The organism is Anaerostipes sp. CAG:276 (assembly GCF_000432215.1).
Lineage (GTDB): Bacteria > Bacillota > Clostridia > Lachnospirales > Lachnospiraceae > Anaerostipes > Anaerostipes caccae.
Window position 1 is genome coordinate 45348 of record NZ_FR889198.1, and the last position, 41795, is coordinate 87142.

The 41795-nt window shown below is 42.1% G+C and carries 45 protein-coding genes and 1 pseudogene; 37 read left to right on the top strand and 9 right to left on the bottom strand.

Annotated features, from left to right (window positions below):
• Positions 1-176 precede the first annotated feature (176 nt).
• The 7 genes from QVP35_RS11490 (at position 177) to QVP35_RS11520 (ending at position 6906) form a co-directional block, all read left to right on the top strand.
• On the top strand, positions 177-1805 hold the full coding sequence (locus tag QVP35_RS11490; protein WP_009289570.1) for a PTS system mannose/fructose/sorbose family transporter subunit IID: 1629 nt from the start codon (positions 177-179) through the stop codon (positions 1803-1805).
• Positions 1806-1899: 94 nt separating this feature from the next.
• Complete coding sequence (locus tag QVP35_RS11495; protein ID WP_022261172.1) at positions 1900-2868, top strand: sugar-binding transcriptional regulator; 969 nt, start codon at positions 1900-1902, stop codon at positions 2866-2868.
• Between the two features lie 32 nt (positions 2869-2900).
• The gene (locus QVP35_RS11500) at positions 2901-4058 is read left to right on the top strand and encodes an iron-containing alcohol dehydrogenase (protein WP_006566855.1); all 1158 of its coding nucleotides are present in this window, start codon (positions 2901-2903) and stop codon (positions 4056-4058) included.
• A 218-nt stretch (positions 4059-4276) separates the two neighbouring features.
• Positions 4277-4969 (top strand): iron-sulfur cluster assembly scaffold protein, encoded by a 693-nt coding sequence (locus tag QVP35_RS11505; RefSeq protein ID WP_006566856.1) that lies wholly within the window; start codon positions 4277-4279, stop codon positions 4967-4969.
• A gap of 12 nt (positions 4970-4981) precedes the next feature.
• The gene (locus tag QVP35_RS11510) at positions 4982-5992 is read left to right on the top strand and encodes a GGGtGRT protein (protein WP_006566857.1); all 1011 of its coding nucleotides are present in this window, start codon (positions 4982-4984) and stop codon (positions 5990-5992) included.
• A gap of 463 nt (positions 5993-6455) precedes the next feature.
• Positions 6456-6722, top strand: a complete 267-nt coding sequence (locus QVP35_RS11515; protein ID WP_006566859.1) for an AbrB/MazE/SpoVT family DNA-binding domain-containing protein — start codon at positions 6456-6458, stop codon at positions 6720-6722.
• A complete protein-coding gene (locus QVP35_RS11520; protein ID WP_006566860.1) occupies positions 6697-6906 on the top strand; it encodes a hypothetical protein in 210 nt (69 codons plus the stop codon). The genes QVP35_RS11515 and QVP35_RS11520 overlap by 26 nt, the downstream gene beginning before the upstream one ends.
• Positions 6907-6915: 9 nt before the next feature.
• Here the strand turns inward: QVP35_RS11520 and QVP35_RS11525 are convergent, their stop codons facing one another.
• On the bottom strand, positions 6916-7848 hold the full coding sequence (locus QVP35_RS11525) for a helix-turn-helix transcriptional regulator (RefSeq protein ID WP_006566861.1): 933 nt from the start codon (positions 7846-7848) through the stop codon (positions 6916-6918).
• A gap of 106 nt (positions 7849-7954) precedes the next feature.
• On the opposite strand from QVP35_RS11525, the gene QVP35_RS11530 reads away from it, so the two are divergent.
• Positions 7955-8593 carry a type 1 glutamine amidotransferase family protein gene (locus QVP35_RS11530; RefSeq protein WP_022261173.1) on the top strand — a complete coding sequence of 213 codons (639 nt, stop codon included), beginning with the start codon at positions 7955-7957 and terminating at the stop codon, positions 8591-8593.
• Positions 8594-8958: 365 nt separating this feature from the next.
• Here QVP35_RS11530 and QVP35_RS11535 read toward each other — a convergent pair whose 3' ends face one another.
• Positions 8959-9444, bottom strand: a complete 486-nt coding sequence (locus QVP35_RS11535) for a hypothetical protein (RefSeq protein ID WP_006566864.1) — start codon at positions 9442-9444, stop codon at positions 8959-8961.
• 457 nt (positions 9445-9901) lie between these two features.
• Between QVP35_RS11535 and QVP35_RS11540 the strand changes: the two genes are divergently transcribed.
• From QVP35_RS11540 to QVP35_RS11575, 8 genes and pseudogenes are all read left to right on the top strand, one after another.
• Positions 9902-10318 (top strand): hypothetical protein, encoded by a 417-nt coding sequence (locus tag QVP35_RS11540; protein WP_006566867.1) that lies wholly within the window; start codon positions 9902-9904, stop codon positions 10316-10318.
• 77 nt (positions 10319-10395) lie between these two features.
• Positions 10396-11055, top strand: a pseudogene (locus tag QVP35_RS11545) (flavodoxin family protein); the annotation flags it as partial.
• 79 nt (positions 11056-11134) lie between these two features.
• The gene (locus tag QVP35_RS16635; protein ID WP_006566869.1) at positions 11135-11752 is read left to right on the top strand and encodes a hypothetical protein; all 618 of its coding nucleotides are present in this window, start codon (positions 11135-11137) and stop codon (positions 11750-11752) included.
• A gap of 398 nt (positions 11753-12150) precedes the next feature.
• A complete protein-coding gene (locus QVP35_RS11555; RefSeq protein WP_006566870.1) occupies positions 12151-12951 on the top strand; it encodes a MerR family transcriptional regulator in 801 nt (266 codons plus the stop codon).
• The gene (locus QVP35_RS11560) at positions 12948-13757 is read left to right on the top strand and encodes an ABC transporter ATP-binding protein (RefSeq protein ID WP_006566871.1); all 810 of its coding nucleotides are present in this window, start codon (positions 12948-12950) and stop codon (positions 13755-13757) included. Before QVP35_RS11555 ends, QVP35_RS11560 begins: the two co-directional genes overlap by 4 nt.
• A 3-nt stretch (positions 13758-13760) precedes the next feature.
• Positions 13761-14477, top strand: coding sequence for an ABC transporter permease (locus QVP35_RS11565; protein WP_006566872.1), 717 nt, complete (start codon positions 13761-13763; stop codon positions 14475-14477).
• Positions 14478-14908: 431 nt separating this feature from the next.
• The gene (locus QVP35_RS11570) at positions 14909-15136 is read left to right on the top strand and encodes a hypothetical protein (protein ID WP_006566873.1); all 228 of its coding nucleotides are present in this window, start codon (positions 14909-14911) and stop codon (positions 15134-15136) included.
• A 5-nt stretch (positions 15137-15141) separates the two neighbouring features.
• Positions 15142-16152 carry a flotillin family protein gene (locus QVP35_RS11575; protein WP_022261174.1) on the top strand — a complete coding sequence of 337 codons (1011 nt, stop codon included), beginning with the start codon at positions 15142-15144 and terminating at the stop codon, positions 16150-16152.
• 179 nt (positions 16153-16331) lie between these two features.
• On the opposite strand, the gene QVP35_RS16640 is transcribed toward QVP35_RS11575, so the two are convergent.
• Positions 16332-16508, bottom strand: a complete 177-nt coding sequence (locus QVP35_RS16640) for a DUF1540 domain-containing protein (protein ID WP_006566876.1) — start codon at positions 16506-16508, stop codon at positions 16332-16334.
• Between the two features lie 160 nt (positions 16509-16668).
• Here QVP35_RS16640 and QVP35_RS11585 point away from each other — a divergent pair, with 160 nt between their 5' ends.
• Positions 16669-18162 carry a L,D-transpeptidase gene (locus tag QVP35_RS11585; RefSeq protein ID WP_006566877.1) on the top strand — a complete coding sequence of 498 codons (1494 nt, stop codon included), beginning with the start codon at positions 16669-16671 and terminating at the stop codon, positions 18160-18162.
• Between the two features lie 6 nt (positions 18163-18168).
• Here QVP35_RS11585 and truA read toward each other — a convergent pair whose 3' ends face one another.
• Positions 18169-18918, bottom strand: coding sequence for a tRNA pseudouridine(38-40) synthase TruA (gene truA, locus QVP35_RS11590; RefSeq protein WP_009289574.1), 750 nt, complete (start codon positions 18916-18918; stop codon positions 18169-18171).
• A gap of 159 nt (positions 18919-19077) precedes the next feature.
• Here truA and fliB point away from each other — a divergent pair, with 159 nt between their 5' ends.
• From fliB to QVP35_RS11625, 7 genes are all read left to right on the top strand, one after another.
• Positions 19078-20163, top strand: a complete 1086-nt coding sequence (fliB, locus tag QVP35_RS11595; RefSeq protein ID WP_009289575.1) for a flagellin lysine-N-methylase — start codon at positions 19078-19080, stop codon at positions 20161-20163.
• 17 nt (positions 20164-20180) lie between these two features.
• Complete coding sequence (locus tag QVP35_RS11600; RefSeq protein WP_006566880.1) at positions 20181-20468, top strand: hypothetical protein; 288 nt, start codon at positions 20181-20183, stop codon at positions 20466-20468.
• A gap of 56 nt (positions 20469-20524) precedes the next feature.
• The gene (locus QVP35_RS11605) at positions 20525-20854 is read left to right on the top strand and encodes a GGDEF domain-containing protein (protein WP_009289576.1); all 330 of its coding nucleotides are present in this window, start codon (positions 20525-20527) and stop codon (positions 20852-20854) included.
• Positions 20855-20888: 34 nt separating this feature from the next.
• On the top strand, positions 20889-22751 hold the full coding sequence (locus QVP35_RS11610) for an LPXTG-motif cell wall anchor domain protein (RefSeq protein ID WP_022261175.1): 1863 nt from the start codon (positions 20889-20891) through the stop codon (positions 22749-22751).
• Between the two features lie 490 nt (positions 22752-23241).
• Positions 23242-23619 carry a M20/M25/M40 family metallo-hydrolase gene (locus QVP35_RS11615; protein ID WP_006566883.1) on the top strand — a complete coding sequence of 126 codons (378 nt, stop codon included), beginning with the start codon at positions 23242-23244 and terminating at the stop codon, positions 23617-23619.
• Between the two features lie 22 nt (positions 23620-23641).
• Positions 23642-24352, top strand: coding sequence for a M20/M25/M40 family metallo-hydrolase (locus tag QVP35_RS11620; protein WP_022261176.1), 711 nt, complete (start codon positions 23642-23644; stop codon positions 24350-24352).
• Positions 24353-24462: 110 nt separating this feature from the next.
• Positions 24463-24798, top strand: a complete 336-nt coding sequence (locus QVP35_RS11625; protein WP_225103805.1) for a diguanylate cyclase — start codon at positions 24463-24465, stop codon at positions 24796-24798.
• Between the two features lie 113 nt (positions 24799-24911).
• Here QVP35_RS11625 and QVP35_RS11630 read toward each other — a convergent pair whose 3' ends face one another.
• A complete protein-coding gene (locus tag QVP35_RS11630) occupies positions 24912-25910 on the bottom strand; it encodes an SPL family radical SAM protein (protein WP_009289580.1) in 999 nt (332 codons plus the stop codon).
• A 184-nt stretch (positions 25911-26094) separates the two neighbouring features.
• On the opposite strand from QVP35_RS11630, the gene QVP35_RS11635 reads away from it, so the two are divergent.
• From QVP35_RS11635 to QVP35_RS11645, 3 genes are all read left to right on the top strand, one after another.
• Positions 26095-26940 carry a hypothetical protein gene (locus QVP35_RS11635; RefSeq protein WP_009289581.1) on the top strand — a complete coding sequence of 282 codons (846 nt, stop codon included), beginning with the start codon at positions 26095-26097 and terminating at the stop codon, positions 26938-26940.
• A gap of 22 nt (positions 26941-26962) precedes the next feature.
• A complete protein-coding gene (locus QVP35_RS11640) occupies positions 26963-27883 on the top strand; it encodes an NYN domain-containing protein (protein ID WP_022261177.1) in 921 nt (306 codons plus the stop codon).
• A 77-nt stretch (positions 27884-27960) separates the two neighbouring features.
• Positions 27961-28176 carry a helix-turn-helix domain-containing protein gene (locus QVP35_RS11645; protein ID WP_009289583.1) on the top strand — a complete coding sequence of 72 codons (216 nt, stop codon included), beginning with the start codon at positions 27961-27963 and terminating at the stop codon, positions 28174-28176.
• Positions 28177-28276: 100 nt separating this feature from the next.
• Here the strand turns inward: QVP35_RS11645 and QVP35_RS11650 are convergent, their stop codons facing one another.
• The gene (locus QVP35_RS11650) at positions 28277-28483 is read right to left on the bottom strand and encodes a DUF378 domain-containing protein (RefSeq protein WP_006566890.1); all 207 of its coding nucleotides are present in this window, start codon (positions 28481-28483) and stop codon (positions 28277-28279) included.
• 59 nt (positions 28484-28542) lie between these two features.
• Positions 28543-28671 carry a hypothetical protein gene (locus QVP35_RS11655; RefSeq protein ID WP_006566891.1) on the bottom strand — a complete coding sequence of 43 codons (129 nt, stop codon included), beginning with the start codon at positions 28669-28671 and terminating at the stop codon, positions 28543-28545.
• Positions 28672-28787: 116 nt separating this feature from the next.
• Between QVP35_RS11655 and QVP35_RS11660 the strand changes: the two genes are divergently transcribed.
• Both QVP35_RS11660 and QVP35_RS11665 read left to right on the top strand, forming a co-directional pair.
• On the top strand, positions 28788-28976 hold the full coding sequence (locus QVP35_RS11660) for a DUF6472 family protein (RefSeq protein WP_006566892.1): 189 nt from the start codon (positions 28788-28790) through the stop codon (positions 28974-28976).
• A gap of 14 nt (positions 28977-28990) precedes the next feature.
• A complete protein-coding gene (locus tag QVP35_RS11665) occupies positions 28991-29521 on the top strand; it encodes a VanZ family protein (RefSeq protein ID WP_006566893.1) in 531 nt (176 codons plus the stop codon).
• Positions 29522-29572: 51 nt separating this feature from the next.
• Here the strand turns inward: QVP35_RS11665 and QVP35_RS11670 are convergent, their stop codons facing one another.
• Complete coding sequence (locus QVP35_RS11670) at positions 29573-30232, bottom strand: hypothetical protein (RefSeq protein WP_006566894.1); 660 nt, start codon at positions 30230-30232, stop codon at positions 29573-29575.
• Positions 30233-30432: 200 nt separating this feature from the next.
• Here QVP35_RS11670 and QVP35_RS11675 point away from each other — a divergent pair, with 200 nt between their 5' ends.
• The 8 genes from QVP35_RS11675 to ilvC all read left to right on the top strand — a co-directional run bounded on the left by QVP35_RS11675 (position 30433) and on the right by ilvC (position 40193).
• Complete coding sequence (locus tag QVP35_RS11675) at positions 30433-30663, top strand: EAL domain-containing protein (protein ID WP_006566895.1); 231 nt, start codon at positions 30433-30435, stop codon at positions 30661-30663.
• A gap of 198 nt (positions 30664-30861) precedes the next feature.
• Positions 30862-32775, top strand: a complete 1914-nt coding sequence (locus QVP35_RS11680; RefSeq protein WP_009289585.1) for a DNA gyrase/topoisomerase IV subunit B — start codon at positions 30862-30864, stop codon at positions 32773-32775.
• A gap of 12 nt (positions 32776-32787) precedes the next feature.
• Positions 32788-35049 carry a DNA gyrase/topoisomerase IV subunit A gene (locus tag QVP35_RS11685; protein WP_022261178.1) on the top strand — a complete coding sequence of 754 codons (2262 nt, stop codon included), beginning with the start codon at positions 32788-32790 and terminating at the stop codon, positions 35047-35049.
• Between the two features lie 17 nt (positions 35050-35066).
• Entirely contained in the window at positions 35067-35990 is a 924-nt protein-coding gene (locus QVP35_RS11690) for a glycosyltransferase (RefSeq protein ID WP_009289587.1), read from the top strand.
• 75 nt (positions 35991-36065) lie between these two features.
• Positions 36066-37130: an LCP family protein gene (locus tag QVP35_RS11695; RefSeq protein ID WP_006566900.1), complete on the top strand. Its 1065-nt coding sequence runs from the start codon at positions 36066-36068 to the stop codon at positions 37128-37130.
• Positions 37131-37265: 135 nt separating this feature from the next.
• Positions 37266-38540 (top strand): LCP family protein, encoded by a 1275-nt coding sequence (locus QVP35_RS11700; protein ID WP_022261179.1) that lies wholly within the window; start codon positions 37266-37268, stop codon positions 38538-38540.
• A gap of 66 nt (positions 38541-38606) precedes the next feature.
• Positions 38607-39107, top strand: coding sequence for an acetolactate synthase small subunit (gene ilvN / locus QVP35_RS11705; protein WP_009289590.1), 501 nt, complete (start codon positions 38607-38609; stop codon positions 39105-39107).
• 69 nt (positions 39108-39176) lie between these two features.
• Entirely contained in the window at positions 39177-40193 is a 1017-nt protein-coding gene (gene ilvC / locus QVP35_RS11710) for a ketol-acid reductoisomerase (protein ID WP_009289591.1), read from the top strand.
• An 88-nt stretch (positions 40194-40281) separates the two neighbouring features.
• Here the strand turns inward: ilvC and QVP35_RS11715 are convergent, their stop codons facing one another.
• Positions 40282-41403: a LacI family DNA-binding transcriptional regulator gene (locus QVP35_RS11715; RefSeq protein WP_006566904.1), complete on the bottom strand. Its 1122-nt coding sequence runs from the start codon at positions 41401-41403 to the stop codon at positions 40282-40284.
• Positions 41404-41795 lie beyond the last annotated feature (392 nt).

Below are 41795 nucleotides of genomic sequence, written 5' to 3' on the forward strand. Positions count from 1 at the left end.
AACAGATTTACAAGCAGGTAGGACTCTCAGAAAGTGAAGCACAGACCCTGATGGACATTGAAAAGAGCGGGGTGAAGCTGTGTTTCCAGATGCAGCCAACTGACAGGAAAGAGTCTTTGGAAATTATGAGGAAGACATTTCCGAATCTTCATTAAGAGGAAAAGGAGGATGAAAATATGACGATTTCATTAATGCAGGCTATATTGCTGGGGCTGTTCTGCGGTATTGCTAAATGCTGCATTCCATACACTACCGGGGCTTTCATGTTTAACACTGTGATTTTTAATGCTGTCATTATCGGTGCTGTCATGGGAGACATGACACAGGCAATGATCATCGGTGCGTCTCTGCAGCTGATTTACCTGGGTGTCATTTCCGCCGGCGGAAATCAGCCCACAGATCCATGTCTGGCTTCCTATGTTGCGATTCCGGTTGCTATGGTTTCCGGACTTAATACAACAGCTGCGGTTGCCCTGGCAGTGCCGGTAGGACTTCTGGGAGCACAGCTGATGAATCTTGACTACCTGCTGAATGGATTTTTTGCCCAGAGAGGAGATACCTTTGCGGAAAAAGGTGATGCAGCCGGAATGACAAGGTGGTCTGTTATTTACTGCGGCATTATCAGAGCTTTAATGTTTGCAGTGCCCGTGGCGACTGCCCTTTATTTTGGAAGCGGTGCATTACAGGGGATTCTGGATGATATTCCGAAGTTCGTAACAAATGGACTTTCTGCCATGGGAGCATGTCTGCCTGCTGTAGGATTTGCAATCATAGCAAATCTAATCTCCAAACCGAGGTACATGCCGTTTTTCTTTGCGGGTTTTTTCCTGATCCAATATACAAAAATCGGAACAATTCCATTGCTTCTGGCCGGACTCTTTCTTACATTCCTCTATATTACATTTACTATAAAGGATTATAAAGGAGAGGCAGAAGATGAGGATGACGAGGATGAAGAGGAAGAAGAATACGATGAGACAATAAAACTGCTCGGAAAAAAAGACATATTCCATGCATGGATGCGCTGGTGGATCGGTGCAGAAGTCGGACACAGTTTTGAAAGAATGCAGGCGCCTAGTTTTTGTACAGCGCTGGTGCCGGCACTGAAAAAATTCTATCCGGGAGAAGAGAATAAAGAGCATTACTGTGAAGCACTGAAACGCCATATGACATTTTTTAACACAGAGGCTCACTGGGGCGGCGGCCCAATTCTTGGACTGACTCTGGCAATGGAAGAGAAGAAGTCACAAAATTATGATGTAATACCGGGTGAAGTGGTAATGAATCTTAAGACAGGCCTGATGGGGCCGCTGGCCGGAATCGGCGATACCATTTCCTGGTCCACCCTCATGTATCTGTTTATCGGATTGTTCCTGCCCCTTGCAAAACAGGGAAATCCCCTGGGAGGAATTGGACCGGTCGTATGCTTAACTGTTGTCTGTTTTTGTATCGGCTACTTTCTGACCTCCAAATGTTATACGTTTGGATACTCTTTTGCGGAAAATATGCTGAAATCCGGACTGGTCAATATGATCATTGCAGGAGCAAGCATCTTAGGTCTGTTTATGATGGGAGGCCTTGCCTCAACTTATGTTACGGTGTCCACACCGTTAAAATTCGCAACCAGTGCGTACACAACGACTCTGCAGTCTATCTTCGACTCTATTATACCCGGCCTTCTTCCTCTGGCTGTAGTGTTATGCGTATGGGGATACCTTGCAAAGGTCAAGAGAAATTATTTTGCGGCCACTCTGGGGCTGACCATTGTTTCACTCATTTTAGGATGTCTAGGGATAATTATATAAAAGGATGAATGGTTTCGATTGACGGATTACATATCATTTCTATATACTAGTAGTAAGACAAACAAATTTGCAGAAGACAGGGAGACGCAGGAAGTTGAAAGACGAACGGTTCATGATGAAAGTTGTAAAGATGTATTACAAAAACGGCATGTCGCAGGTGGATATCGGTAAGAAATTAAACGTGTCCAGGATGACGGTCGCAAGAGCATTGGAGCAGGCCAGAAAACAGGGATATGTACAGATTAAAATCAATTTTCCTGAAAACAGTGCTGCCAATGAAGAAGAATTCCTTGAAGAAAAATTTGACCTTAAAGAAGCAATCATAGCTTATCCCAGAGAAGGGGAGGTCATCGAAGAAATCGGGTTTCTCACGGCAGACTACATGATCAGGATCATGAAAAACCATATGACCCTGGCACTTACAAAGGGAATTACTCTTCAAAAGGCTATTCAGTATCTGGAAAAAGATATGAGACTGAGGCTGCAAAAGTATAAGGATGTAAAAGTAGTTCCATTGTCCGGTTCCAATAATCCGCCGGCTTCTGCGGATGAAGAATACCGTCTGGCATATTCCAATTATCTGATCGATGTGGTCGCTAAGATTTTAAAAGTAAGTGCATATCAGATCATGGCACCACTGGTCGTTGCAGACGAGCAGGCCAAACAGAAGTTTATGGAAGAAGAAAGTGTCCGCAACGTCATTGAGATAGCGGAAGGCGCAGATGTAGCAGTGTTTGGGATCGGTGCATTGGATTACAATTCAACCATCATGAATACAGATATTATTCCACCGGGAGAATATGACCGTCTAAAAGATAAAGGAGGGGTCGGCGAGATTCTCTGCCATGTTTTTGACATAGAAGGAAACCTGATTGAAGATTCTTTCAACAAGCGCCTGGTCAGTATTTCATTTGAGAATTTAAAGAAGATACCGATCAGAGTAGGGGTCGCCTACGGCAAAGAAAAGCGGCAGGCAATTCTGGGCGCGCTGAGGGCAGGCATTGTAAATGTCCTGATCACCGATATGCAGGCGGCGGAATATTTGATAGCTGTAGAACAATAAAACACATATTAACATAATTTAAGGAGGTCCAAATGAACAACTTCACATACTCAATTCCAACAAAGATTCACTTTGGAAAGGGACAGATCGCTCATTTATCTGAACTTAGGGAGAGCGGAGAAAAGGTTCTGCTTGTCTATGGAGGCGGCAGCATTAAAAAAGCAGGAATCTATGATACCGCGATGAAGATTTTGAAAGATGCGGGACTTTGTGTGTCCGAACTTTCCGGTGTGGAGCCTAATCCGCGGATAGAGTCTGTGGTAAAGGGAGTAGGAATCTGTAAGGAAGAAAACATTGACATGGTCCTTGCCATCGGAGGAGGAAGTGTTATCGACTGTGGGAAAGTTATAGCAGCCGGAGCCTGCAGTGAAGAAGATCCATGGGAACTTGTTTTACACCCGGAAAAGATCACTGCCGCACTGCCGATTTACTCTGTGCTTACATTGGCAGCCACCGGATCTGAAATGGATAAGTTTGCGGTAATCTCCGATCTCAAGAAAAATGAAAAATGGGGAACAGCCAGTGAGCATATGAAACCAAAGATGTCTATTATGGATCCGGAGTATACATATTCTGTTTCCAAAAAGCAGACGGCAGCAGGTACAGCAGATATGATCAGTCATATTTTTGAAAATTATTTTACCAATGTGTCCAATGCTGATGTACAGGCACGGTTTGCGGAGGGTCTCTTAAAGAACTGCTTTTACTATGGGCCTGTTGCGCTGGAACACCCGGATGATTATGATGCCAGGGCCAATCTCATGTGGACATCCAGCATGGCGATCAACGGCATTCTTTCAGACGGAGCCGAAGTTGCATGGTGTGTACATCCCATGGAGCACGAATTAAGTGCATTTTATGATATCACCCACGGGGAGGGACTTGCAATCCTCACACCTCACTGGATGGAGTTTGCACTGAATGAAGCTACGGCGAAGAAATTTGCAGACTACGGAAGAAATGTCTGGAATCTGCCGATGGCAGAAGATGACATGGAGACAGCGAGAAAGGCCATCAACTGTACGAAGGAGTTCTTTAAAGACATGGGGCTTCCTTCTACATTGAGAGAAGTAGGAATTGATGAAACCTATTTTGATGTCATGGCAGAAAAAGCGGCGGCGGGCTGTAAAGGCTCTTATGTGGAACTCACGAAGGAAGATATCGTTCACATTTATGAAAATGCATTATAGGGTCAGAGCAAAATAACAGAAAAAGGCCGGAGTCCTGCGAATGGAACCCGGCCTTTTCCAGTCCGCGAAAAAATACAAAACATTACAAAGTTATTGAGATAATTTCTTGTTTTAATTTTAACAATATGATAAAATAAACTAGAGCAAATGAGCTTAAAAACATTACTTACATATGAGTGTGGAATGTTTATTATTTATTCACTGAAAGGAGTTTCAACATGATTTATTCACATGAAGTAGAACAAATGTGTACTGTAGCTCAGGGTGTAAACCACGGAGCTGCTCCGATCCCTGAAGAAGCAAAATGGATCAGTGCAAAAAACGTAACTGATATTTCCGGGCTGACTCACGGTATTGGATGGTGTGCACCTCAGCAGGGGGGATGTAAGTTAACTCTGAACGTAAAAGAAGGAATTATCCAGGAAGCATTGGTAGAGACTATCGGATGTTCTGGTATGACTCACTCAGCTGCCATGGCATCTGAAATTTTACCAGGAAGAACAATTTTAGAAGCATTAAATACAGACTTAGTATGTGATGCTATCAATACAGCGATGAGAGAACTGTTCTTACAGATCGTATACGGAAGAACCCAGAGTGCTTTCTCTGAGGACGGGCTTCCAATCGGAGCAGGGCTTGAAGATTTAGGAAAAGGGTTAAGATCTCAGGTTGGTACTATGTACGGTACACTGAAAAAAGGACCTCGTTACCTTGAAATGGCTGAAGGATATGTTACAGGAATCGCTTTGGACGAAGAAGATCAGATTATCGGATACCAGTTTGTAAGCTTTGGTAAGATGATGGACTTCATCAAGGCAGGCGATGACGCTCAGACAGCTTTAGACAAAGCAAAAGGTCAGTACGGCAGAGTAGATGATGCTGCTAAAATCATTGACCCGAGAAATCAATAGGAGGTAACGAACATGGCTTTATTTGAATCATATGAGAGAAGAGAGAAACAAATTCTTGCTGTATTAAAAGAATATGGTATTAATTCTATTGAAGAAGCTGCTGAAGTTACAAAAGCTGCAGGATTAGATGTTTATTCTCAGGTAGAAGGCATCCAGCCGATCTGTTTTGAAAATGCAAAATGGGCTTACACCGTAGGTGCTGCCATTGCAATCAAAAAAGGCTGCACAAGAGCTGCTGACGCTGCTGCTGCAATCGGTGAAGGACTTCAGGCATTCTGTATTCCCGGATCTGTTGCAGAACAGAGAAAAGTAGGTCTTGGACATGGTAACTTAGGTAAGATGCTTCTGGAAGAAGAGACAGAATGTTTTGCATTCTTAGCAGGACATGAGTCTTTTGCAGCAGCAGAAGGTGCGATTGGTATCGCTGAAAAAGCGAACAAAGTACGCCAGAAACCACTTCGTGTTATCTTAAATGGTCTTGGAAAAGATGCTGCACAGATCATTTCCAGAATCAATGGATTTACATTTGTTGAAACTAAGATGGACTACTCCACAGGAAAAGTAGAAGAAGTATTCAGAAAATCTTACTCAGAAGGACTGAGAGCAAAGGTTAACTGCTACGGTGCAAATGATGTAACAGAAGGTGTTGCTATCATGCACAAAGAAGGTGTTGACGTTTCTATCACAGGAAACTCTACGAACCCAACACGTTTCCAGCACCCGGTTGCAGGTACATACAAAAAAGAATGTATCGAGCAGGGTAAAAAATACTTCTCTGTTGCATCCGGCGGTGGTACAGGCCGTACACTCCATCCGGACAACATGGCTGCAGGACCGGCTTCTTATGGTATGACAGATACTATGGGACGTATGCATTCTGATGCACAGTTCGCAGGATCTTCTTCCGTACCGGCTCACGTTGAAATGATGGGTCTGATCGGAATGGGCAACAACCCGATGGTAGGTGCAACTGTTGCAGTTGCAGTTGCGATCGAGGAAGCTGCAAAAGAAGGTAAGTTCTAAGAAATGGCTTAAAATAAGGATCTCTGATGGTGTGAATGGCTGTCAGAGGTCCTTTTTTGGTGTGCGTAGGTTACAAATTACTCGGAAAAGATAGGTATTTCTATTTTTTTGTTTACAAATATTGTATAATAAGACAAATTAGTATTTATGGTGATAGAAAATGACAATAAACGAAAAGTGCCCTTGTAAAAAAACAAAATGTGAGTTTCATGGCAAATGTGATGAATGCAGAAAACATCATGCTAATTCTAAAAGGCCAAGACCCTGTGAAAGAAAGACAACAGGGTTAAAGAACATAATCAGCAGATAAATTTAAAGTTTGCTGAATTAATAAATTTCAGTTTATCTGGTACAATTCTTTGTTTCTTGATTTTTATTTAGGAGTGTTCTTAAATGCCAAAATAATAGAAATAATTGATTAATTTATAGTGGTGATATATACAAGAACGATGGAGGTGTTTTCTTGCAAACGCAGGTTAAAACATGGGGAAATAGTCAAGGCACACGTATTTCGAAAGAGATTTTACAGGAAGCCAATATTGCAGTTGATGATGCATTAGATGTAAACGTAGTGAACGGCATGATTACATTAGTTAAACCATTTGGACATAAAACTCTTGAAGAAAGAGCTGCCGATTTTAATGGAAAACTAAATTTAGACGGTGAGTATGACTGGGGAGAACCTGTAGTAAAAGAGGTTTGGAATGAAAGAAACATTACATCAAGGTGATATTGTCAAAATAGAAAGAGTCAAGAGTCCTGTACTTGTTACGAGTAAGGACTTTTTTAATCAAACCGGTGAAATTATCGGTTGTCCCATTATTCAGAATAGTGTGGCCAGCCCTCTGCATATTCCAATGGCAGACATTATCAATATAACAGATGCAATTCAAAGTATTTTTGATTATGTATAAAGCTGTGTTTCATTTTTCATATAAGTTAGCTATATTATGTATTCTGCGTTTCATTTCTGCACGGATATGTTTTGGCTCTAAACACTCGCATTTATCCCCAAAACTTAAAAGAATATCATAGTGGTATTCATTCTCTATGAAGGGAAAGCTGACAATGTAATACTCATCACCGGCTGGTGAAAAATCTTCATAGGTGCAATAATCGAGCACTCTATCCATCACAGATTTATGAATTCGGATTTTGATTTTTGTTTGTAAGGCTTCTAAAATGTCTGTAACGTCTAAAGTCGGCTTTTGATAATCCCGCAGTGCAAAAGTTTCCTCCTGCATTTGCAGATTTGACATGCGAGACAGTCTGAATAAGCGAAAATCATTCCTTCTATGGCAATATCCCTGTAAATACCAATGACTGCTTTTCATTACAAGCTGATATGGATCGACTGTTCGTACGGTGCTGATTCCGCGGTGGGCGATATATTCAAACGCAAGTACTTTGTTTTCCTGTAAGGCTGCTTTGATAATTTCTACATATGTTTGTAAGTTACTGTTACCTTTCCACGGACTTACGTCTATACATATTTGATTTAATTTTAATTCAATCTCTTTCGCCCTGTCGTCAGGAATAAAACTCTTGACTTTTGTAAGAGTGTGTATCAGCTCATCACCTTTTATTATATTTGAAAGACTGGAAAGTCCCATCAAGAGAGTGGAAAGGTCAGCGCTGGAAAAGACCTTTTTATCAATTTTGTATTCCGGCATGATTTCAAAGCCGCCGCCTACTCCCGCAGCTCCGCGGACAGGAATGCCTGCCATGTTAATAGCGTCTATGTCGCGGTAGATTGTGCGGGGTGAGACTTCAAACATATCTGCTAACTCCTGCGCACCTATACGTTTTTTATCAAGGAGTATCATAATAATACTAACAAGCCTGTCTACTTTCATTTAATAATTGCCTTTCGATTTGGATTATGGCCATAATGTTGTCAACAATCACATGGTACAATGATAAAGCAAACAAATCAATAAGACAATGAAATTGGAGGAAATTATGTTTACAATTTATGTTTATGTTCTTGATACTTTAGCCGACTGGGAACTGGGGCATGTTATTTCGGAGCTCAATTCCGGTAGATTTTTCAAAAAGGGCGCGCAGCGTGTATCACTTAAGACGGTCAGCTATTCTAAGGACCCAATCCATACAATGGGCGGGATGACCATTGTGCCGGATTGTTTCATCGACGATATTGTTGTGAGTAAAACAAGCATGCTGCTTTTGCCGGGATCAGATACATGGAACGACCCAAAGCATGCCGCTGTCATCGAGAAAGCAAGTGAATTTCTCACCTTAGGTGCTGCGGTAGGTGCAATCTGCGGGGCTACTGCAGCGCTTGCCAACTTTGGGCTGTTAGATCAGCGTCCGCATACCAGTAACGGGCCGGGATTTCTTGAAATGGTTTCTCCTGGTTATAAAGGACAAAGTTTTTATATAGACAAGCCATCCGCAGCAGAAAATAATCTTATTACTGCAAGCTGCACCGGAGCTTTGTTGTGGACAAAACAAATCATTGAATATTTAGATGTTTTTGAAACAAACACACTGGAATCGTGGTATAAATACTTTAGTACCGGCGACCCGAAACATTTCTTTGCCCTGATGCAATCATTGCCGTCCAGAGATGAAAGTTAATGGAGATTCAGTATTGCAGCTGATGATGTATTAGATGTAAAAGTAGTTAACAAAATAATTATGAGTTTTTCTCCATTATCTCCAGTCGGCTCTGGAAAGGCCTCCTTCCGACAATGGAGAAAAACTATCACAGGTGGCACCTTTTTTACAGAGGCCCTTCTCCAACAGACATTACGTCCATTTTCCACATGATTGGAGTGAGGCATTCTAAGAGCCGAACGGAAATCATGTGGAAAATGTCATGATTTTTACGCAGCATCCTGACTGTGTAATGCATCCTTTGTTATTGTGTGAGGACTGTCAGGAAATGATGAGATACCATCTTCCTGATAAAATATGGATCTAAAGATAAATATACTTGTCCACTAACTTTGAGGTGCATAAAGCTGCCCTCTTACATGATAACTCCATAAAGTTTGGGCAGGCAGTGCCTGCACCGCAGTATCAAATGCATCAGAGGCACAGTCCAATTTATAATAGGTTTCATGAGCGCCTATCGCATGAATTTCTATAAGATTATTTTGGGCCTGGTCGAAAGTATAAAATAGGGAACAGTTATTGGCGCCATGGTTAGTGTCAGTTTCGTGATAAACGGGCAGACCATTGATCAGCAGTGACGTTGTTTTGCTCGGCAGAGGCTGCCTTGTAGAAATGAGGGAATCGAGATTTCTTTCAACTGCGCGAAGCGTTCTCATTAAGCATGGGTGATTTTGTCTGGGATTATCATCGTAATTTTCTGGCGGTTGATGTGCAAAGAGCGTGAGTATGCTTTGTGCAAAATCATTTGTAGAATACAGACGATCATAAGAGATCGTTGGAATAAAATCTTGGGTATAAGTTCTAAATGGCATATTGTGATCCTCCTTTGCTTGATGTAAATAAGTGATGAAACGATCTGTATGATTGTAATTATATGTATATTAGAAGAGATAATCAATCATTTGTGGCCAATGACGGATGTGAATGAGCCAATAACTGAAACAGACCAGTACATACTATCTGTAATAGATATGATTATGAAGATACGATATGAAATATCCAGCAGGGGACTCCTGCTGGATAAAAATTTTTATTCTTGAAACATGACGGGCCACGGTCATCTTACAGTTCATTAATCGTCTCCGTCACAGATACATCTCGAATCCTTTTTGCCGGGCCATATACTGCGGCAGCAGCTGAAAAGGAATATTCTGTCTTGCACAGGCAGCACAGGCTAAAAATATTCCTTCGGAGGAGGAAAGTCCGGGTTTTTCTGTTACATGGGATTTCTGTTTTGATATTTCTAATATAGCACCATTTGAAGTAGTGATGAACTCTGCCGGGTTAGTAAACATTGAGGCATATCAGGCACATACAGAAGCAATAGAGAGGACGAATAGCAGAATTAATAGCTTAAATTCGGCTTTAGAATATGAAATGGAAGAGTATACACAAGCTGGCTTTAACAGCGGTAGTATATATGCAGAAAAATTCGGGGAAATAATGAATTTGACTTTTAATTTTACTTATGCGCAAGATGTTCAACCTGATACAACTATAACAGTATATATTTTACCAAAAAAGTTTTGGCCAAAAAAAACTATGAAAGTAACTTTCGTTCATAATGGATATATTTCACCTTTGCTATTCGTAAATAACGAAAATGGAGCGGTTAGTTTTAAAGCTATTTCTGGAAAATACACAGCAGATACATGGATTTATGGAACACTAACATATATGCTATAAAGTAAGAATTTAACAAATTATTATCAGCGTAAAGCCATAACTAATGCAAAATTTTTTAATGAAAGAGCCATAAGGGTTCTACCTATCATATTGCAAAAATGCTCTCGGAAAAGCTGGAGGGGGAAGTTACAGAATTCTTTTTGCCAAGAGATTTTGACTCCTTTTGCATAGGGTGTACAAACTGTTTTGAAAGATCTGAAACATCATGCCCTCATTATGAAAAATTAAGACCTATTACTAAAGCCATGGATGATGCAGATGTCATCATCCTGGCAAGCCCGGTATATGTATATCATGCAACAGGCGCAATGAAGTCATTTTTAGACCATTATGGGTACCGATGGATGGTACACCGTCCTGAAGAAAAGATGTTCCATAAACAGGCTGTCTGTATCTCGACTGCTGCAGGGGGAGGAATGAAAAGCACAAATAAAGATATGGCAGACAGCCTGTTCTTTTGGGGGACTGCAAAGATTTATAAATATGGGGCTGCAGTTAGGGCGGTAGCGTGGAATGGTATTAATAACAAGATAAAAAATAATATAGAGAAGAAAACCGATTCTTTGGCATTAAAAATCAAGAACAATTATGGCAAAGTAGAACCGTCTGTAAAGACCAGATTATTTTTCAATATCATGCGCATCGTTCAAAAAAACGGATGGAATAAGGCGGATTCAGATTATTGGCAGGAAAAAGGATGGACGGATAAAAAGCGTCCATGGAAAAGCAAAGAATAAACTTTATCATTCCGTACACTATTTGAACAGCCCGGCAAATTCTGAATATAATACAGTAAAACAATTGTTGGAAGCTTTTATGGATAACATTACTCGTGGGAGATTGATTCAACAAGGGAATCTGATGCGGATCAACAATGCTTTCGTGGAAGAGGCTTCTTGTGTTAATAATTCAGTTGGAAATATCTTGATATCTTATTCTGTCCCGGAAAGAAACCGGCCTGATTCGATTCAATATATACGTTTAAATTTAAATAGGAATACGGTGATCTTAAATTCCTTTGGGCAGAGCATGTGTATATGCTGTATTCAGAGGGGAATGTGGGTCAATGTCATATTTTCATCACGCATGACAAGAAGCATACCGCCTCAGTCCAATGCCGTTTCTGTGATTGTACAAAGGATTTCTCTGCCGCCGCGGCCGCCATTGCCGCCTCAGCGACCATCCTCGGTGACAACAGGAAGGATTGTTTTAATTGATTTTGACAACCATTTTATCGTTACGGAAAATCCAAGGAATATGAATGATCAAAACAGATTTTTAATTACAAATTCCACTACTATTACAAACCAATTCGGTTTGCCGATCAGACTGCGTGATCTGCAGCCCGGCAATATGGTGAGAGTGACTCATGCAAATTTTCAGACGCCTTCTGTGATACCCCAGACAACGGCATTTCATATACAGCGGTTATAATTTGAGAAATTAATGATTTTGGGGAGAACGTTTTATGAGCAAAAGAAATTGTATGATAATACAAAAATTTGATTTAAAAGACAGATATATTCCAGATGTTTACCATATCATTCTGCATTTATATCAATGATAAGCTTTATTTTACAGCAAAAACATAAACATTAAACGCTGACTTCAGCTTGGTTGGGTATATCCCAATCAAGCTTTTTTTATTCCATAGGAGAGTTCGTCCTATGGAATAAAAAGCCCTGCGGGCAGGATGCGCTGCTTCGTGCGCGGAACAAAAGCTGTGCATAGAAAAAACTGGTTCGCGAGGTGTGTGAAGCACACTTTTGTTCAAGAACTGCTTGCTTGTGACGCGGCGTCATGAATTATAATAATTTTAGGAGGTACGACAAATGAGAGAACAAAGAGAGTCATCCAAAGAATATATGACAGTCGGAGAGCTTGCAAAGAAAATGGGGATTACGGTTCGTGCTTTACAGTATTATGATAAACAAGGCATTTTTTCTCCGTCCGCCGAAAGCAGAGGCGGCCGCAGACTGTATACATATAAAGACATGGTGAGGCTTCACCAGATCCTGTCCTTAAAGTCTCTGGGATTTTCACTGGATGATATAAAGAACAGACTGATCTCCCTTGACTCGCCCGATGATGTTGCGGATGCCCTTTCAAGGCAGGCTGCTGCTGTCAGAGAAAAAATAGATCGTCTGACGGAATCGTTAAATGCCATTGAAATGTTAAAGTCAGAGGTGTTGCAGATTCAGACCGTGGATTTTAAGAAATATGCCGATATTATTGTAAATTTCCATATGAACAACGAGTACTACTGGCTGATCAAGCATTTTGACGACAGTCTGCTGGATAATATCCGAAGCCGTTTTGACGAGGAAAGCGGTACGATTTTTATGGAGAAGTATAATTGCCTGAACGAAGAAGCCATAGAACTCAGTGAAAAGGGCGTCCCGCCTGAAGATGAAAAGGCTCAGGTGCTGGCAGAAAAATTTTGGACATTGATCACAGAATTTACCGGCGGAGATATCAGTATACTGCAGGAGCTCATAGAATTTGGGAAATTCGAGGGCATAGACAATGATTGGGTGCAGAAACAGGCAGAAGTGAATGCTTATCTGGACCCTGCCCTGGAAATTTATTTTTCGCGGATGGGCATCAATCCGTTTGTGGAGGGTGAATTATGAGTTATGCGGTCCGGGTAGAAAGTCTGACGAAAAGCTATGGGAGCCATACTGTACTGAAAGGGCTGAGTTTTCAAGTAAAGAAAGGAGAGATTTTTGGGGTACTCGGCGTCAACGGGGCGGGTAAGACTACGACTCTTGAGTGCATGGAAGGTCTCAGAAAATATGACAGCGGGAAAATTACGGCAGACGGAAGGGTAGGAATTCAGCTTCAGTCAGCTTCTCTCCCCGCCTTTATAAAACCGATGGAAGCGATACAGCTTTTCGCAAAATGGAATCATACAAAGGTAAACAATTCTGTATTATCTGCACTCGGAATAAATGAGCTGAAGAAGATGAAATATGCCGATTTATCCACTGGTCAGAAAAGGCGTCTGCATCTGGCTCTTGCCGTGATCGGCAATCCGGATATCATTTTTTTGGATGAGCCTACAGCCGGGCTTGATGTGGGAGGAAGAATATCTCTGCATGATCAAATTGGAAAATTGAACAATCAGGGAAAAACAATAATCTTAGCCAGCCATGATATGGCGGAGGTGGAGAAGTTATGTGACCGTATAGCGATTTTACATGAAGGAAGGATAGCCTTTATGGGCACGGTTTCAGAATTGACCGTAAAAGCAGGCGGACAATATGATATTAAAATTACAACGGAACTCGGAGAAGAACATTATACGTCAGATCAGATTGGAGAGACTATGTTTAAACTTCTTAAAAACTATCAAACGAGAAATCTTCAGATTTTAGATATAGAGATAAACAGAGGGAAATTAGAACAGTTCTTTATGAAACTGACAGAGGGGGAATGATATATGAATGCTTTTTTATATGGAACGATGCTGCAGTTTAAGATAGATATAAGGAGCAGAACTATGCTTGTTACGTGCTATCTCGTTCCTCTTTTATTTTTTGCCGTCATGGGAGGGATTTTTACCTCGCTGATGCCCGAGGCAAAGGATACATTAATTCAGTCCATGACGGTCATGGGGGTATCAATGGGAGCACTGATCGGTGTGCCTTCTTCGGTTTTGGAAATTTGCGGAAGTAACATCAAGAAAATGTATGAGGCCAATGGGGTGCCGCTGCACTGCGGTCTGCTTTCCTCCATACTGTCTGCATTCGTCCATCTGTTTATCATGAGCGTAATTATTTTTGCTGCCGCTCCGGCTGCTTTTGATGCAGTCATTCCATCTGATCTTTTATTATATTTTGCCGCCCTGGTCTTTTTTCTGATCGTTTCATTGAGTATTTCAGGTGTTCTGGGTCTTCTGGTGAAAAGTCAGGCAAAACTGACGATGATCAGCCAGATCTTATTTTTTCCCTCTATTATGCTGTCGGGAATCATGTTTCCTGTAAATCTGCTTCCTGAATTTTTAGAACAGCTGGGAAAATTATTTCCTGCGACATGGGGTTATGCTCTGCTTTTAGAACCGAAATCAGAGCTGAAGAGCTGTATTCCGCTGGCCGTTATTTTTTTCATAGCAGCTGTAACAAACCGTTTTTTGCTTAAGAGGATACGAACAGAGTAAAAAGGAGTATAAACGAGTGTATGCAACCGGATATAGAAAACTTTTTTGTTGAATATTGCCACACGTCATTGTATAATAATTACATGAGAGAGAACTTTGGTAACAGGAACTATATTCTGCATATATAAAAGAGATGCCTTTACCGTGCATCTCTATTTTGCGTTATAGAACCAGGTTTTTAATTTTAGTTCTCTCAAAGGTAAGAACCCAGAAACTTTTACGAAAGAGGAGGTACATATGGAAAGTATCATGGATTACATTTCAATTTTATTGCCGGCTGCAGCGATCATATTCGTTCTAATTATTTTTTCTCCGGCTATGTCAAGGCATCTCCGGATACCGCACTGATCATTTCCGGTCTGAGGAAGAAACCGAGATTTCTTATCGGAAAGGCGGGCGTTAAGATCCCGTTTTTTGAAAAGAAAGACGAATTGAGCCTGAGGCTGGTTTCCGTAGATGTAAAGACTTCCAGTCCGGTTCCGACAGCCGATTACATCAATACCAATGTAGATTCAGCCGTCAATGTTAAAATCGGAAGTTCTCAGGAGATGCTGGAAAAGGCATCCCAAAACTTTTTGGACTGCGGAACCGATATCATCGGTATGATATCCCGGGAAGTACTGGAAGGTAATATGAGGGAAATCATCGGCCAGAATTGAAAGAAATGGTTTCTGACCGCCAGAAATTTGCAGAGAAAGTAAAAGACAATGCCGTTCCGGATCTGGGAGCTATGGGCCTTGAAATCATCAGTTTTAATGTTCAAAATTTTGTCGATAACAATGAAGTCATTGAAAATCTTGGTATCGACAACATATCAAAGATTAAAAAATCAGCCGCTATTGCCAGGGCAGAATCTAAAAAAGAAGTTGAAGTTGCCAAGGCACAGGCCGATAAAGAGGCCAATGATGCAAGGGTTGCCTCAGAGACAGAAATTGCAATCAAAAATAACCAGTTGGAAATCCGCAAAGCAGAACTTAAAAAGGAAGCGGATCTGAAGAAGGCAGAAGCAGATGCCATTTATAAGATCGAGGAGCAGGAGCAGCGAAAACAGTTGGAAATTGCCAATGCCAATGCTAATATCGCAAAGCAGGAGCGGGAAGTCGAGTTAAAAACGAGAGAAGTAGATGTCAGGGAGAAGGCATTGGATGCCGAAGTCCGCAAAAAGGCTGAGGTCGACCGATTCACGAGAGAACAGGAAGCCGAAGCAGATCTTTATGAACGCAAGAAGGATGCGGAAGCTTATGAGGCCGAACAGGAGGCTGCCGGAGTTCGGGCAAAGGGTGAAGCGGAGGCATCTGCAATCCAGGCAAAAGCGCTCGCGGAAGCAGCGGGTATTGAAAAGAAAGCAGAGGCCATGGCGAAAATGGGTGAGGCTGCAATTCTTGAAATGTACTTTAAAGCTTATCCGGAAGTTGCAAGGATCGTTGCCGAACCGTTATCCAAGGTTGATTCCATCGTTATGTACGGAGACGGGAATTCGGCTAAATTGACGGAAGATATCGTGAAATCTGTTGCCCAGGTTGATCAGGGACTGCAGAAGTCCATGGGACTTGACATTAAGTCCCTGCTGGCAGGCGTTATCGGCGGAAAAGTAGCCGCTGTTGGAGTTCAAAAAGATAGTGAAAATGACTCTGACAGTATGGAAGAAGTAAGAAGCGAACCAGAAGATAACTGAGAAACTGACAGGAGAGAGTTTGTTCGAATATTTCCTTTTATGGAAAATCAGGCAGGCTCTCGTTTTCTTTGCTCTGGCAAGTATCAGATTAATAAAAACAGCAGAAATTTTTAACCAAAAATTTCTGCTGTTTCCGAACTTAAAGGAATAAAGAAAATGAGTTGGTGGATGGTATTACTTTAGCATCCTGATTTGTTTGCGAAAGATTCACAGTCAGTGCATTCTTTTGTTGTCGGATTAGGCTCATGAGTTCCGATTTTGATTGTCTCTAAAGTACAATAGTCAACATCACCTGCATGGTAGGCACAGTTATTAATTGTACACTCGATACAATCGTTTTTTCCATTTGATTTCATAACAAGGCTCCTTTCAATTTATGATACAACTTTAGTATCTCCGTAATCTGAAAAAGGATACATCACATGTTGACACTAAATAAAATGTTCGTTATCCTTATACATGGCAGGAAAAAACAGGCCATAAAAGGGAAAAGCAGCTTAGAAACAGGAGAAAAATATGGCAAAAATAAAACAAAAATATTTATATATCATGGGTGCAGCGGCGGTGGCCGTCATCGCAGCACTCACAGCAGTACATATTTATTATAAAGACCGGTGGTATCCGGGAAGCAGTATCGACGGCCTCAAAGTATCGGGAATGACCTATGAAGAGTCTCTGGATGAGCTCAAAGAGACTGCAGACCGATACAGCATTACCGTAAAAGGGAGAGAAAAGGGAACTTTAACGATCAAAGGCAGGGATATCGGCTTAAAAGTAAAGTCTTTGGATTCGGTGAAAGAACTGTATCAAAAGCAGCATAAACAGAGTGTCATTTTTTCTTTTATGAAGAAGGAACAGAAAAATTTAAAAGATACGATTGATTTTTCAGAGAAGAAGCTCTCAGGTCTTGTAAAAAAATCGGTTTTGGTGACCGGGGATGACGGCTATAAGCTGACGAAGCCCGAAGATGCGGCAATAGAATACTCTAAAGAGAAAAAGTATGGCGTGCTGAAAAAAGAAATAGAAGGAAATATTTTGGATCAGAAGGCCTTTGTGAGACGGTTATCGGAAGCCATAAAGGAACTGAAAACTTCTATGGATCTGACGGACCAGAAAACATATCCCGGTGTATATAAAGAACCGGGGTTAAGAATCGATGACTCTGAACTTACCAGGATGCAGGAGACATATAATCAGTATTTGCTGCACTGGATTCAATGGGATATGGGAAACGATACAAAGGAGACGATGACACCTGAGGTTTTGAAAGACTGTATCAGGGTCAATACAAAAAAACGTACGGTGAAGCTTGACAAATCTGCCGTGGAAGACTGGGTGGAAAAATTCTGTCTTAAATATAAAACCGTAGGGATTGCCAGAAAATTCACCACGCATTCAGGCAAGAAAATAAAAGTAGAAGGCGGAGACTACGGATGGAGGATTGATTACGACAAGGAGATCGCCAGAGTCCTGAAACTGCTGAAAAAAGCACCGTCAAAGAAACTGATGGAGACTTACCAAAAAGATCCGTCGGATAAAAATCAGAAAGCTATGACCGTAAATTTAAAACCTGTTTATTTTAATAAGGCCTATCGGAAAGATTATCAAAATCCTCAAAATGACTGGGATCATAAAAATTACAGTGAGGTGGATCTCTCCGCTCAGGAAGTATTTGTATATAAAAACGGCAAGAGAGTATTTTCTGCAAACTGTATTACGGGAAAACCGACTCCTGACCGCATCACAAGGACCGGAACATACTATGTGAAAGAAAAACGGCTGACCAAAACCCTGGTTGGTGCAGATTACAGTGTAGACACCAAGTATTGGGTCAGGATCATGTGGACCGGAACCGGATATCACTGGAGCAAGAGGAGCGACTGGGGTCTGTGGTCTCCAGGCAGATATAAAGTGACCGGTTCCCACGGGTGTGTAAACCTTCAGCTCTCAGATGCCGCGGCCATATATAAGCTTGTGGAGAGCGGAGATCCGGTGTTTATCCACTACTAAGAGGTCTTAATACTCCACATTCATCAGGAACAGGCCCTGGGGCGGGGCGGTGATGCCCGCATCTTTCCGGTCTTTTGACTGAAATACATGAAAAATAGACTCCGGGTCTCTGCTTCCTGCACCGATCTCAGCCAGTGTTCCGGTCAGAATCCGGACCATATTATAAAGGAAGCCGTCGCCGGTGAAACTGAGGCGGATTTCGCTGTGTTCTTCTTCAATCACAATAGAATAGATTGTTCTCACCGTTGATTTCTTTGTCTTTTTGACGGAAGAGAATCCTAAAAAGTCGTGGGTGCCGAGACAGAAGGCGGCTGCCTTGTTCATTTTTTCTATGTTCAGTGTTTCCGGATATTTCCACAAATATTTTCTTTCAAAAACATTCACAGTGCCGGGAATGGCAATACGGTACTGATATGTCTTTTGTTTTGCATTCAGCCGGCTGTGGAAGCGCTCTGAGACTTCATCTGCCGTCACAATACCGATATCGGAAGGCAGATATTTCGTGAGGTATTCTTTGATCTCCCGGCAGGAGAAGCTGCAGTCTGTATGGAAGTTGGCGATTTGTCCGCAGGCGTGTACGCCGGCATCTGTGCGGCCGGAACCGATAATCTGGATGGATTCCCCGGTCATTTTTGAGAGAACTGACTCCAATTTTCCCTGGATCGTGCTGGCGTTTGCATTTTTGCCAAGTTTCTGCCAGCCTTGATAGCGGGTGCCGTCATATTCTATCTTCAGACGGATATTTCGTTTCATCATTTCCTGTACTCCTTTTTGTGCGGGATTTTTTTAAATCTGCTGGACTCCATTATAGGGGAAGATGCCAAAAAATACAAATCATAGTTTCTGCTGCAGGCTGTGTACAGATGCGCAGGGAATTTATGATATAATAGAGGACAGAAAATATCAGGAGGAGAGATGAAGTTTCGGATACCGGATTATTATGACAAATTTAAATGTATAGGTTCTGACTGCACAGACAGCTGCTGCGCGGGATGGGATATCACTGTGAACGATGAGACCTATGAAAAGTACACCCTCGTGAAAGGATCATTCGGAGACCGTCTCATGAGATCTGTCAGCTCTTCCCGTCCTCATCATTTTCTCATGGAGGAGGGAAGATGTCCTTTTTTAAATCAAAAGAATTTATGCGATATTTATATACATCTGGGAGAAGATTTCCTCTGCCAGATCTGTACAGACCATCCACGGTTCTATGAAGTTTATGGCAGCCGGCAGGAAGCGGGACTGGGACTCGTGTGCGAAGAGGCGGCAAGACTGATTTTGACCAACAAGAAAAAGGTCCGGTTTCTTGATGAAAATTTGGATGAAAAAACGGAAGAAGAGGAGCCCTGGCTGGAGCCGCTTACGCTGGCAAGAGACTGGATCATCCGTCTGCTTCAGGACAGGGAGCAGACTCTGGAGAGACGTTTGCGGCAGACGCTGTCGGCGGCAGCGGTCTTTCAGGAAGATTACATTCGCGATGATATGGAGGCCATGTATCTGCATATACATAAATGGGAGACGAAAGAAAGAGTACAAAAGCCGCGGACCGGTCTGAGAGAATGGTTCACGGAATGTCTGGAATTTCTCCTGGATCTGGAGATTCTCACCCCCGAGTGGAAGCAGGCTTTAAGCCAGGCATCTTTCATGTTTCGGGAGAGAGACATTTGTTTTTCAGATTTTGACGGAATCTTTTATGAACATTTGATAGTGTATTTTATATACCGGTATTTTCTGAAATCCGTCTATGACTTTCAGCTTTTGGATAAGGTTAAATTTGCGGTTTTCAGCTGTTTGGTTGTCCGGGGGACAGAGGCAGCGGTTTCACGAGAGGAAAGCCTGACGTCATTGGAAATTGCCCGTCTGTACTCAAAAGAAATCGAATACTCGGAAGAAAATATGGAAGCGGTCAATGAAGAACTTTTGTTTTCAGATATGTTTGACACACAGAGACTGTCAGATATGGTATCCGCAGTGTTCGGAAGTTCATATTTAATCTGAAGAGACAGGGAGAATTTATGAATAAGATAAAAAAATATCTGGGGTTTCCGGCAGATCCTGCTTACCGGATTCAAATTGAACAGAACATGACCGCCAATATTTTTAAAACTCATACGATTTTTCAGCTGCTTATTCTGGGATGTCAGATCTTAATGCTCTATTCAATATCGACTCTTCCGGGAGGCGTTTTTATGAAACCAAGAAGGACCGCATATTTCTGTATGTATATCCTGCTGATCATTTTAACAGTGCTCAGTCTGGCAGTGAAGGCAGTTTTCAGGCGAAAGATCATGGAACATTACTGAATGATCTTCTCCCGTACTTTCCTGATCCTTATGGGGCGGATCAGAGCTTTAATAATATGACGAACAGCTTTTTTATTACGGTTCTTTGTATTGGAATTTCAATCATTCTCTATCGGAATCGTGTCTTGTCAGAATATGACCGTATTATTATCGGAGAACAGTATCAGAAAATCGCCGAGATCAATCAGAAGTTGAATCAACAGGTAATCCGTGACCGTCTGACTGGACTTTTTAACCGCAGTTATCTTGAAACTTCCCTGAGAGAACAGTTTCAAAGCGTACAAGAGAAGCACGGAAACATTGCATGTATGATGATTGATATAGATTCAATAAACTACTTCTTAAGTAAATGTAGCCCTGTCTATTTTTTTTATGATACTATGTAAACAATGATATTTAGTTTTATGGAGGATTGCAATTATGAAAAAGAAAATCTTTGCAATGGGACTAAGCCTATTGTTTGCGGCATGTTGTTTCCCGAAGATGTCTTTTGCCGCTGAGCCAGCGGAAAATGTCGTGGCCAAAGTGAATGGGAAAACATATGCAACATTGAAAGAAGCTGTTGATGCCGCACCGGAGAACAGTACTGTTACACTACTTTCTGATGTGACAGAAGATGTAATCTTTAACAAAAATATCACTGTTGATGGTGCCAGCAAGTACACGATTTCAGGTGCGTCAACCGTAAAGGCAGGAACACTTACGAATCTTACTTTAAAACCGAATGAAACAAATACAAATGGCAAGCTTTTAACAATTGGAAATGGAGACAGTACTTCGATTAATCTCGAAAATGTTACGATCCATTATTCCGTAACAAAAAGATCCAGCGGAAGCGCTGTGACAGTAAGTGGCAACAGTGCAACTATTAAAATCAATCATTGCCGCTTCATCAATACCCCAAATAATAATGGAACGACAACAGACGCACCTGAATGGTCTTACGGTCTATACGTTAACGAACAAAACGACGCCGGAAGTATTACTTTTACAAATAACGAATTCAACGGGGCATTCCGCACAATGCTTGCAAATGTAAGTGGTAATTTTCTAATTGAAAACTGCGAATTCATAAATAGCGTTTACAGCGTGGCAAATGGACCTACCGGAGGCTCTGCCGGGGAAGCCACAACAATTACTACTTCAGCCGCTTCCAACAATCAGATTGTCGTAAAAAACAATATGCTTGATAATGCCGGATCTATTTATTTACAGACACAGGCAAATTTCACAGGGAATACGATCAAAAACGATAAATTTGAACACTATATCCAGGCAAAGGGAAGTATTGGACAACCTATAGACTTTAAAAATAATACTTTTCAGTTAGGTACAAACAATCTAGTGGTCATTGATGTTGCTGCCACACCAATTTTACTTCCAGCTGGACAGCCTGCGGTAAACTATTGGATCTGGAGTGATACTCCTGCAAATGTTCGTCCCGCCGATTACAGCGACTATAAATATATGTACAACGAAGACGGAAGCATTACATTCATGCCTCAGTCTGACGTAGCATTTGAACAGTTTTTCGCTCAAAAAACAAATGGAAATATACAAGTAAACGATCAGGATACAGTACTTATTGAGAAGAATTTAAAGATAAACGACATAGAAATTGGTTCTGATAAAAATATTACTTTTGAAATAGCAAAAGACGCAACTTTAGAAATTGCAGGCGCCTTAGACATCCAAGGAAAAATTACGGTAAAAGGGGAAGGTGCCCTCATCATTACCGAACAGGGAAAAGTAAATATCTACTCTGATGCTGCATTAACTGTTTCCCCCGATACAAGCCTTAAAAACAATGGCTTCATTTCAAACAACGGTGAACTGACAATTCCAGATACCACCACAGGAAATGGAACAATCGAAGGCACTGGTATTACAGAAAAAGTACACAACGCAGTACACGTTGAAGCTAAGGAGCCTACCTGTGACACCGACGGAAACATTGAATACTGGTACTGCAGTTTTTGTGATAAATACTTTTCTGACAAAGCTTTAACCCAGGAAATTTCCAAAGAAAAAACAAGCCGAAAAGCTCTGGGGCACAAATATGAAAACGGAAAATGTACCGTGTGCGGAAAAGCTGATCCTAATTATAAGCCTGAGACATCTCCGACAGATAACGAAAACGACGGAAATTCTAATCAAGAATTCTCCAATTCTCACGCCCCTAAAACAGGGGATAACAATCATATCGGACTAATGATCGCACTGATGCTTGGTGCATCGATTGCTTTCTTTGGCGTTAAAAGAGATAAAAAACAACACGGTTAAAATGACTTAAAAATGGAGCAGAATTGCATGAAATGCGATTCTGCTTCATTTTTTCAGGATATCATCTTATTTGAAGAAATGAACAGTCGACTTGATTACTGCCATTAAAAAGTACTTAGGTCAATAATAATTCAAGATTATGATAGCTTTCATAAAAATATCGAAATTTTCCACTTCATTAACATTGCTTTCTATCTCCTTTCGCTTTTATTCTTTAAAATAATAGAAAAAGTAACATGAAAACGTTACAATAAAAAAAGTTTTTTAGTCCGCGTATGGCATCCACAGAACTAAAAAACTATGTAATCTTTACTAAAAAAAGGGGGCATCGCCATAAAGAATTTTCTACTAAATGATGTATTCCCATGTTTTAATTCCCTTTCAGTTATAATGTATATACCATAACAGGCATAAAATTATACTTCAAGATAAATTTATGAAAAAAGAGTAAAATAATTATCGTAAGAATTTTAAGAAAGAGAGTGAGAATATGTATTCTTCAATTTATGCTGAAAGCAAAGAAATGTATAATGAACTTATAGAATGGCGTAGAGAACTTCACAAAACACCTGAATTGGGACTTGAACTTTCTAAAACAGTTTCTTTTGTGAAGAAAAAATTAGCAGAATGGGATATTCCATTTGAAACAAAAGTCAATGGAAATTGTATTATTGGCTATATGGGCTCTGGGGATAAATGCTTACTTCTTAGAGCAGATATGGACGGGCTTCTTATGAATGAAGAAAGTAAATTGTCTTTTGTTTCGCAAAATGGTAATATGCACGCTTGCGGACATGATATGCATACGACCGCTTTGTTAGGAGCCGCCAAAATATTAAAAAAACACGAAAAGGAATTAGGGTGCTAACGCAGTGATTGCTGAGGGTGTAATGGAAAATCCTAAAGTAGACTCAGCTTTTGCAACTCATGTAGCGTCCGTTATTCCTGCAGGAACAATTGCTTATGGAACTATGACAGGGACATCTGTCTTTGGATTTAAAATAACGATAATAGGAAAGGGTACGCATGGTGCTATGCCCCAGAACGGAATAGACCCTATCAACGTTGGGGTTCATATTTACCAAGCATTGCAGGAGCTAATCGCACGTGAGTGTTCTCCAAGCCAAGAAGTAACATTAACAATTGGTCAATTTAACTCTGGAACGGTAAATAATGTTATTCCAGAAACAGCTATTTTACAGGGAACACTTCGCACATTCGATAATAAAATAAAACAGTATTTAATTACGAGAATTAAAGAAATTGTTGATAATATTTCCCATGCTTTTCATGCAGAAAGTAAAGTAGATGTCCTAGCAGATATACCCGTACTCTGCTGTGATGAAAAAAGAAATACTGAAATTGCTAAGGCAATAAGGTCCATGAATGGTGAATTTAACATGGTATCCGGGTTACACACAACTGGTTTTGATGATTTTGCAGTGTTTGCAAATAAAGTACCATCTTCTTATTTTATGATAGGAGCTAAGGTTGATTTAGATAATATCTATGCACATCATAATCCGAAAGTATGTTTTAACGAACAAGTTTTACCAATCGAAACGGCGGTATATGCATGTGTGGCTATGGACTGGAAATAAGTTAGAAAACAATAAAATTAAAAGGGAGACACACGTTTTTTGTGCAGTATCCCTCTCTTTTTTCTGTCATATCAAGGCTCGTTCAATCGTGGTAAAATGAGTGCTTTTTTATACTTCAAAGTACTGTAAAGTATAATGTTTATGCGGATAATCAAAAATTAGATAAAAATTTTAAGCCAAAACAATATAATGATCGGTTTGGGCATATATCCGAGGACCAGTGCCTGAGAACTTTCGCAGGCTTCCTGAAGAAGGAAGTGCAGAACAGGTCAGGAAGCCTGATCCGTTATGGCGGTGAAGAATTTCTTATATTCTTATTTGGGCAGGACGCTGAGGCGGCAGAAGAAATAGCAGAACATATGCGCCGGTCCGCAGAGTCCGGCGGATACATCAGCGACGGGCCGGACAGCAGTCCTGTCACAGTCAGTATAGGGGTCTATAAATAATGCCCGTCCGCTGAGACTCCATTCAAAGAATTTATTACTCTGGCAGACAGTGCCCTCTATGAAGCAAAATGCTGCGGAAGAAACTGTGTAAAATTAAAGACAGGGGAGATGTCTCAGCAGACATAGACCAGTCTTGCTTCCGGAAGGCGCAGCCTCACATAGTCTGTCAGCACCGGCTCTGCCTCCAGCCGCAGTTCCTTCCGGTAGCGGTATTTTCCTCTTCCGCCTCCGGACATAGACTGATTGTCGTAGAGGTCAGGAGCCTCCGGAAATGCCTCTTTGTTAATAGCATTCTGCACAAAGCTGTAAGTCATAAAAATCATCTCTATTGTCATTGACTTCTTGGCCTTTTCGGTAAGACCGTCGGCCAGCTGATCGATCAAATTCATGTATTTTTCTTTCCAGCCATCATTCAGGATGATGGGAGCGATCAGTATTCCTACGGGATAACCGGCCTCACACATGTCGTTGACTGCCTGGATTCTCTGATGAAGCGGGGAGGTCCCAAGTTCGATATGGTCTATGATTTCCTGAGGATTGACGCTCATTCGAAAAATGCTCTTTCCCTGATGGTCAAGGCCGAGCAAAGGTTTTACAGACGCAAATTTGGTGGGAAATGTAATCTGTCCTCTCCCCTCACGGGCGAAAGCAGGGATGACCCATTCCAGATTGTTTGTTATCATATTTTCTAAAACAAGATCACTGTTGGAGCCTATCTCAAAAGTCTGGGGTACAGCTCCTTTTTTTGAATTCTTTATCAGCCGTTCCATCATGTCTTCCCGATTTACGAAAAGCCTTAAATAGGCGCATTTATTGTAATTGCATACCAAATAACAATAAAGGCACATGGCAGTACATCCGGACGAAGTGAACGGAACCAGATAATCGGATATCTTATGGTTTTCTGTATATCGGTGAGTCTTTCTTGTGCCGATAATCAGAAAACGTTTCATTTTTGGAAAATCGCTGTTGGGCCTTTGGGTCATCTCTTCGATCCGGTTATGGCTTTTGATCTCATGCCAGGGCAGATCCGCAAAATCTTTTTTTAATTTCCGGCCGAGGGGATAATCAAAGATTCCCGGTTCATGATATACGGCGGTAAATAGTTTCATAAGCAGTTCTCCTTTTCATATTTGTATTAGTATTTCTGAAAAAAATGAGATATATTGATTGCTGTCTGATTTTTGGTAAGGATTTCATTGGAAATGCAAGAAAATTTTCTAGTTTAAACAGATTTATTATGTTATAATAAATGCAAACAAATTTGTTTGCATGTAAAATGATGGGAGTTATAAATTGGATGAATATTCAGCGTTGATGATACATATAAAAAAGAGAATGAGGTATGAGCCCGAAGAGGAGCAGAATCTTCAGATTTATCTGACCAAAGTGGCAGAGCAGCTGAACAGCCTTTTTGTGGACAGCATGATATTTCCGGTAATCTTCGGAAGGCATGATGAACTTCAGGGTCTGTTTACATCTTCACTGTCCGCAGCCTCCTATTTCCGGCTTTTCGAGATCATGTGTTATCCGGTCGCCGTCACCGGAGGGATCGGGATCGGCGAGTGGACAGTGCGTATGGAGGATGGGACCTCTGCCCAGCAGCAGGGAACGGCCTATGACCGGGCGGAAGAGGCTTTAAAGACTGTGTCAAAGAAGAAGACACAGAGGCTGCGGATCCATTCTTCAAGAGAAGACGGTATGGCAAACTATCTTCTGAATGTTTCCAAGGACATGCTGAGTGCACAGAATTCGATCCAGAACCGTCTCCAGCTGATCGCAGAGATCCTGTACCCGTTTGTTGAGAACAGGACATGGATACGATTTGAAAATCATGGCCTCAGGCTGCTGACACTGAAGGAAAATTTCGGACCTGCGAAACAGATGGTGGATAAGATCGCAAAAGTGCCGGAACAGACGATCTCCTGGAAGAAAAACGTTTATGTCCAGGAACCGATCTTCATTACAGGCGAAAAAAAGGAAGGAGAAGAAGCCGTCATTCTTAAAAATGTTTCCAGCAGCATTGCGGTGACTGCAAAGAAAAGCCGGCAGAATGTGGAAACGATCATGAAACGGGGGAAACTGCTCACGATCCGGATCATGGATTATATGGCACTGCAGTATATAAAACGGTACTACTAAAAAGGGAGAAACAAATATAAGTATGGAAAATAAGGAAAAAAGATTTGCACTTTTAATTGACGCTGACAACATATCAGCAAAATATATCAAGCCGATTTTGGACGAGCTGTCACAGTACGGCAATATTACATACAAGAGAATCTACGGTGACTGGACAAGTACGCTTCATGCCAGCTGGAAAGAGGAGCTGCTGGCCAATTCCATCACACCCATCCAGCAGTTTTCTTATACACAGGGGAAAAATGCGACAGATTCTGCAATGATCATCGATGCCATGGATATCCTTTACGCCAACCGGGTGGACGGCTTTTGTATCGTCTCCAGTGACAGTGATTTTACGAGGCTTGCCAGCAGGATCAGAGAGACAGGGCTTACTGTGATCGGTATGGGTGAGGGGAAGACTCCCCCGGCTTTCCGTAAAGCATGTGATGTTTTTACAAACCTGGAACTCCTGATCGAGGACAAAGAGGAAAAGGAAAGCAAGCCGATTGGCCGCAGGGATATCGAGGCAGCGATCCATTCTATCATCACAGACAATCAGAACAGCGATAAAGAGACGACGCTGGGAGAGATCGGGACAAGGCTGTTAAAGAGATATCCGGACTTTGACGTGAGGAGCTACGGATACAGTCTGCTCTCTAAATTTCTGGAAGAATTCGATCATTTCAGACTGATTAAGGATGGCAATATTGTCACTGTTTCTCTGAGAGAAGATATTGACATGAAAGAACAGCTGGACCACTATGTAACGGCATTGGTGAAAAACACAGGAAAAAAGGGACTTGATCTGTCTGATCTTGCAAACAAAATATATGCAGAATATGAGAACTTTAAAGTACAGGATTTTGGATACAATCGGTTCAGCTCTTATGTGCGGAGCATCCCGGGTATGCAGCTGGAGAACAAAAATAATATTACAAAAGTAACGTTTTTAAAAAAATAATACCGCAAAGGCAGAAAAATTTTCTAATAGAAATACGAAAGCAGATCAATATACAAACCAAACGAGGTATTTTAAATATGAGAATTTTTTTATGGGAAATCAGGGAAGAACAGGGTTACAGTTTGAGGAACCTTGAAAAATATACGGGCATCAGCCATATGCATATCTATGATATTGAAAGAGGACTGGTAAGTCCCACACTGGAGGAAATCGAAAAGCTGGCGGGAGTCATGAGAATCAGTCCTTACCGTCTGTTTGACTTTCGGCCGGCTATACAGGTGAATTCCAATTAAAGAGACTGCTGCAAAACGTACATCAATGATTCTGTCAAAAATAACAGAATCCCGGGTTTTGCAGCAGTCTTTTATCAAACGAATATGAGGATCATTGGTATTAGAGATCTCTTCCACAGCGGCCGTAAAAGGTTAAAAGATAAAGTCCGCAGATGCCGACCAGATCATAGACGATCCTTGAGAGCATCGTCATGCTGCCGAAGAGAAAAGCTACTAAATCAAACCGGAAGAAGCCAATCAGGCCCCAGTTGACCGCACCTATAATTGTAATTGTCAGTGCTATATAATCTAATGTTTTACTTCCCATAGCAACCTCCTTTTCTATTAATAATCTTCCCAGTCTTAGAAATATTATGCATGGGTTGTTTAATCTCCTCCGGGACCGTCTTTTCTCGGACGTTCAGACTCGGGCAGAGGTTCCACGATGTGCGGACGTTCTTTTTTTGCCTCTTTTGGTTCCTGCTGTTTATGCCTGTGGCAGTTGGATTCGTGCATTGCGATCACTCCTTTCTTTTTAGTTTTCTTAGTATGTTTGCAAAAAGTCCGGATTATACAGTATAATAAAGACAGAAACTACGAATACGGATTTAGATTAGGATAGGAGGGATTTTATGGCGGGAAAACAGAAAAGCAACTGTGAGTCTTGTATAAATTATGTGTATGACGAAATGTGCGGTTCCTATGTATGTGATGTAAACCTTGACGAAGATGAACTGATGCGGTTTATGACATATTCAAATTATAGCTGTCCGTATTTTCAATTAAATGATGAATATAGTATTGTCAGAAAACAAATTTAAACAGGGACAGATATATGAAGATAAAAAGAAATCGCGTGATATCCTGGACAATGGTCATTTTGATGATGGCGGTGATTTTTTTATTTTCTGCGAAGACGGCAGATGCGTCAGAGCAGATGAGTATGGGAGTTACCCAGTGGATTTCGAAACTGGTCGGGATATCCCCGGCAGAAGCGGGAGGATTCGGAAACAGCCTTTATGATATGCTGTCTGTCATGGACCACTATGTGAGGAAGACAGCCCACTTCCTGGAATATGCACTGCTCGGAGTGCTTGTGTGCCGGGCCTTGGGGATTGATGTAAAGAAAAAGGCTCATCTTCTGGGTGCGGCATTAGCGTTTTGTTCTTTCTATGCCGTGACAGATGAACTGCACCAGTATTTTGTGCCGGGAAGAAGTTGTCAGATAAAAGATGTCATGATCGACAGTTCGGGTGCTCTGACCGGCATCTGCTTTTGTATGCTGGCAGGTTTTGTATTAAAAAAAATAAAGAATAAGCGTAGAAATGTCCGACAAAAAAATACCCCGGATGTCAGAGTTTTCTGATATCCGGGGTGAAATTTTTGCGGCGGCGGCAGATAAACTTTTGAAAATCCCTTATCTCCCTGTGACGAGATTGATCAGATCAGATCCAAGCTGTTTGGAATCTTTCGGGAAGTACAGGGTAACTGTGTCTTCACCGCTTTTGATATTCTGTTTAGTCAGTGTAAACGTCTTTGTCTTCATGTCGGAAGAGGGTTTCATACTTTTAAAACCTTTTGCCACGTTTTTGATCAAAAGTTTCTGAGCATCTTCTTTCGTCTCGATGTGCTGAGGCTTTAACGCGTCTACTGTTTTTTTCTTGGCGTCCTTGAATACAGATAAGTAATCAATATACTGTGATTTTACAGTAACAACAGCCTCTTTCTTTTCCTGTTTTTTTACGGATACTTCATAATCAAGACTGGACAAAGCCTGGGAGAGTGCATCATAAATATTTTCAGCGTCTTTTGTTGTCAGTGTGATGCCCGCAGATTTGAAACTGTCTTTCAGTGATGAAATCGTAGACTCTTTGTATACGTTCAGGGTATCACTGACTTCTGCAGAGTCAATGCCCAGATCTGTCATGGCATCTGCTTTATGGCATACGATCAGCTGATAAAAAGCATCCATGGATTTATCTGCATCCGGAGCTTTTTTTGTGCCGCATCCGGTCAGCAGAGTTGCCGCCAATAAGGCTGCTATAACCAAGGTCATCAATTTCGTATTTTTCTTCATAATTCATTTCCCCAATCCTGTTTGTTTATAATGAATACTCGTCTCATTATAAAGGTTAGAAGGAAATGTGTCAATAAATGCCGAATAGAATCGAAGAACAGAATGTTTCCCATAACATTTTCATGACCGGAGTTCCTCGATCAGTCTGCGCAGTTCAGACATAATCTTTCGCCTGTGTATGCCGGTATAGCCTGTCTTATTTGAAATTTCTGCGGCAGACTGAAAATAACCGGCGGCGTCAGAAAGTCGTGGAGTTTGTAATAAGACTGGCAGATGCCCTTGAACTTCAAGTCATCGCAGAGGGGGTGGAGACAAGGGAACAGGCACAGATGCTTAAGAAGCTGGGATGCCGTCATGCCCAGGGATATCTGTACGGACGTCCGATGCCGGAGCAGGAGTTCATAGACTATTTATCAGGAAAAGAATTGTAATCAGGGCTGTTATGCGGACTAAGCATAACAGCCTTTTGCATGAAAAGCGATAGAATACTGCACACTATGACTGCTGCAGGATATCTACTTGAAGTTCTTGTTCAAAATGTATATAATATTTTAGATTGTATAAAAGAAGACGTTTCTATGACAGGGCTGCAGGATAGTCCTGATCATATTGGGAGGAGAATATAGAAAATGAGCAGTCAAAACTATGACGCAAACAGTATTTCCGTACTGGAAGGGCTGGAGGCAGTCAGGAAGCGGCCCGGAATGTATATAGGAAGTGTTTCGACAAAGGGGCTTAACCATTTGATCTATGAGATCGTAGATAACTCGGTGGATGAATTTCTTGCGGGACACTGCGATGAAATTACGGTAACATTAAAAGACGACGGGACAGCAGTGATCGAAGACAATGGCAGGGGCATTCCTGTCGGAATCAATGAACAGACTGGTCTTTCAGCGGTTGAGATGGTGTTTACCATGCTGCATGCCGGAGGGAAATTCGGAGACGGGGGATATAAAATTTCGGGAGGACTGCACGGTGTGGGGGCATCTGTGGTCAACGCCCTCTCTACATGGCTTAAAGTGACGGTTAAACAGGACGGAAACATTTATGAAGAATGTTTTGAAAGAGGGAAGGTTACAGAACCGCTGAGGGTGATCGGAAGCTGCAGAAAGTCGGAGACCGGAACAAAGATCCGGTTTCTTCCTGATCCGGAGATTTTTGACAAGACCTATTTTAAAGCCGCTATGATCCGCAACCGTCTCCATGAGACGGCTTATCTGAATCCGGAATTAAAGATCCATTATATAAATGAACGTTCAGGAGAAGAGACGGAAGTCTTATATCACGAGCCTGAGGGAATCTGTGCCTATGTAAAGAAACTGAATGACGGCAAACATGTACTGCATGATCCAGTCTATTATAAGAGGGAGATCAACGGAATCGAAGCGGAGATCGCCTTCCAGTATACGGAAGATTTCGGAGAGAATATTTTAGGCTTCTGCAATAACATTTATACCACGGAGGGCGGTACCCATATCACAGGATTTAAGTCCAAATTTACAGCAGTGATGAACCAGTATGCCAGGGAACTGGGTATATTAAAGGAAAAAGACACAAACTTTACAGGGGCAGATGTGAGAAACGGCATGACCGCCATCATTTCCGTAAAACATCCGGAACCAAGGTTTGAAGGGCAGACGAAGACAAAATTGGACAACCCTGATGCTAATAAAGTGGTCGGTGAAATTACCGGGGATGAGACGGTATTATTTTTTGATAAAAACCTGGATACCTTAAAAAAAGTCCTTGCCTGTGCGGAGAAATCCGCAAAGATCCGAAAGGCTGAAGAAAAAGCGAAGACAAACCTTCTTGTGAGACAGAAACTCTCCATTGACAGTAACGGAAAGCTGTCCAACTGCGAAAGCCGGAAGCCGGAAGAGTGTGAAATTTTTATCGTCGAGGGAGATTCGGCAGGAGGATCTGCTAAAACTGCCAGAAACCGCCGGACTCAGGCGATACTGCCAATCAGGGGAAAGATCCTGAATGTCGAGAAGGCTACCATGGACAAGGTCCTGGCGAATGCAGAGATTAAAACGATGATTAATACTTTTGGATGCGGATTTTCAGAAGGCTACGGAAATGATTTTGACATTGAGAAACTGAGGTATCAAAAAATTGTGATTATGACCGATGCCGATGTGGACGGGGCACATATTGCCACCTTGCTGCTGACATTTTTCTACCGGTTTATGCCGGAGCTGATTACCCATGGACACGTCTATCTGGCAACGCCTCCTCTATATAAGGCAATTCCTAAGAAGGGGAAAGAAACTTATTTGTTCGATGATACTGCGCTGGAGAAATATAAGGCTGCCCATAAGGGTCCGTTTACTCTCCAGCGGTACAAAGGACTTGGAGAGATGGACGCCAGCCAGCTTTGGGAGACGACGCTGGACCCGGAGACGAGGACATTAAAGCAGATAGAGATCGAAGATGCCAGAATGGCATCCGATGTAACCTCTATGCTGATGGGCAGTGAGGTTCCGCCGAGAAGGCAGTTTATTTATGATAACGCAGAGGATGCGATGTTGGATATATAGAAAGGGAGAGAGATGGCAGAACATATCATTAGGGCAGAATTTTCTGAGGTTATGCAGAAGTCGTATATCGACTATGCCATGAGCGTTATTTGTGCGCGTGCCCTTCCCGACATTCGGGACGGTTTAAAGCCCGTACAGCGGCGCGTCCTGTATGCCATGGACGAGCTTAATCTGAGGCATGACAGGCCGCACAGAAAATCTGCGAGAATCGTTGGAGACACGATGGGTAAATATCACCCTCACGGTGACAGCTCTATCTATGAGTCTCTGGTGGTCATGGAACAGGAATTTAAAAAGGGTATGCCTTTAGTGGACGGACATGGAAATTTTGGTTCCATCGAAGGTGACGGAGCCGCGGCCATGCGTTACACGGAGGCAAGGCTTAAAAAATTTACTCAGGAGGTCTATCTTGCGGATCTGGATAAAAATGTAGTGGATTTTATATCCAATTTCGATGAGACGGAGAAAGAACCGGAAGTGCTTCCGGTCAGAGTACCGAACCTTCTGATCAACGGTGCCGAGGGAATTGCCGTCGGTATGACTACCAGCATTCCGCCCCATAATCTGGGGGAAGTGGTCGATGCCATGATCGCGTATTTGGAAGACGAATCAGTTGCCAATGAAGATCTGCTTACCTATATCCAGGGACCGGATTTTCCTACGGGAGGCCTGGTGGTCAACAAAAAGGATATAAAAACAATTTATACCGAAGGCAGCGGAAAACTGAAACTCCGGGGAAAGGTGGTCTTTGAGCCTGGAAAGAAGCGCGGGGAAAAGGATAAGCTGGTTATCACAGAGATTCCATATACGATGATCGGCGCCAATATCGGGAAATTTCTTTCTGATGTGGTAAACCTCGTGGAATCTAAGAAAACGACGGATATCGCTGATATTTCCAACGAATCCTCCAAGGAGGGAATCCGTATTGTCCTGGAACTGAAGAAAGGGACAGACATCGAACGCCTGAAGAATCTTTTGTATAAGAAAACAAAGCTTGAGGATACCTTCGGCGTAAATATGCTGGCCATCGTTGACGGCCGTCCGGAGACGCTGAGCCTTCGGGATATCATAGCGCACCACACAGAATTTCATTACGGACTTGTAAAGAGAAAGTATCAAACCCTGCTGTCTAAGCTCTATGACCAGCGGGAAGTCAAAGAAGGTCTGATCAAGGCCTGCGATATGATCGATCTGATCATTGAGATACTGAGGGGGAGCAAAAATTTAAAAGAGGCGAAAGCGTGTCTTACCAAAGGCGAAGTGGGGAATATCAGATTCAAATCATCTGAATCCATGATCGAAGCCTGCAAGCTGTCTTTCACAGAGAAACAGGCAGAAGCGATCCTGGACCTGCGCCTCGGAAAGCTGATCGGATTAGAAATCCTGGCTCTCAGAGAAGAATATGAAGAGATCGTTGCCAAAATAGCTGAATATGAAGATATCCTTCACAATCCGGCATCCATGCAGCGTGTTATGAAACAGGATCTTATGAAGATTAAAAAAGAATATCAGCGAGAGAGAAGAACGGTGGTAGAGGACGGAGCCGAGGCAGTTTTTGAAGAAGAACCGCTGAAGGAGGAGCAGGTTTATTTTGTCATGGACCGGTTTGGCTATGCAAAGACCTTCGACAAGGCTACTTACCAGAGAAACCAGGAGAATGCATCCAGGGATTATAAATATATTGTCCCTTGTATGAACACAGATAAGATCTGTATTTTTACGGACACCGGCGTTATGCATCAGATCAAAGTGCTGGATATACCGGCGGGAAAATATAAAGATAAGGGTACACCGATCGATAATCTGGGCAACTATGACAGCTCTGACGAGGCAATCATCGCAGTCCTGGCAGCAGAGGCAATGACACATGACAGCCTTTTCTTTGCCACGGAACAGGGAATGTTAAAGATTGTTTCGGGAACAGAATTTCAGGTGACAAAGAGAACAGTATCAGCAACAAAACTGTCGGACGGAGACGCACTCCTCTCGGTAAAGCCACTGAAAACAGAAGGTGGCCTGATAAAACCGGATATGGTAATATTAGAAACTAAGGAGGGTGTTTTCCTGCGGTTTTCACTGGAAGAAGTTCCGGAAAAGAAAAAAGGAGCAGTAGGTGTAAGAGGCATTAAACTGAATAAGGATGACATACTGCTTCATACTTATCTCATGGAGGCTGACGGCATTACATCCATGGACTACAAAGGAAAACGTCTGGATTTCAATAAACTGAAGCTTGCGAAACGGGATACAAAGGGTTCTAAAATCCGGCGCTGAGAAAAAGGAGAGAAGAGATGACAATTGATCTTGTGATTCCAACTTATAAACCAGGGGAGAAGCTTTTTGAATCTCTCCGGCGCCTGTCCAGACAGACGGTTCCATTCGGTACGATTTTTCTGATCAATACGGAGGAGAAATACTTTCCGGATCATCTTACAGAGCAGTACCCGAATGTAGTAGTGAAGCATATAAAAAAAGAAGAGTTTGATCACGGAGCCACGAGGGATTACGGAGCTTCCCTTTCAGATGCGGAGATCATTGCGTTTATGACCGATGACGCGGTGCCCGGAGACAAATATATGGTGGAAAATCTGCTGAAGGCTTTTGAGGACCCACGTGTGGGAGCCGCTTATGGACGTCAGATGGCGGACCCGGAGGACAATTATCTGGAGTATTATACGAGGATTTTTAACTATCCTCCGGAGAGTTCCATAAAGACAAAAGCCGATCTGCCAAAGCTTGGGATCAAGACATTTTTCTGCTCCAATGTGTGTAGTGCATACAGAAAAAAAGATTATGAAGCCATGGGCGGATTCATTCACAAAACAATCTTTAATGAGGACATGATTATGGCTTCCAGGCTGATCGGGGCAGATAAAGCCATTGCATACCAGGCAGATGCCGCTGTATGGCACTGGCATAACTACCGCTGTTTTGAGCAGCTTCACAGGAATTTTGATCTGGCAGTCTCACAGGTATCCTACGGAGGGCTGTTTCTTGAAGTCTCCTCTGAATCGGAGGGGATGAAGATGGTCCTTCACATGCTGAAACATCTGCTGTTTACCGGAAGATTCTTTAAGATTCCTAAATTTATGGCGGATACGGCGTGTAAATTCATAGGCTATAAACTGGGCAGAAACTATAAAAAATTTCCCAAAAGCCTTATTCTGAAACTCACGATGAACCGTTCTTACTGGGATTCGTATGAAAAGCTTTAGATTTTCTTAACATTTCTGGTTTAGTTTTCTGTTACAATAGATAAAATTACAGACATACGTTTGGAGGATAAGGAAATGGGAAAGAAATTTAAAATTGTTATGGCTGTCTTCCTTGTAATTGCTCTTTCCATAGGAGGAGTTCTTGGATACTATGATGCGAAATTAGAGGCTTCGGTGACGCCGAAGGGAAACTTAAGCAAAGTAGATGTGGGAGACGACGTTAAATTTGATAATGATGTAGTTAATATCCTGCTGGTCGGCTCTGACCGCAGATCCGATGAGACTGAGGCGGGAAGATCAGATTCATCTATGATTGCCACCATCAATATGAAGACAAAAGAATTAAAGCTTACTTCCCTGATGAGGGATATGTATGTGGATATTCCGGGACACGGAAGAAACAAGCTGAATTCAGCATATTCTTTCGGCGGAGTGGATCTGCTCTACAAAACCATTGCCCAAAATTTTGATATAAAGATCGACAAATACTGTGTCGTAGACTTTTCAACCTTTGAGAAAGTGATCAATGAGGTGGGAGGCATCGAGATTGATCTGGAAGAGAAAGAGGCAGACTATCTGAATACGACCAATTACATTTCCAAGAAGAAATACCGCAATGTAAAAGCAGGAAAGCATATCCTGAACGGGAACCAGGCTCTCGGTTATTCCAGAATCCGTTATGTGTCAAACAGCAGGTACGGAGACGGCGAATTCGGCCGTACCGGCCGTCAGAGAGCGGTCCTGGAAGCCACTTATAAAAAGATCATCAGGCAGAATCCGATGAAGATTCTGGATATCGGGTTTAATGCACTGGACGACGTGTCCACCGATATGAATGCAAGTTATATCAAAGGCCTTGTGACTTCTGTGGTTCAGTTCGGAGTTCCGAAGGTCCAGCAGATGAGGATTCCGATCGAGGGCACTTACATGCAGGGCCGGGCACAGAGCGGCATGTTTGTCTTCTTCATTAATTTTGATGCAAATAAGGCGGCGATGGAGCATTTTATCTTCAGCAAAGGAAAAGAAGAGGATTTCGCATCCAAATTCGGCGGATATCAGAATATAGAGACTTACGGCTATCCTGCAAAACCGGATTCAGAGGATGCTTCAGAGAGTTCCCCCGGAAGCTATAAGAGATAGTTTTTCACGCTTACATAAAGTCGAAACGGCACAAACATTGTAAAATCTTCAGGTTTAATTAAGAAACTGTCTGTTGTTTTCTGATATAATGTGCTATAATTGTAGACTAATAAATAGCAATTCAGGAGGAGTAGCATGACGCTGAAGACATATAAAATCATTTTGGGCATATTTTTAGTAATATCCGTTGCGGCGGGAGGAGTTCTTGGATATTATGATGCCAGGCTTGAAGCTGCCATCAATAAGACCGGTGATTTAGGAAGTGTAGATGTAGGTGATGTGAAGTTTGATGAGGATGTTGTGAATATCCTGCTGGTCGGTTCTGACCGGAGATCCGACGAAGAAGCGGCCGGGCGGTCCGATTCTTCGATGATCGCAACGATTAATTTTAAGACAAAAGAACTGAAGCTTACTTCCATTATGAGAGATATCTATGTAGAGATCCCTGGACACGGAAGGGATAAGCTGAATTCTGCATATGCATATGGAGGAGTGGAGCTGCTTTATCAGACCATTGCGAAGAACTTTGGAATCAAGATCGATAAATACTGTGTCGTAGATTTCGACACTTTTGAAAAAGTAATCAATGAAGTGGGCGGTATCGAGATCGACCTCGAAGAAAAAGAGGCACAGTACCTGAATACGACCAATTATATTTCCAAGAAAAAATACCGCAATGTAAAAGCAGGAAAACATACCCTGAACGGAAACCAGGCTCTCGGCTATTCCAGGATACGCTATGTGGTATCTAAGAAATACGGAGATGGGGATTTCGGCCGTACCGGCCGCCAGAGGGCAGTTATGCAGGCTACCTTTGATAAAGTCAAAGGCCAGAGTCTCACAAAGATTCTGGATATTGCTTTGAAGGTATTAAGCGATGTTTCCACCGACATGGATGCTGACTACATCAAAGGTCTGGCGGCATCTGTGATCAAGATGGGCACGACAGATATCGACCAGATGAGAATACCGATCGAAGGTTCCTATAAGATGGGAAGGGCACAGCATAACATGTTTGTCTTCTTCATAAATTTCAATGCAAACAAAGCTGCCATGAACTACTTTATCTTCGGAGACGGAAAGGCGGGAGACGGATCTGACGAGGCCTTTGCCAAGGAGTACGGCGGATTGAGCGGTGTGGAGACCTTCGGATATTCGGGGGTATCGAATACTTCATCCGGAAGTACCTCGTCCGGAAATACGGGATATAATAACTCAGGAGGATCTGCGGGAAGCGGCTACTCCACTTCGTCTACGAGCGGCACAAGCAGGCCGGCTTCCACATCGACCAAAAGACCGGCTACGACAGCGGCTACACAAGCTACAACAGAAAAGCAGACCCAGGCTACTACCCATGCCACAACGGCTGCGAAACCAGAAAATACAAGTCAGGGAAACGCAGAAGAATAGTTTTTCAGTGATTTCTTGACACTGAATATTAGAATTGATAGAATTGTTAGGAGGATGAAGTCGTCTATGAAACAGATCGTACTATCTATCGTGGCGGAAAACAATCCGGGGGTACTAAGCCGTATATCCGGACTGTTCAGCCGCAGAGGCTATAATATTGACAGTATTACAGCCTGTAAGACACAGGATGAGAAGTATTCACGAATGACGATCGCGGTCAGCGGGGATGATACCATTCTGGCACAGATCAAGAATCAGCTGATCAAGCTTGAAGATGTCATAACGCTTGTGGAACTGGAAAACCCGACCTCTGTCTGCAGAGAACTTATCTTAGTCAAAATCCGCACAGGAAAGTCTGAAAAGCAGGAGATCATCACGATCGCCGACATTTTCAGAGCCAAAGTTGTGGACGTGTCAAAAGATTCACTGATGATCGAGCTTACCGGAAATGTAAATAAAATTGAAGCTTTCATAAATCTTCTGGAAGGCTTTGATATTCTGGAACTTGTGAGAACCGGACTCACCGGGCTTTCTCGCGGGGAATCCGTGCCGAGACTTGTCAAATAGGCACACATTTAATTAAAAGGTATGGGAATACCCCTTACTTATAAAGCCTAGAAAATGGAGGAATGTAAAATGGCAAAGATTTATTATCAAGAAGACTGTAACTTATCACTTTTAGACGGAAAGACCATCGCGGTGATCGGTTACGGAAGTCAGGGACATGCACATGCCCTTAACGCAAAAGAGTCCGGATGCAATGTTATCATCGGATTATATGAAGGAAGCAAATCCTGGAAGAGAGCAGAAGAACAGGGATTTGAAGTATATACAGCTGCTGAGGCTGCAAAAAAAGCAGACATCATCATGATTCTGATCAACGATGAAAAGCAGGCTACAATGTACAAAAATGATATCGAGCCGAACTTAGAAGCAGGAAATATGCTCATGTTCGCTCATGGCTTCAACATTCATTTTGGATGTATCGTGCCTCCTAAAGACGTAGACGTAACAATGATCGCGCCTAAAGGACCTGGACATACTGTAAGAAGCGAATACGAAGAAGGAAAAGGTGTTCCTTGTTTAGTAGCTGTAGAGCAGGATGCTACAGGAAAAGCATTAGATATGGCTTTGGCATATGCACTGGCGATCGGCGGAGCAAGAGCAGGTGTTCTTGAGACTACTTTCAGAACAGAGACAGAAACAGACCTCTTCGGAGAACAGGCAGTGCTCTGCGGCGGTGTTTGTGCACTGATGCAGGCCGGCTTCGAGACATTAGTAGAAGCAGGATATGATCCGAGAAACGCATACTTTGAGTGTATCCATGAGATGAAACTGATCGTAGATTTGATCTACCAGTCAGGATTCTCAGGAATGAGATACTCTATCTCCAACACTGCAGAATACGGTGACTACATCACAGGACCGAAGATCATCACAGAAGATACAAAGAAAGCGATGAAGAAGATCCTTTCCGATATCCAGGACGGAACTTTCGCAAAAGACTTCTTAGTAGATATGTCCGAAGCAGGAAGCCAGGTTCACTTCAAGGCTATGAGAAAGTTAGCTTCCGAACATCCGGCAGAAGTTGTCGGGGAAGAGATCAGAAGCTTATACAGCTGGTCTGATGAAGACAAACTGATCAACAACTAATATTTGATTATTGATCTTACATATAAAACCGGAGCGCATGTGCACTCCGGTTTTTTCTGATACTATGGGAAAGTTCGTTCTATTATGTTTATCTCTTCTGCTGCCTTGCGCGGTTGGTCGAATCTCTGACAATGAGATAAGGCTTGTACTCGATTCGGATAAAGTATTGGCTTTTTTGCTCCGGAGTTTCATTCCACTGGATTTTTTGATAAATCGTGTCAAAAGCCTTCCGTCCTTTCTCCTCCATATAATGTTCCACTGTGGTCAGTGAGACCGGAAGCAGACCGGAAGGAAAATCATTGTCAAAGCTGCACACGCTGAAATCTCTTGGAATCTTATATCCTTTCTTTAAAACCGCATCCATGATACCATAGGCAACCATATCGTTATTCCCGACAAAAGCAGTGATACCGGACAGGCCCCGGTCTTCCAGGCAGTCCATACACAGCTGATATCCCACATCGTATTCCAGTGACAAATGATTTCGTTCATATTGAGAATCAACCTTTTGTTCTCTTACGATGACGTCATAAGGCTCATTCGCGCATAATTTTGCATAAGTATTCTGAATGGCCTTCAGCCGCTGATACCGCATGGCCAGGGATACGTCAGGAGTGATCGTCGTTGTCAGGAAAGCGATATGCCGATGCCCTAAACTGTGCAGGTGTTCAGCTACCAGAACCCCTGCAGTATAGTTGTTTGTTTCAATAATATCGATGTTGATGGAAGAAGTCTTGTCACCGATCACGACAATAGGAAACTGTTTTGCAACCTTTTCGACAAATCCCGGATCGTTGGGTATCATGGTGAATATGATTCCTTCCACGTTCATATGGATGGCATCCATGACCAGTTCGTGTTCTTTCTTTACTTCGCGAAACGTAGTAAAGATTAGGGTCTTATATCCTTTTTTATAAGCGGACTGCTCGATGGACTGGGCAATCGTTGCATAATAAGAGTTGAAGATATTGGGGCAAAAAACAGCGATTACTTTTTTGATCTGTGCAGAAGAGGGGGATCTGAGAGCAGTGTCTTTTTTCTCATGGCTTAACTCATATCCCAGACGTTTTGCGGACTCCAGTACTTTTGCCACCGTTTCTTTGGAGAAGGAGACATCAGATCTTCGGTTTAAGATCATGGAAACAGCAGAAACGGAAATGTCCGTATCCTTTGCAATATCTTTCATCGTCACACTCTTTTTATTGGCCATGGCGGTCCTCCTTATTAAAATTTTAATTGAGCTTTATATAATATCTACAAAATATTTTAATTGAAACTGTATATTATTCCAAAGTTTATTGAAAATAATTTAAATAATTTGATAATTTAACGGGTCTGGATTAAAATTTAAGTAAAGAAAAGTTAAATTTAAATAAAATTCCGGAATGTTTTATTAAAATTTTAATTTATTATAACACACCAATTCATGTGAATCAACGATTCCTAAGGAGGTTTAAGAATTATGAGAATTATACAAATTTCTGATTTTCATTTGAGAGGGGACGGGAAACTGTCTTTCCAGAAAGCGGACACGATCGCTGCATTAAACCAAACAATCGAGTATTTTTCAAAATTAAAACCATATGAATTACCTGAATTTTT

Coding starts and splice junctions, on each gene's coding strand:
- QVP35_RS11490 (WP_009289570.1), top strand. CDS start 177: ATGACGATTTCATTAATGCAGGCTATATTGCTGGGGCTGTTCTGCGGT.
- QVP35_RS11500 (WP_006566855.1), top strand. CDS start 2,901: ATGAACAACTTCACATACTCAATTCCAACAAAGATTCACTTTGGAAAG.
- QVP35_RS11505 (WP_006566856.1), top strand. CDS start 4,277: ATGATTTATTCACATGAAGTAGAACAAATGTGTACTGTAGCTCAGGGT.
- QVP35_RS11510 (WP_006566857.1), top strand. CDS start 4,982: ATGGCTTTATTTGAATCATATGAGAGAAGAGAGAAACAAATTCTTGCT.
- QVP35_RS11520 (WP_006566860.1), top strand. CDS start 6,697: ATGAAAGAAACATTACATCAAGGTGATATTGTCAAAATAGAAAGAGTC.
- QVP35_RS11525 (WP_006566861.1), bottom strand. CDS start 7,848: ATGAAAGTAGACAGGCTTGTTAGTATTATTATGATACTCCTTGATAAA.
- QVP35_RS11530 (WP_022261173.1), top strand. CDS start 7,955: ATGTTTACAATTTATGTTTATGTTCTTGATACTTTAGCCGACTGGGAA.
- QVP35_RS11535 (WP_006566864.1), bottom strand. CDS start 9,444: ATGCCATTTAGAACTTATACCCAAGATTTTATTCCAACGATCTCTTAT.
- QVP35_RS11540 (WP_006566867.1), top strand. CDS start 9,902: ATGAACTCTGCCGGGTTAGTAAACATTGAGGCATATCAGGCACATACA.
- QVP35_RS16635 (WP_006566869.1), top strand. CDS start 11,135: ATGGATAACATTACTCGTGGGAGATTGATTCAACAAGGGAATCTGATG.
- QVP35_RS11555 (WP_006566870.1), top strand. CDS start 12,151: ATGAGAGAACAAAGAGAGTCATCCAAAGAATATATGACAGTCGGAGAG.
- QVP35_RS11560 (WP_006566871.1), top strand. CDS start 12,948: ATGAGTTATGCGGTCCGGGTAGAAAGTCTGACGAAAAGCTATGGGAGC.
- QVP35_RS11565 (WP_006566872.1), top strand. CDS start 13,761: ATGAATGCTTTTTTATATGGAACGATGCTGCAGTTTAAGATAGATATA.
- QVP35_RS11575 (WP_022261174.1), top strand. CDS start 15,142: ATGGTTTCTGACCGCCAGAAATTTGCAGAGAAAGTAAAAGACAATGCC.
- QVP35_RS16640 (WP_006566876.1), bottom strand. CDS start 16,508: ATGAAATCAAATGGAAAAAACGATTGTATCGAGTGTACAATTAATAAC.
- QVP35_RS11585 (WP_006566877.1), top strand. CDS start 16,669: ATGGCAAAAATAAAACAAAAATATTTATATATCATGGGTGCAGCGGCG.
- truA (WP_009289574.1), bottom strand. CDS start 18,918: ATGATGAAACGAAATATCCGTCTGAAGATAGAATATGACGGCACCCGC.
- fliB (WP_009289575.1), top strand. CDS start 19,078: ATGAAGTTTCGGATACCGGATTATTATGACAAATTTAAATGTATAGGT.
- QVP35_RS11600 (WP_006566880.1), top strand. CDS start 20,181: ATGAATAAGATAAAAAAATATCTGGGGTTTCCGGCAGATCCTGCTTAC.
- QVP35_RS11605 (WP_009289576.1), top strand. CDS start 20,525: ATGACGAACAGCTTTTTTATTACGGTTCTTTGTATTGGAATTTCAATC.
- QVP35_RS11610 (WP_022261175.1), top strand. CDS start 20,889: ATGAAAAAGAAAATCTTTGCAATGGGACTAAGCCTATTGTTTGCGGCA.
- QVP35_RS11615 (WP_006566883.1), top strand. CDS start 23,242: ATGTATTCTTCAATTTATGCTGAAAGCAAAGAAATGTATAATGAACTT.
- QVP35_RS11620 (WP_022261176.1), top strand. CDS start 23,642: ATGGAAAATCCTAAAGTAGACTCAGCTTTTGCAACTCATGTAGCGTCC.
- QVP35_RS11630 (WP_009289580.1), bottom strand. CDS start 25,910: ATGAAACTATTTACCGCCGTATATCATGAACCGGGAATCTTTGATTAT.
- QVP35_RS11640 (WP_022261177.1), top strand. CDS start 26,963: ATGGAAAATAAGGAAAAAAGATTTGCACTTTTAATTGACGCTGACAAC.
- QVP35_RS11645 (WP_009289583.1), top strand. CDS start 27,961: ATGAGAATTTTTTTATGGGAAATCAGGGAAGAACAGGGTTACAGTTTG.
- QVP35_RS11650 (WP_006566890.1), bottom strand. CDS start 28,483: ATGGGAAGTAAAACATTAGATTATATAGCACTGACAATTACAATTATA.
- QVP35_RS11655 (WP_006566891.1), bottom strand. CDS start 28,671: ATGCACGAATCCAACTGCCACAGGCATAAACAGCAGGAACCAAAAGAG.
- QVP35_RS11660 (WP_006566892.1), top strand. CDS start 28,788: ATGGCGGGAAAACAGAAAAGCAACTGTGAGTCTTGTATAAATTATGTG.
- QVP35_RS11665 (WP_006566893.1), top strand. CDS start 28,991: ATGAAGATAAAAAGAAATCGCGTGATATCCTGGACAATGGTCATTTTG.
- QVP35_RS11670 (WP_006566894.1), bottom strand. CDS start 30,232: ATGAAGAAAAATACGAAATTGATGACCTTGGTTATAGCAGCCTTATTG.
- QVP35_RS11680 (WP_009289585.1), top strand. CDS start 30,862: ATGAGCAGTCAAAACTATGACGCAAACAGTATTTCCGTACTGGAAGGG.
- QVP35_RS11685 (WP_022261178.1), top strand. CDS start 32,788: ATGGCAGAACATATCATTAGGGCAGAATTTTCTGAGGTTATGCAGAAG.
- QVP35_RS11690 (WP_009289587.1), top strand. CDS start 35,067: ATGACAATTGATCTTGTGATTCCAACTTATAAACCAGGGGAGAAGCTT.
- QVP35_RS11695 (WP_006566900.1), top strand. CDS start 36,066: ATGGGAAAGAAATTTAAAATTGTTATGGCTGTCTTCCTTGTAATTGCT.
- QVP35_RS11700 (WP_022261179.1), top strand. CDS start 37,266: ATGACGCTGAAGACATATAAAATCATTTTGGGCATATTTTTAGTAATA.
- ilvN (WP_009289590.1), top strand. CDS start 38,607: ATGAAACAGATCGTACTATCTATCGTGGCGGAAAACAATCCGGGGGTA.
- ilvC (WP_009289591.1), top strand. CDS start 39,177: ATGGCAAAGATTTATTATCAAGAAGACTGTAACTTATCACTTTTAGAC.
- QVP35_RS11715 (WP_006566904.1), bottom strand. CDS start 41,403: ATGGCCAATAAAAAGAGTGTGACGATGAAAGATATTGCAAAGGATACG.